The sequence below is a fragment of the Actinophytocola sp. genome (assembly GCF_050699915.1).
GTDB lineage: Bacteria > Actinomycetota > Actinomycetes > Mycobacteriales > Pseudonocardiaceae > Actinophytocola.
In genome coordinates this window covers 1-41,353 of the sequence record NZ_JBOHGA010000033.1, presented here as the reverse complement: position 1 = coordinate 41,353, position 41,353 = coordinate 1, and the positions used below count along the sequence as shown (strand labels likewise).

General features: G+C 71.4%; 40 protein-coding genes. 27 read left to right on the top strand and 13 right to left on the bottom strand.

The window, feature by feature from the left end; genetic code table 11:
* From secD to ACRDSK_RS09200, 3 genes are all read left to right on the top strand, one after another.
* A partial coding sequence (secD, locus tag ACRDSK_RS09210) for a protein translocase subunit SecD (RefSeq protein WP_431439570.1) occupies positions 1–1,350 on the top strand: 1,350 nt, incomplete at its 5' end.
* A 61-nt stretch (positions 1,351–1,411) separates the two neighbouring features.
* The gene (gene secF, locus ACRDSK_RS09205) at positions 1,412–2,638 is read left to right on the top strand and encodes a protein translocase subunit SecF (RefSeq protein WP_431439572.1); all 1,227 of its coding nucleotides are present in this window, start codon (positions 1,412–1,414) and stop codon (positions 2,636–2,638) included.
* Between the two features lie 3 nt (positions 2,639–2,641).
* Complete coding sequence (locus ACRDSK_RS09200; protein ID WP_431439569.1) at positions 2,642–3,163, top strand: adenine phosphoribosyltransferase; 522 nt, start codon at positions 2,642–2,644, stop codon at positions 3,161–3,163.
* A 1-nt stretch (position 3,164) separates the two neighbouring features.
* Here the strand turns inward: ACRDSK_RS09200 and ACRDSK_RS09195 are convergent, their stop codons facing one another.
* On the bottom strand, positions 3,165–3,938 hold the full coding sequence (locus ACRDSK_RS09195; RefSeq protein ID WP_431439568.1) for a dioxygenase family protein: 774 nt from the start codon (positions 3,936–3,938) through the stop codon (positions 3,165–3,167).
* A gap of 172 nt (positions 3,939–4,110) precedes the next feature.
* Here ACRDSK_RS09195 and ACRDSK_RS09190 point away from each other — a divergent pair, with 172 nt between their 5' ends.
* Positions 4,111–6,426 (top strand): RelA/SpoT family protein, encoded by a 2,316-nt coding sequence (locus ACRDSK_RS09190; RefSeq protein WP_431439567.1) that lies wholly within the window; start codon positions 4,111–4,113, stop codon positions 6,424–6,426.
* A gap of 50 nt (positions 6,427–6,476) precedes the next feature.
* On the top strand, positions 6,477–7,382 hold the full coding sequence (locus ACRDSK_RS09185; RefSeq protein ID WP_431439566.1) for a hypothetical protein: 906 nt from the start codon (positions 6,477–6,479) through the stop codon (positions 7,380–7,382).
* A gap of 4 nt (positions 7,383–7,386) precedes the next feature.
* On the opposite strand, the gene ACRDSK_RS09180 is transcribed toward ACRDSK_RS09185, so the two are convergent.
* From ACRDSK_RS09180 to ACRDSK_RS09165, 4 genes are read right to left on the bottom strand one after another with little or no spacing between them, the layout of a single operon-like run.
* Positions 7,387–7,620: a hypothetical protein gene (locus ACRDSK_RS09180; RefSeq protein WP_431439565.1), complete on the bottom strand. Its 234-nt coding sequence runs from the start codon at positions 7,618–7,620 to the stop codon at positions 7,387–7,389.
* Between the two features lie 58 nt (positions 7,621–7,678).
* On the bottom strand, positions 7,679–8,389 hold the full coding sequence (locus ACRDSK_RS09175; protein ID WP_431439564.1) for a helix-turn-helix domain-containing protein: 711 nt from the start codon (positions 8,387–8,389) through the stop codon (positions 7,679–7,681).
* A gap of 1 nt (position 8,390) precedes the next feature.
* Entirely contained in the window at positions 8,391–8,789 is a 399-nt protein-coding gene (locus ACRDSK_RS09170; protein WP_431439563.1) for a peptidylprolyl isomerase, read from the bottom strand.
* Between the two features lie 39 nt (positions 8,790–8,828).
* Positions 8,829–9,671, bottom strand: a complete 843-nt coding sequence (locus ACRDSK_RS09165) for a peptidylprolyl isomerase (protein WP_431439562.1) — start codon at positions 9,669–9,671, stop codon at positions 8,829–8,831.
* A gap of 215 nt (positions 9,672–9,886) precedes the next feature.
* Between ACRDSK_RS09165 and ACRDSK_RS09160 the strand changes: the two genes are divergently transcribed.
* Positions 9,887–12,121 carry a tetratricopeptide repeat protein gene (locus ACRDSK_RS09160; protein WP_431439561.1) on the top strand — a complete coding sequence of 745 codons (2,235 nt, stop codon included), beginning with the start codon at positions 9,887–9,889 and terminating at the stop codon, positions 12,119–12,121.
* 5 nt (positions 12,122–12,126) lie between these two features.
* On the opposite strand, the gene ACRDSK_RS09155 is transcribed toward ACRDSK_RS09160, so the two are convergent.
* Positions 12,127–13,143: a nucleoside hydrolase gene (locus ACRDSK_RS09155; RefSeq protein WP_431439560.1), complete on the bottom strand. Its 1,017-nt coding sequence runs from the start codon at positions 13,141–13,143 to the stop codon at positions 12,127–12,129.
* Between the two features lie 4 nt (positions 13,144–13,147).
* Here ACRDSK_RS09155 and ACRDSK_RS09150 point away from each other — a divergent pair, with 4 nt between their 5' ends.
* The 4 genes from ACRDSK_RS09150 (at position 13,148) to ACRDSK_RS09135 (ending at position 16,197) form a co-directional block, all read left to right on the top strand.
* A complete protein-coding gene (locus tag ACRDSK_RS09150; protein ID WP_431439559.1) occupies positions 13,148–13,723 on the top strand; it encodes a TIGR00730 family Rossman fold protein in 576 nt (191 codons plus the stop codon).
* Positions 13,724–13,995: 272 nt separating this feature from the next.
* On the top strand, positions 13,996–14,646 hold the full coding sequence (locus ACRDSK_RS09145) for a GGDEF domain-containing protein (protein WP_431439558.1): 651 nt from the start codon (positions 13,996–13,998) through the stop codon (positions 14,644–14,646).
* Between the two features lie 209 nt (positions 14,647–14,855).
* On the top strand, positions 14,856–15,554 hold the full coding sequence (locus tag ACRDSK_RS09140) for an MBL fold metallo-hydrolase (protein ID WP_431439557.1): 699 nt from the start codon (positions 14,856–14,858) through the stop codon (positions 15,552–15,554).
* A gap of 1 nt (position 15,555) precedes the next feature.
* Complete coding sequence (locus tag ACRDSK_RS09135) at positions 15,556–16,197, top strand: hypothetical protein (RefSeq protein WP_431439556.1); 642 nt, start codon at positions 15,556–15,558, stop codon at positions 16,195–16,197.
* Here ACRDSK_RS09135 and ACRDSK_RS09130 read toward each other — a convergent pair.
* Entirely contained in the window at positions 16,169–17,485 is a 1,317-nt protein-coding gene (locus tag ACRDSK_RS09130) for a YibE/F family protein (RefSeq protein ID WP_431439555.1), read from the bottom strand. The genes ACRDSK_RS09135 and ACRDSK_RS09130 overlap by 29 nt on opposite strands.
* Positions 17,486–17,576: 91 nt before the next feature.
* Here ACRDSK_RS09130 and idi point away from each other — a divergent pair, with 91 nt between their 5' ends.
* From idi to ACRDSK_RS09115, 3 genes are read left to right on the top strand one after another with little or no spacing between them, the layout of a single operon-like run.
* Positions 17,577–18,152 carry an isopentenyl-diphosphate Delta-isomerase gene (gene idi / locus ACRDSK_RS09125; protein ID WP_431439554.1) on the top strand — a complete coding sequence of 192 codons (576 nt, stop codon included), beginning with the start codon at positions 17,577–17,579 and terminating at the stop codon, positions 18,150–18,152.
* A gap of 58 nt (positions 18,153–18,210) precedes the next feature.
* Positions 18,211–18,837, top strand: a complete 627-nt coding sequence (locus tag ACRDSK_RS09120) for an SRPBCC family protein (protein WP_431439553.1) — start codon at positions 18,211–18,213, stop codon at positions 18,835–18,837.
* Positions 18,838–18,878: 41 nt separating this feature from the next.
* Positions 18,879–19,835 (top strand): FAD-dependent oxidoreductase, encoded by a 957-nt coding sequence (locus tag ACRDSK_RS09115; protein WP_431439552.1) that lies wholly within the window; start codon positions 18,879–18,881, stop codon positions 19,833–19,835.
* Here the strand turns inward: ACRDSK_RS09115 and ACRDSK_RS09110 are convergent.
* Complete coding sequence (locus ACRDSK_RS09110; RefSeq protein WP_431439551.1) at positions 19,821–20,183, bottom strand: MmcQ/YjbR family DNA-binding protein; 363 nt, start codon at positions 20,181–20,183, stop codon at positions 19,821–19,823. The genes ACRDSK_RS09115 and ACRDSK_RS09110 overlap by 15 nt on opposite strands.
* Before the next feature lie 99 nt (positions 20,184–20,282).
* Between ACRDSK_RS09110 and ACRDSK_RS09105 the strand changes: the two genes are divergently transcribed.
* Positions 20,283–22,214 (top strand): intein-containing Rv2578c family radical SAM protein, encoded by a 1,932-nt coding sequence (locus tag ACRDSK_RS09105; RefSeq protein WP_431439550.1) that lies wholly within the window; start codon positions 20,283–20,285, stop codon positions 22,212–22,214.
* Positions 22,215–22,819: 605 nt separating this feature from the next.
* Here the strand turns inward: ACRDSK_RS09105 and ACRDSK_RS09100 are convergent.
* Positions 22,820–23,752 (bottom strand): hypothetical protein, encoded by a 933-nt coding sequence (locus ACRDSK_RS09100; protein WP_431439549.1) that lies wholly within the window; start codon positions 23,750–23,752, stop codon positions 22,820–22,822.
* A 289-nt stretch (positions 23,753–24,041) separates the two neighbouring features.
* On the opposite strand from ACRDSK_RS09100, the gene aspS reads away from it, so the two are divergent.
* The 3 genes from aspS to ACRDSK_RS09085 all read left to right on the top strand — a co-directional run bounded on the left by aspS (position 24,042) and on the right by ACRDSK_RS09085 (position 28,095).
* Positions 24,042–25,832 carry an aspartate--tRNA ligase gene (gene aspS / locus ACRDSK_RS09095; protein WP_431439548.1) on the top strand — a complete coding sequence of 597 codons (1,791 nt, stop codon included), beginning with the start codon at positions 24,042–24,044 and terminating at the stop codon, positions 25,830–25,832.
* A gap of 3 nt (positions 25,833–25,835) precedes the next feature.
* Entirely contained in the window at positions 25,836–26,777 is a 942-nt protein-coding gene (locus ACRDSK_RS09090; protein WP_431439547.1) for a DUF389 domain-containing protein, read from the top strand.
* Positions 26,778–26,895: 118 nt separating this feature from the next.
* Positions 26,896–28,095, top strand: coding sequence for a hypothetical protein (locus ACRDSK_RS09085; protein WP_431439546.1), 1,200 nt, complete (start codon positions 26,896–26,898; stop codon positions 28,093–28,095).
* A 2-nt stretch (positions 28,096–28,097) separates the two neighbouring features.
* On the opposite strand, the gene ACRDSK_RS09080 is transcribed toward ACRDSK_RS09085, so the two are convergent.
* Entirely contained in the window at positions 28,098–28,847 is a 750-nt protein-coding gene (locus ACRDSK_RS09080; RefSeq protein ID WP_431439545.1) for a metallophosphoesterase family protein, read from the bottom strand.
* 113 nt (positions 28,848–28,960) lie between these two features.
* Between ACRDSK_RS09080 and ACRDSK_RS09075 the strand changes: the two genes are divergently transcribed.
* Positions 28,961–29,947, top strand: a complete 987-nt coding sequence (locus ACRDSK_RS09075; RefSeq protein WP_431439544.1) for a methyltransferase — start codon at positions 28,961–28,963, stop codon at positions 29,945–29,947.
* Here ACRDSK_RS09075 and ACRDSK_RS09070 read toward each other — a convergent pair.
* Both ACRDSK_RS09070 and ACRDSK_RS09065 read right to left on the bottom strand, forming a co-directional pair.
* Positions 29,944–30,522, bottom strand: a complete 579-nt coding sequence (locus tag ACRDSK_RS09070) for a hypothetical protein (protein ID WP_431439543.1) — start codon at positions 30,520–30,522, stop codon at positions 29,944–29,946. The genes ACRDSK_RS09075 and ACRDSK_RS09070 overlap by 4 nt on opposite strands.
* A 31-nt stretch (positions 30,523–30,553) precedes the next feature.
* Positions 30,554–31,885 carry an ankyrin repeat domain-containing protein gene (locus ACRDSK_RS09065; protein WP_431439542.1) on the bottom strand — a complete coding sequence of 444 codons (1,332 nt, stop codon included), beginning with the start codon at positions 31,883–31,885 and terminating at the stop codon, positions 30,554–30,556.
* A gap of 186 nt (positions 31,886–32,071) precedes the next feature.
* Between ACRDSK_RS09065 and ACRDSK_RS09060 the strand changes: the two genes are divergently transcribed.
* The 9 genes from ACRDSK_RS09060 to ACRDSK_RS09020 all read left to right on the top strand — a co-directional run bounded on the left by ACRDSK_RS09060 (position 32,072) and on the right by ACRDSK_RS09020 (position 40,847).
* Positions 32,072–33,412 carry a replication-associated recombination protein A gene (locus tag ACRDSK_RS09060; protein ID WP_431439571.1) on the top strand — a complete coding sequence of 447 codons (1,341 nt, stop codon included), beginning with the start codon at positions 32,072–32,074 and terminating at the stop codon, positions 33,410–33,412.
* A gap of 101 nt (positions 33,413–33,513) precedes the next feature.
* Positions 33,514–33,924, top strand: coding sequence for a DUF948 domain-containing protein (locus tag ACRDSK_RS09055; RefSeq protein WP_431439541.1), 411 nt, complete (start codon positions 33,514–33,516; stop codon positions 33,922–33,924).
* Positions 33,921–34,268: a hypothetical protein gene (locus ACRDSK_RS09050; protein WP_431439540.1), complete on the top strand. Its 348-nt coding sequence runs from the start codon at positions 33,921–33,923 to the stop codon at positions 34,266–34,268. The genes ACRDSK_RS09055 and ACRDSK_RS09050 overlap by 4 nt, the downstream gene beginning before the upstream one ends.
* A gap of 75 nt (positions 34,269–34,343) precedes the next feature.
* A complete protein-coding gene (alaS, locus tag ACRDSK_RS09045) occupies positions 34,344–37,013 on the top strand; it encodes an alanine--tRNA ligase (protein WP_431439539.1) in 2,670 nt (889 codons plus the stop codon).
* On the top strand, positions 37,010–37,498 hold the full coding sequence (ruvX, locus tag ACRDSK_RS09040) for a Holliday junction resolvase RuvX (protein WP_431439538.1): 489 nt from the start codon (positions 37,010–37,012) through the stop codon (positions 37,496–37,498). Before alaS ends, ruvX begins: the two co-directional genes overlap by 4 nt.
* Entirely contained in the window at positions 37,495–38,691 is a 1,197-nt protein-coding gene (mltG, locus tag ACRDSK_RS09035) for an endolytic transglycosylase MltG (RefSeq protein ID WP_431439537.1), read from the top strand. Before ruvX ends, mltG begins: the two co-directional genes overlap by 4 nt.
* A complete protein-coding gene (locus tag ACRDSK_RS09030) occupies positions 38,681–39,523 on the top strand; it encodes a shikimate dehydrogenase (protein WP_431439536.1) in 843 nt (280 codons plus the stop codon). Before mltG ends, ACRDSK_RS09030 begins: the two co-directional genes overlap by 11 nt.
* Positions 39,524–39,533: 10 nt before the next feature.
* The gene (locus ACRDSK_RS09025) at positions 39,534–40,109 is read left to right on the top strand and encodes a GrpB family protein (protein ID WP_431439535.1); all 576 of its coding nucleotides are present in this window, start codon (positions 39,534–39,536) and stop codon (positions 40,107–40,109) included.
* A gap of 93 nt (positions 40,110–40,202) precedes the next feature.
* Positions 40,203–40,847 (top strand): prepilin peptidase, encoded by a 645-nt coding sequence (locus ACRDSK_RS09020; protein WP_431439534.1) that lies wholly within the window; start codon positions 40,203–40,205, stop codon positions 40,845–40,847.
* Between the two features lie 291 nt (positions 40,848–41,138).
* On the opposite strand, the gene ACRDSK_RS09015 is transcribed toward ACRDSK_RS09020, so the two are convergent.
* On the bottom strand, positions 41,139–41,353 hold a 215-nt coding region (locus ACRDSK_RS09015), incomplete at its 5' end, for a hypothetical protein (RefSeq protein WP_431439533.1).

Here is a 41,353-nt window from a genome sequence, read left to right as displayed (position 1 = left end):
CCGCAGGGCCGCCCGACCCCGGCGCAGGCCCAGCCGACGGATCCCTCCCAGCCGCCGGCGTCCGGCTCGGAGGCCCCGGCCGCGCCCGCCGATCCGCTCCAGGCGTGCGCGCTGTACAAGCAGGCGTTCTCGACCTATGCCGCCGACGTCAAGGCCGGCAAGGAGGGCGACGTCACCGTCGCGCAGCTGATCACGATCGGCAAGGCATGTCGCCAGGCGCCGCAGCTCGCGCCGAGCGCGGACGGCACCGTGCAGCCGGACCCGGCCGTGCAGCAGGCCGCGGTGGAGGCGCTGACGTGCAGCGCCACCGGCTCCGAGGTCGGCGACCCGCTGGTCGGCAACGACGACCCGAAGAAGCCGCTGGTCGCCTGCGACCAGGACGGCACGGCGAAGTACATCCTCGGTCCGTCGTTCCTGTCCGGGACGCAGATCTCCGACGCGAACTCCGCGGTCAACCCCGAGGGCGTCGGCTACGTGGTGAACCTCGAGTTCGAGAGCGAGGGCAGTCGGATTTGGGCCGACTACACCTCGGCCAACGTCGGCAAGCAGGCCGCGTTCGTGCTCGACACCCAGGTCGTGTCCGCGCCGTCGATCCGCGAGGCGATCAGCGGCGGCAGCACGACGATCAGTGGCGGCGGCCAGGGCGGGTTCAAGGCCGACGAGGCACGCAGCCTCGCCGAGGTGCTCAAGTACGGCTCGCTGCCGCTGTCGTTCGAGTCGTCCGAGGCCGAGACCGTGTCGGCCACGCTTGGCCTGGCGTCGCTGAAGGCCGGCCTCATCGCCGGCGCGATCGGCCTCGCACTGGTGCTCGTCTACTGCCTGTTCTACTACCGGATGCTGGGTCTGCTGACCGCGCTGTCGCTGGTCCTCTCCGGTGTGATCGTGTTCGCGGCGCTGGTGCTGCTCGGCCGATGGATCGGGTTCACCCTGGACCTCGCAGGCGTCGCGGGCTTCATCGTGGCGATCGGTATCACGGCGGACTCGTTCGTGGTGTTCTTCGAACGTCTGAAAGACGAGATACGCGAGGGACGGACGTTCCGCTCCGCGGTGCCGCGAGCGTGGATCCGGGCCCGGCGCACGATCCTGTCCGCGGACGCGGTCATGTTCCTCGCCGCCGGCGTGCTCTACGTGCTCGCCGTCGGCCAGGTGAAGGGCTTCGCGTTCACGCTGGGTATGTCGACCGTGCTGGACCTGGTCGTCGTGTTCTTCGTGACCCACCCGCTGGTCGCGATGGCTTCGAAGTCGAAGATGCTGTCCAGCCCGAGGTTCTCCGGACTCGGCGCGGTACAGCGGTTGGCGAGCGACCGACGGACCCGGTCCGGTGCCGGCCCCGCCGTGAAGGAGGCGTGACGTGCCGACCAACGAGACCCCAGGCGGCGCTCCGGTGAAGAAGGACAGCCTCTTCCACCGGATGTACGTCGGCACCGGCGCGTTCGACGTGGTCGGCAAGCGCAAGCGGTGGTACATCTTCTTCGCGATCCTGATGCTGGTCTGCATCGCGTCGATCGTCTTCCGCGGCTTCAACCTCGGCATCGACTTCAAGGGCGGCACGCGGATCTCGATGCCCTCCGAGGGCGCCGGCGGCACGATCTCCACCGAGCAGGTCACCGACGTCTTCAACGACACGCTGAACAAGGAGCCGGCGACCGTGCAGGCGGTCGGCACCGGTGACAGCGCGACCATCCAGGTCCGGTCGGAGACCTTGACCACCGCCGAGGTCGCGGAGCTCAAGACGGCGCTGTTCGACGAGCTGGAGCCGGTCAACCAGGCCGGCGAGCCGAGTGAGCGATCGATCAGCGACAGCGCGGTGAGCGCGTCGTGGGGTGGTGAGATCTCCCAGCAGGCGCTGATCGCGCTCGGCGTGTTCCTCGTGCTGGTGACGCTGTTCCTGGCGTTCTACTTCGAACGGTGGATGGCGGTCTCGGCGCTGGCGGCGCTGGTGCACGACGTCGTGGTGACGGCGGGCGTCTACTCGATCGTCGGCTTCGAGGTCACGCCGGCGACGGTCATCGGCCTGCTGACGATCCTCGGTTTCTCGCTGTACGACACGGTGGTGGTGTTCGACAAGGTCCGGGAGAACACCCGCGGCCTGCTCGGGCTGACCCGCCGGACCTACGGCGAGGCGGCGAACCTGGCGCTGAACCAGACGCTGATGCGCTCGATCAACACCTCGCTCATCGCGGTGCTGCCGGTGCTCGGCCTGCTCGTGGTCGGCGTGGGCCTGCTCGGTGTCGGCACCCTGCAGGACCTGGCGCTGGTGCAGCTGACCGGCATCATCGCCGGTGCGCTGTCGTCGATCACGCTGGCCACCCCGCTGCTGGTGGACCTCAAGATGCGCGAGCCGAAGTTCAAGGACCAGGCGCGTCGGGTGTACGCGCGGCGGGAGAACATGGCGCGCAAGGCCGCCGAGCGCGGCGTCGACGCCACCGGCGAGATCATCGGCGACGACCTGACGCCGGCGAACGACGACGAGTCGCTGGATGCCGAGCTGCGCCAGGAGCGGGCGATGGCCGCGGCGTCGAGCGTCCCGACCCGCAACCCGAAGGCGGCGGAGAACCGCCGCCGGCCGACGGGCAAGCAGGGTGGTCGGCCCACCGGCAAGCACGGCGGGCGACCGGCGGGCAAGAAGCGCCACTGAGCCTTGGCGAACCTGGAGCGCGCGCTGGCCCTGGTGCGCACGGTGCCGGACTTCCCGGAGCCGGGCGTCCTGTTCCGCGACCTGAACCCGGTGTTCGCGTCGCCGGCCGCGTTCCGCGCGGTGGTGGACGCGCTCGCGGCCGCGATCCCGTCCGATGTGGACGTGGTCGCTCCGGTCGAGGCACGCGGCTTCCTGCTCGGCGGCGCCGTCGCGGTGGCACTGGAGTGCGCCATGGCACCGATCCGCAAGCCGGGCAAGCTCCCGGTGGTGGCCGACCGGGTGGACTACGAGCTCGAGTACGGCACCGCGACCCTGGAGCTCCCGGCCGACGTGCTGCGTCCGGGAGCCCGGGTGGCGGTGGTGGACGACGTGCTCGCGACCGGCGGCACGGTGGCGGCGACGTGCGAGCTGGTGGAACGCGCGGGCGCGTCGGTGGTCGCGGTGTCGGTCGTGCTGGAGCTGGCGGCGCTGGGCGGCCGAGCACGGCTCGCGGGCCGCGACGTCCACTCGCTACAGACGATCTGACTCAGGTGAACTGCACGGATCGCTTCGACAGGCCGTACCAGTAGCCGTCGATCACCGACCGGGGCGCGTCCGGCGAGTCCAGCGAGGCCCCGATCGAGACGAACAGCGGCGCGAAGTGCTCGGTGCGCGGGTGGGCCAGCCGGCCAGACGGTGCCTTGTGGAGGAAGTCGGCCAGCGCGTCGAAGTCCCGTGCCGCCAGGGTTTCCTCGCCCCAGCCGTCGAACTCCGCGGACCACCCCGGGGCCGCCACCGCCGGGTCGGCCATCGTGATCGCGGACAGGTTGTGGGTGAAGAAGCCGCTCCCGATGATCAGCACGCCCTCGTCGCGCAGCGGCGCGAGCCGCCGGCCGACCTCCATCAGCTCCGTCGGGTCCAGCGACGGCATCGAGATCTGCAGCACCGGGACGTCCGCCTCCGGGTACATCTCGACGAGCGGGACGTACGCGCCGTGGTCGAGGCCGCGGTCCGGATCGTCGTGCACCGACATGCCGGGCCCGGCCAGCAGCTTGCGGACGGACTCGGCCAGCGCCGGCGCGCCCGGGGCCGAGTAGGTCACCGAGTAGAAGCGGTCCGGGAAGCCCCAGAAGTCGTAGATCAGCGGCACGGTCGTGGTGGCGCCCAGGGTGAGCGGCGCGTTCTCCCAGTGCGCGGACACGATGAGGATCGCCGCCGGCTTCGGGAGGCCGGCGGACCACGACGCCAGCTCGCGCGTCCACGCCCGGTCGTCGGCCAGGGGCGGGGCGCCGTGGCTGAGATAGAGCACCGGCATGGACATGACTACTCCGTAAGTTGAACCTTCAACAACACCTTAGCACCCCATTGGACCTTCGTGGATCGATTCGCGGCTATTCTCAGCACCAGAGGAGCCGCGTAGTGAGTGAGCTTGCGAACGAACCGTTGACACAGGGCGACCGCGAGCGGCGACACCGAGCCTGCGAGGGGTCGTCGTGAGTCAAAACGTCGAGACGCCGGGTGCGCAGCAGGACAGCACCGCGCCACAGGCCCCGCCGCGCGTGCCGTCCGCGACGCGGCGGGTGCGGGCGCGCCTGGCCAGGCGCATCACCGCGCAGCGGTCCGCGCCGGTCAAGCAGGTGCTCGAGCCGCTCGCCGCGGTCCACCGCGAGCTGCACCCCAAGGCCGACCTGGCCCTGCTCCAGCACGCCTACGACGTCGCGGAGGAGGCGCACCGCGGCCAGCGGCGCAAGTCCGGCGACCCCTACATCACCCACCCGCTCGCCGTCGCCACGATCCTCGCCGAGCTCGGCATGGACACGATCACACTCGTCGCCGCGCTGCTGCACGACACGATCGAGGACACCGAGTACTCGCTGAAGAACCTGCACGACGACTTCGGCGAGGAGGTCACCCGGCTCGTCGACGGGGTGACCAAACTGGACAAGGTCCAGCTCGGCAGCGCGGCCGAGGCCGAGACCATCCGCAAGATGGTCATCGCGATGGCTCGCGACCCGCGCGTCCTGGTGATCAAGCTGGCCGACCGGCTGCACAACATGCGCACCATGCGCTTCCTGCCGCCGGAGAAGCAGGCGAAGAAGGCCCGCGAGACCCTCGAGGTGCTGGCCCCGCTCGCGCACCGCCTCGGCATGGCCACCGTCAAGTGGGAGCTCGAGGACCTCGCGTTCGCGATCCTGCAGCCGAAGAAGTACGACGAGATCGTCCGCCTCGTCGCCACCCGCGCGCCCTCCCGCGACACGTACCTGCACACGGTCACCGACGAGCTGACCTCCCACCTCGAGACCTCGCGGATCAACGCCAAGGTCGAGGGCCGGCCCAAGCACTACTACTCGATCAACCAGAAGATGATCGTCCGCGGCCGCGACTTCGACGACATCCACGACCTGGTCGGCGTCCGCATCCTGGTCGACGACGTGCGGGACTGCTACGCGGCGATGGGCGTGGTGCACGCGCTCTGGCAGCCGATGCCCGGCCGGTTCAAGGACTACGTCGCCCAGCCCCGGTTCGGCGTGTACCAGTCGCTGCACACGACGGTCATCGGGCCGGACGGCAAGCCGCTCGAGGTGCAGATCCGCACGCAGGAGATGCACCGCACGGCCGAGTACGGCATCGCCGCGCACTGGCGCTACAAGGAGACCCGGGGCACCCACGACGGCCAGGCCGTGGAGATCGACGAGATGGCCTGGATGCGCCAGCTCCTCGACTGGCAGCGGGAGGCCGCCGACCCGGGCGAGTTCCTCGACTCGCTGCGCTACGACCTCGCCGCGCGCGAGATCTTCGTCTTCACACCGAAGGGCGACGTGCAGACGCTGCCGGCCGGCTCGACGCCGGTCGACTTCGCCTACGCCGTGCACACCGAGGTCGGCCACCGCTGCATCGGCGCCCGGGTCAACGGCCGGCTGGTCGCGCTGGAGCGCAAGCTCGAGAACGGCGACCAGGTGGAGATCTTCACCTCGAAGGCCGAGGGTGCTGGGCCGACGCGCGACTGGCTCGCGTTCGCCGCGTCGCCGCGGGCGCGCGCCAAGATCAAGCAGTGGTTCGCCAAGGAGCGCAAGGAAGAGGCCATCGAGGCCGGCAAGGACGCGATCACCAAGGAGGTGCGCCGCGTCGGCCTCCCGATGCAGCGACTCGTGTCGGCGGACTCGATGGCCGCGCTCGCCCGGGAGCTGCGCTACACGGAGGTCAGCGCGCTGTACGCGGCGGTGGGGGAGGGTCACACCTCCGCGCGGCACGTGGTCCAGCGGCTGGTGGCGCTGTTGGGCGGCGTCGAGCACGCCGAGGACGAGCTGGCCGAGCGGGGCACCCCGTCCACGATCACCCGCCGCCGTCCCACGGGCGACGCCGGCGTGATCGTCAAGGGCGCGAGCGAGGTGTGGGTCAAGCTGGCCCGCTGCTGCACCCCGGTGCCCGGCGACGACATCCTCGGCTTCGTCACCCGCGGCGGCGGCGTCTCCGTACACCGGACCGACTGCACGAACGCCGGGGAGCTGCTCGCCTCTCCGGAGCGGCTGGTCGACGTCGAATGGGCGCCGTCGGACACGTCGGTTTTCCTGGTGGCCATCCAGGTCGAGGCGCTGGACCGGCACCGGCTGCTCTCGGACGTCACGAAGGTGCTCGCGGACGAGAAGGTCAACATCCTGTCGGCGTCCGTGACCACTTCGCGGGACCGGGTCGCGGTGAGCCGGTTCAGCTTCGAGATGGGCGACCCGAAGCATCTCGGGCACGTGCTGAAGGTCGTGCGCAGCGTCGAGGGCGTCTACGACGTCTACCGCGTCACGTCGGCTTCCTGACGTCCGATTCGTTCAAGACCTCGCGGCGCGCCGGACCTAGGTTTGGGGCCGTGAACTCAGCCCGCACCGTCCTCGACCGCGCCACCGACCACATCCTGCGCACCGCCCGGCTCCTCGAACGCCGCCGGTTCGACCACCTCTTCGGCGCCAGCACCGGCGCTGACACCGCCGAGGCCGTCGTCGCGGCGCTGTTGCCATACCGCAACCCCGACGGCGGGTTCGGCAACGCGCTCGAGCCGGACTGCCGGGCGCCCGGCAGCCAACCGATCACCACGTTGTCCGGCTTCACGATCCTCGACGAGGTGGGTGCGCTCGGCGGCGAGCTCGCTCGCGACGCCTGCGACTACCTGGTCGAAGTCACCGCGCCCGACGGCGGCGTGCCGTTCGTGCATCCCTCCGCGCGGGGATTTCCCATGGCGCCGTGGTGGCAGGTGCCCGACACGTACGCGGGCTCGATTATCCCGACGGCGAACATCGCCGGCCTGCTGTACAAGAACGAGGTCGACCACCCGTGGCTCGCGCCGGCCACCGAATTCTGCTGGGACCGGATCGACGCGCTCACCGAGACCCATCCCTACGAGGTGGCCGGCTGCCTGGCGTTTCTCGACCACGTGCCGGACCTGGAGCGCGCCCGTCGCACAGCGGACCGTCTCGGCGAGATGGTCCGAAAGGGACAGTTGGTGCGCATCACCGGCGCGGAGCCGACGCCGCCGGGCTATACGACGAGCGAGCTCATGCACCCGCACGACTACGCGTCACGGCCGGACTACCTTGCGCGGCAATGGTTCTCCGATGCCGAGATCGAGTCCAGTTTGGACACGCTGCTTGCCCAGCAGGGTGCGGAAGGCGGCTGGCCGGTGCGGTGGCGGATCTGGAGCCCGGTGATCGACCACGAGTGGGGTGCGTGGCTGACGATCGAGGCGCTGACGATCCTGTCGGCACACGGCCGCCTCTGAGCCGCTACCGGCCCATATTCTTCGCCACCTCCTGCTGCGCCAGAGCGACCTCCTCGATCGTAGCGGCGAGGACGTCGGTTTGGCTTTCCAGCTCGTCGGCGAGGTCGATGAACGCCTGTTTCTGCGCCGGATGCGCAATTGGCACTGCGTCCAGGTCCGTACTCATCAACCAGTCGAACAACACCACCGCGTCTGCGCGGCACAACTCGAGGCGCACCCTGGGCAACTCCGAATGCATGGAAGTATCTTGCCCGCGCCAACCAGGCGGCGCCATGTCATTCGCCGTATGTCCAGTGCTAAGTGTTCAATAACTTCGTCGGACTGACCCCGGCGAGCGCGCGCACCTCTCTCGACAGGTGTGCCTGGTCTGCGTAGCCGGCCCAGTAGGCCACGTCGGCCAGCTCCGTGCCACCGCGAGCGAGCCGCATCGCCCGGTCGAAGCGCAGCACCCGCTGCAGCATCTTCGCGCCGTACCCGAAGGCCGCCAGGCACCGGCGGTGCAGCTGCCGTTCGGTGAGCCCGACCGCGTCGGCCATGTCGCCCACCCGCGCCCCGCCGCCGGCCAGGGTCAGCAGCGCCGGCACGGCCGGGTCCGGGTCGGCCGCGGCGGCCAGCACGGCCGAGCCGAGTACTCCTTGGGCGGCGGCCGTCGTGTCGGTGGCCGCCAGAGTGTCGGCGAGCCGGTCGACCCGGTCGGGCCACAACTCGGCCAGGTCGACGCGCGAGTCGCGCAGCGCGTCCGCCGGCACGCCGAGGCTCGCGGTCGAGCGCCCGGTGCGGAAGCGCGCGGCGACGAGCTCACCCGGCGCCAGGCTCGACAGGTGCGCCCGGGTGTCCGGGCCCGCCACGAACAGCCGGCCGCTCTCTCGGTGCCAGATGACGTCCACACAGGCGTCCGGCACGATCCGCGCCTCGTCGGTCAGATCGCCCGTCACCCGCCGCGACCAGACGCACGTGAGCAGCCCTCGCGTGGCCGCGGGGGCCGGGCGCTCCTCGTAGCGATCCATGTCAGCAAGTCTGGCAGGAACCCCTGACAGTTTCAGCGCGTGGTCGTGGAGGTGATCGTGACCGGCCGTGCGGGCGGTCCGTCCGCCGGAGGGCTGTGTTGGCCATGGCCACGGTGCCGCGCGGGCAGGTGACGAGCGGCTGGCCGGTCGAGTCGGGCGGGGCCGAGGGCAGCGAGGTCGGCAGCTCGTCCGCGATCATGTAGCCCGGGCCCCCGGTGCCGTTCCCGTCCGGGTCGCCGCACTGGAGGATCCGCGGCCCGGCCGTCGTCGTGAGCCGGTGGCAGGTGGTGTCGTGGTAGAACCGCTCAGCCACCCGGTGCGTGAAGCCGTGGACCGTGCACGGCGCCTGGTCGGAGTTCAGCGTGATCGGCAGATCGCCGCTGTTGGTCGCGAACACCACCCACGTCGCGGAGTCCTCGTCGCCGCGAGCCGCCGCGCCTCAGCTCTTGACGGTGGCCGACTCGACGTCGACGGGCAGCTTGGGCGTGCCGTCGTCCGGGCCGTTGCCCGGCGTGATGCCGCCCTTCGCGATCTTGTCGATGACCGCCAGGCCCGGCTCGCTCACCTGACCGAACACCGTGTAGCTCGGTGGCAGCATGGAGTCGGCGTAGACGAGGAAGAACTGGCTGCCACCGGTGTTGGGCCCGGCGTTGGCCATCGCCAGCATCCCGCGCTTGTAGACCTTCAGCGGCTGGCCGCCGGTCTGGCCGGCCGGCGCGTCGGCGAGGTCCTTCGGCAGCTCGTCCGGGACCGAGTAGCCCGGGCCGCCCGTGCCGTCGCCCTTCGGGTCACCACACTGGAGCACCTTGAGGCCCTGGGCCGCGGTCAGCCGGTGGCACTTGGTGCCGTCGAAGTACTTCTCCTTGGCCAGGTGCTCCATGCTCTGCACGGTGCAGGGCGCGTTCGCCCGGTCCAGGGTCATCGCGATGTCGCCCTGGCTGGTCTCGAGGTCGAGCGACACAGTGCCGGTCTTGGGCGTCTCGGCCGGGTCCTCGGGCATCCCGGGGTCCTTCTCCGGCTTCTCGTCGGGCTTGCCCTGGTAGGCGCACGGCCCGTCGGTGGTCTCGGGCTTCGCCTCGTCCTCGCTCGGGTTGGCGGCGGCGGACGAGTCGTCGGGGCCCAGGTTGGTCAGCCAGAACACGAGGCCGACCACGGCGACCACCACCGCCACGGTCAGGCCCACGCCCCAGATGCGCCGCTTCTTGGCCCGCTCCGCCCGACGGGTGAGCTGGCGTTCAAGCTTGCGCTTGGCTGCCTGCCGACGCTGCTCGTTGCTCGGCACCGGGCGCCCTCCTGACCTCCGACATCCTTGCCGGGCGGCAGTCTATGGGTACCCCTAGTAAGAACCGTGTGGAGGTCCGCGAAACCGTCGACCGATTGCCAGATTCCCATCCACGGCCGGCGTGACCTGCGGGCCTCGGCAGTGGGAACATGCATACAGGGCGTGGCAGTGTGGTGACCGGTGACCGCGCGGCTCGAACGTGACAAGGTGGACCCATGCAAGACAGGCGGGACGACGGGACATCGCCGTTCGCCGACGAGCTGGAGCGGCTGCTGCGCAAGCGCGGCCTGTCCTGGCGTCGCCTCTCGGACCTCATCGGATACACGCCGAGCTGGCTGTCCAAGATCAAGCACGGCGCGCCGCCGTCCGCCGAGCTGGCTCGCAAGTGCGACCAGGTCCTCGAGGCCGACGGCCAGCTCATCGCCCTGGCCGCGGCCGCGGGCGGCCCGGTACGGCTGGCCCAGCTGCCGGCCGCCGCCGCGACGTTCGTCGGCCGGGAGGCCGAGCTGTACGCGCTGTCCGGGATCCTGTCCTACGAGGGTGAGCCGGGCACCCCGCAGCTGGTCGCCATCGACGGCCCGCCCGGCGCGGGCAAGACCGCGCTCGCGCTGCGGGTCGCGCACTCCGTGGCCGGCCAGTACTCCGACGGCCAGCTCTACGTCGACCTGCGCGGCTATTCGCCGGAGGGCCAGCCCCGCGTCGTCGACGAGGTGCTCGAGGAGTTCCTCACCGCCCTGGGCGTGCAGATCGACGTCATCCCGGCCGGGCTCGAGTCGCGCGCGAAGCTCTACCGCTCGGTGCTCGCCGACCGGCGAGTCCTCGTCGTGCTGGACAACGCGGCCGACTCCCAGCAGCTGGAGCCGCTGCTGCCCGCGTCGTCCGGGTGCGGCGTCGTGGTCACCAGCCGCAAGCGGCTCGGCGGGGTCACCGTGCACGGCGACCGGCGAATCACGCTCGGGCCGATGGCCGAGGCGGAGTCGACCATGCTGCTGTGCAAGGTCATCGGCAAGGACCGGGCCGCCGCCGAGCCGGACGCGATCCGCGCGCTCGCGAGCCGCTGCGGTCACCTGCCGCTGGCGCTGCGCATCGCCGCCGAGCGCGTGGCCACCCACCCACACCACTCGGTGAGCCTGCTCGTCGAGGAGCTCGCCACCGAGGAGCTGCGCCTGGAGGCGCTCGCCACCGACGACTCGGTGGCCGTCAAGACGGTCTTCTCCTGGTCCTACCGCGACCTGTCGGCCGACGCGGCGCGGATGTTCCGGCTGATCGGACTGCACGCCGGCTCGCACATCCGCACCGGAGCCGCCGCCGCGCTCGCCGGCCAGCCGCTGGTGCGCGCGCGCCGGCTGCTCGACCGGCTCACCGGCGTGCACCTGATCGAGGGGCTGGGCAGCGACCGGTACCGGATGCACGACCTGCTGCGGGTGTACGCGGCCGAGCAGGCGGCCGCCGAGGAGCCCGACGACCAGCGGCGGCTGGCCCTGCGCCGGATGGTCGACTGGTTTCTGCACAACACCTACGCGGCCAATCACGTGCTCGCCCCGCAGCGGCACGACCCGGTGCTCGAAGAGCCCGACTTCGAGGTGGACGTCGCCGACTTCGACTACGAGTCCGCGCTGCAGTGGTGCGAGCTGGAGATGTCCAACATCGCGTCGGCGACCCGCACGGCCGTGGAGATCGGCGAGAACGTGTCCGGGTGGAAGCTGCCGGCGGGCTCGTTCAACTACCTGCACCTGCGCAAGCGCTGGACGCCCTGGGTGGCCTCGCACGAGGTCGGTGTCGTCAGCGCGCGCCGGGCGGGCGACCGGTACGGCGAGGCGTGGGTGCTCAACAACCTCGCCGTCGCCTACCGCGAGCTGCGTCGCACCGACGAGGCGAAGGACTGCTTCACGCAGGCCCGCGAGCTGCGGATCGAACTGGGCGACCGGGTCGGGCAGGCGTGGAGCCTCACCGGCATCGGGTTCGTCGGCTTCGACCAGAGCCGCTTCGACACGGCCGCGCTGCACTTCGGCGAGGCGCTGGACATCTTCCGCGAGGTCGGGGATCGGCACGGCGAGGGCATCGCGCTGGCCAATGTCGGTGACGCCTACCGCTGTCTTAGCGACTACGACCGGGCGGTCGACGCGCTCGAGCAGGCGCTGGCGCTGTTCCGCGACATCGCGGACCGGTACGGCGAGTGCTACACCTTGGTCAAGCTCGGCGAGACGTACTCCGAGCTCGCCCGGCAGGCCGACGCGCTGGACTGCTTCCAGCGGGCGCTGTCGACCCGGCGCGAGCTCGGCGACCGGTGGGGCGTGGGGGAGACCCTGCACAAGCGGGGGCTGTTGCTGGTCGAGAGCGGCTATTCGGATCTGGCCACCGAGTCGTTGCGTGAGGCGTTCTCGATTTTCGACGAGCTCGGCGACCCGCGGGCGGCGGATGTGCGCGAGCTGTTGAACAAGAACGGCTGAGCGCGTCAGTCTTTAAGGGCGGCGAACATCAAGTCCAGGAATGCCGGCACGTCGACGGATTCCGCGACTTTTACCGGAGCACGTCCCGCGCCGGCTTTGGTGGAGATGTACGCGTCGCTGGAGATGGACCGCAGGTCCGACACGACCTGGCCGCGCGTGTGGGTGCCGGTCAACTCCACGCCGAGCGGCATCTTCCGGTAGCCGGCCAGCTTCGGGTCCAGCGCGATGGCCGCCGCGAGCGGGTCGTGGAGCGTGCAGGAATGTTCGCCGAACATGTTCGAGTAGAACTGTCCATAGTGGTCCAGCAGGTTGTTGGCGAAATCCGCTCGCGGGCTCTTGACCTCGGCCAGTGCGGCGAGCCATTCGGTGCCGACCCGGGCCTGTTCGGTGGCATCCAGGGCGACGAGAATCAATTCCGGAAAACCGGCTCCGAGTACCAGATCGGCCGCTTCCGGGTCGTGATAGAAGTTCGCATCGGCGTATGGGGTGATGTTTCCGGGCACGGTGACCGCGCCGCCCATGACGACGACAGAGCGGAGCAGGCTGGGTAAGTCGGGCTCGAGCAGCACCGCGAGTGCGACGTTCGTCAGCGGCCCGAGCGCGAGGAGAGTCAGCTCGCCGGGGTTGGCGCGGGCCAGCCGCACGATCTGCTCGGCGGCCGAACCGGGTGCGACGGTGCCCTTCGGCGGCGGGCCGGCGTGGCCGCCCAGCCCGTCCTCGCCGTGTACGAACTCCGCCGTCTGCAGCGGCTGGGCCAGGGGCCGCGCCGCGCCGACGGTCACCGGCGGGGCGAGCTCGACCAGCTCGAGCACCCGCAGCGCGTTCAGCGCCCCGGCGGCAGCGGGCACGTTGCCGTGCACACTCCCGACGGCGACGATCTCGGCGTCCTCCTGGGCCGCCAAGTACATGATCGCGAGAGCGTCGTCTACTCCCGGATCGGTGTCGAGAATGAGTCGCACGCTGTGGCACTCAACCAGACAACCCGGCCACGATGAAAGACCGGGGTGCTGTGATGTGATCACTTGTATGCGGGTATGTGTTTTCTGCGGATCATCGCCAGGCACCCGGCCGGGCTACCGAGCGGCCGCCGAGCACGTCGGCCAGACGTTCGCCGAGCGCGGGATCGGGCTGGTCTACGGCGGGGCCAGCGCGGGCACGATGGGCATTCTCGCGGACGCGACGCTCGCCGCCGGCGGCCGGGTGACCGGCGTGATCCCGCGGGCTCTCGTCGACCGGGAGGTCGCGCACTCGGGGCTCAGCGACCTGCGGGTGGTCGCTGACCTGCACGAACGCAAGGCTACGATGGCCTCGCTCGCGGACGCGTTCCTGGTGCTGCCGGGTGGTGCGGGCACGCTGGAGGAGCTGTTCGAGGTGTTCACCTGGGCGCAGCTGGGTCTGCACCGCAAGCCGATCGCGCTGCTCGATGTGGACGGTTACTACCAGCCGATGCTGCGGTTCCTCGACCACATGGCCACCGAGGGCTTCCTGCGGCCCGAGTATCGGGAGATGCTCATCGTCGACACGGACGTCGCCGGAGTACTCGATCGGTACGCCAACCACGAGATTTCCCGCGAAATGTGGTCGTCAGAGCACACTGAGTGACCGGATCGACTCCCCCATTCGGTGTTTCCTGAATCCCTCAACACCTCAACACTGTTCAGCCGTTCTGTGACTCCCGATAGTTACCTGTATACGGCCGGTGAGGGCAATCAGGAACGGGGACCGGTCGACCACAGGTTGAACGGCAGGGGAGACAGTCGATGAGCACCGCGAAAGCGGGTTCCGGTGGGGGAGCGGCGTCTGGGGTCGCCGATTCCGCGACCGAGCGACCACAGATCGTCGCGCCGAGGTCCGGCGAACGTCCGTTGCAGTCCGTGCCGACCCATCGTCGGTGCGACTCGTGCGGCCAGGTCCTGGAGGACCGGCCGACGGGGCTGATCGAGCGCTGGCACTGGGACGAGATCGCCGCCGACGAGATCGCCCGGGCGCGTGGCCACGGCCTGTCCATCGCGCTGATCATGCTCGACCTGGACCGCTTCAAGGACGTCAACGACAACTACGGCCACCTGGCCGGCGACGCGATCCTGCGCGGGGTCGCCGACGTTATCCGCCAGACCACCCGGCCCGTCGACCTGGCCTGTCGCTACGGCGGCTCCGCGGGCGACGAGTTCATGGTGCTGCTGCCGGACGCCGAGCTGCCGGCGGCACTGGCGGTCGCCGAGCGCATCCGGGCGGGCATCAGCGACATGTCGGTCACCGCGAAGGTCACCCGCGACCTGTCGGCGACCATCGAGGGTCAGACCGCGTCGATCGGCGTGGCCACCTACTGCCTGGGCGACCTGGCCGAGCTGGACCTGGAAGACCTGATGCTCGACGCCGACGTGTCGCTGCGGGCCGCCAAGCGCCACGGCCGAGACCGCATCTGCGTGGCCAACGTGGACGTCACGGGCGAGCAGGCAACCACCGGGCGCGCGGACCGCCGCCTCGCCTCGTGGTCTCGCTTCCGCCGTCTCCGTTCCGTCTGACAGACGACCTGTCCACAGCGCTCACCGCGCACGCCCGATTTCGTCGGTGGCCGCCGGTAGTCTGGATCTCGGGGGGCCGGAGGCCAAGGCCGTCACTGTTGTGGGTGAACGGCGCCATCTTCCCCAGGTAGCGACATCGCGGACGTCGGCCGTGGATCACCTTCGTGGATCTGCCGAGCGGGAACTCGGCGCCGTGTAAGTTTCGGCTCGTGCTCGTTGTCGGCTTCCCCACCGGTGTCTTCCAGGCCAACTGCTACCTCGTCGCGCCAGCGGAGGGCGAGGCGTGCGTGATCATCGACCCCGGGCAGGACGCCGTCGAGCCGATCGCCGAGGCGATGCGCAAGCATCGGCTCTCTCCGGTAGCCGCGCTGCTCACCCACGGCCATTTCGACCACGCCTTCTCCGTCGCGCCGGTCTGCGACGGTGACGACATCCCGGCCTGGATCCACCCGGACGACCGCGGCATGCTCACCGACCCCCTGCAGGGCATCTCCCTCGGCTCCGCGGAGTTCTTCGGCGGCAAGCTCGAGATGCGCGAGCCCAAGGAAGTCCGTGAACTCGTCGACGGCGAGGCGCTCGACCTCGCCGGCCTCACGCTGACCGTCCAGCACACGCCCGGGCACACCCGCGGCTCCGTCGTCTTCGGCAGCGAGCTCGACGAGGGCGGTCGCGTGCTGTTCGCCGGCGACACCCTCTTCGCCGGCTCGATCGGCCGCACCGACCTGCCCGGCGGTGACATGCGCACCATGACCAACACGCTGCGCACCAAGCTCCTGCCGCTGCCCGACGAGACGGTCGTGCTCCCGGGGCACGGGCCGAGCACCACGATCGGCCGGGAACGTGCGTCGAACCCGTTCCTGCTCGGCCTCGACGATCCGAGCGCCACCGGCCCCGGCAGGGGACTGTGAGGTGACCGAGCCCGCCGGCACCCCAGAACGCATCCCGCTGACCCTCGCCGACCAGAGCGGCTCACGCCGTCGCGGCTGCGTCGCGCTGGGCGTCGCGCTCGTGTTCGGCGCGGCGATCGGCGGACTGGTCGGCCTGCTCGCCGGCCAGACCGCGGCGCTGATCACCGCGGCGGTCGTCGTCCTCCTGCTGACACTGCTGTCCTGGGTGTCCAACCGGCGCACGATCTGGCTCGAAGGCCGCCACATCCGCGCCAAGGCGATCGGCACCAAGTCCGTCGAACTGCGCGCCGCGGAACGGATCGAGCTGCTGGTGACCGACATCCGCGGCACCCGCACCATCGGCCTGCTCGTCGCCGGCGGCGGCAAGACGATCAACCTGTCGCTCGCGATCTACTCCGGCACCGGAGGCCGCGAGCTCGGCATCCTCGTGCTGCGCCGGCTCGCCGACATCCTCGCGAGCAGCGAGAACACCTCCGGCCTCGTTTTCTCCCAACTCCTGGTCGCCCAGCTGCGCGCGGAGGCGAAGGGCGACGCCGCGGCCGACCGCCCGCTCTACCGGCTGGCGTCGCTGGCGCCGACGGGCCGGCTCGCGCAGCGGCTCAAGCCGGAGGCGATCACGCGGTTCGTGGCGAGCCTCGACTGAGTCGCGCGCCACGACCGACCGGCGCCGGCTCGGTGGTGGCCACGGTCGCGGCGAGGAACGTCGTGATCGGCACCGCGGCGACCAGGCCGATGCTGCCGACGAGCGTGCGCACGATCTCCTGCGCGATCACCTGCGAGCCAAGGATGTTGCCCAGCCCCACGCCGGAGATCGACGAGTACAGCAGCAGCGGCAACGCCGCGCCCGCGTACGCCATCACCAGCGTGTTCACCGCCGAGGCCACGTGGTCACGGCCGATGCGCAGCGCGGAGGTGTACAGCTCGAGCCTGCTCAGCGTGGGGTTCGCGGCCCGCAGCTCCCACACCGCGCTGGTCTGGGTCACCGTCACGTCGTCCAGCACGCCGAGGGCGCCGATCACCACCCCGGCGAGCAGCAACCCGCGCGTGTCGATCGGGTTGTTGAGCAGCCCGACCAGCGTCGCGGTGTCATCGTCGAGGCCGGTGAGCTTAGCGAACGCCGCCCACAGCGCACCGAGCACGCCGATCAGCGCGAGGCTGACCATCGTGCCGAGCACCGCGGTCGACGTGCGCGCGGTCAGGCCGTGGGTGAGATACAGGACGGCGAACATGATCAACCCGGCGCCGAAGACCGCGACCAGCAGCGGGTTCTCGCCCGCGACGATGGCCGGCAGCACGAACAGCGCCAGCACGGCGAAGCTCAGTCCGAGCGCGACGAGCGCCTTGAGTCCCTGCCAGCGACCGAGGACGAGCACGACGATCGCGAACAGCCCGGCGAGCAGTGCCAGCGGGATGTCCCGCTGGAAGTCGACGAGCTGGTAGGACCCGCCGTCGGTCGGATTTCCGCCGCCGTAGGCCAACACCACCTCGTCGTCGACCGCGAACCGCGGCGTGCTCGGCTCGAGCGGCACGACCGTGCGGATCTCCTGGTTCGGCGCCGCCCCGTCGGTCATGCGAACCGTGACCACCAGGCAGTCGGCACCGCCTGGCTGGTCACCGACCTGGACATCGCCGCTGCACGGCCCGGTCCGCACCGCGGTGACCACGCCGTCCACCGGCGTGCCGGCCGGCTCCTTGGCGTCGGCGTCGCCGCCGAACGGGAACAGCAGGACCGTGCCGACGACGGCGGCGAGCGCGAAGGGCACCAGCAGCGCGGCCAGCACGACGCGCACCCGGCGAGACGCGGGCGGGGACGGCGTGTGTCCGTGGCCGTGACCGACCTTCGCGGGTGGCTCGTCCGGTTCGTCCCGGTCCGTTGGATGCCGGTGCCGGTCGGTCACCCGTGGGATCGGTTCGGTCTCGCCGTCGTGCACCCGGGCAGTGTCGCAGGTACTTCCCGGACCCCTGAGCCGCCGTCCGGCCTCGGCGGGCATGCTTGTCGTCCGACTGGTGCGAGGAGACGTGATGGAACAGGTGGTCCTGCTCGACGAGACCGGCCATGGGGTCGGTACCGCGGACAAGGCGACGGTGCATCACCGCGACACCCCGCTGCACCTCGCGTTCTCCTGCTACGTCTTCGACACCGCGGGCTCGCTGCTCGTCACGCGTCGGGCGCGCGCCAAGAAGACGTGGCCCGGCGTGGTAACCAACTCCTGCTGCGGTCACCCCGCGCCCGGCGAGTCGTTCGCGCTCGCCGTGTCTCGCCGGCTGAACGACGAGCTGGGGCTCGCGGTGCCGTCGGTCGAGTTGCTGCTGCCGCGCTTCCGGTACCGCGCGGTCATGCCGAACGGTGTGGTGGAGAACGAGCTGTGCCCGGTGTTCCGTGCGGTGGTCGATGCCGAGCCGCGGCCGGCGCCGGCGGAGGTGGACGAGCTTGGTTGGGTGTCGTGGCCGCTGTTCGTGAGCCTGGTGACCGGCGGCGAGCTGGCGGTGTCACCGTGGTGTCGGGAGCAGGTGGACCAGCTGGCCGCGCTGGGCTGCGACCCGCTCGGCTGGCCGGTGGCCTCGCCTGCGGACCTGCCGCCCGCCGCGACTCCTTGAAGAGTTGACTTATATAAGTGATGGCCGTAGCTTGCCGGTGTCCACGAGGGGAGTGCGCATGATCGAGGTGGCCGAGCAGATCAACGCGGTGCGCCGGCGGGTCGGCACGCGAGTCCTGGAGGCGGGCGAGGCGCGGGTCATCACGATCAGCCAGACCTACGACACCGAGCCCGACGACCTGTGGGACGCGTGCACGAACCCGACGCGGATCGCCCGTTGGTTCCTGCCCGTCACCGGAGAGCTCCGCCTCGGCGGGCGCTACCAGCTCGAGGCGAACGCGAGCGGGACCGTCGAGCGGTGCGACCCGCCGAAGAGCTTCTTCGCCACGTGGGAGTACGGCGGCGGCGTGAGCTGGATCGACGTGCGGGTCGTCCCCGAGTCGGATGGTCGGGCGAGGTTCGAGCTGGAGCACATCGCCCACGTCGAGGACGGCGTCTGGGCGGAGTACGGCCCGGGCGCGGTGGGCGTCGGCTGGGACATGGGCCTGCTGGGTCTGGCCGGACACCTGTCGGGCACGCCGCTGGTCGAACCCGGGGCCGCGAACGCGTGGCAGTCCTCGGCCGAGGGCCACGAGTTCTCCAGGCTGAGCAGCGAACGCTGGTACGAGGCGAGCGTCGCCGCCGGCGAGGACGAGCAGGCGGCCCGCGCCGCCGCGGACCGGACGACGGCCGCCTACACCGCCTGAGCGTCCGCGGTTCCGGTGTGCGACGGCGTTATCGTGGCGCGGTGACTCGAACGGAGCAGGCCGTTGTGGTCGGCGCCGGGGTGATCGGCTTGACGACCGCGGTCTGCCTCGTCGAGGCGGGCTGGGACGTCCAGGTGTGGTCGGCGGAGCCGCCGCACTCGACCACTTCGGTCGTCGCGGGTGCAATGTGGGGTCCTTCCTTCCAGCAGCCCATGGCCAAGACCATGAGCTGGACGAATCGTTCGCTCGAGGACTTCGTCGCGCTCGCCCGGGATCCGGCCACCGGCGTGCGGATGGCGCCGGCGCTGACCGTCGGCGACCTGCCCGCCACCGGCGAGCTCCCGCCACAGGCCCGGTCCATTCCCGATCTGCGACCGGCCGCCCCGGACGAGGTGCCGGCCGGGTTCGGCGGCGGGTTCCGCGCGACGATGCCGCTGATGGACATGCCCCGATATCTCGACCACCTCGTCGGCCGGCTGGCCGGCGCGGGCGTCGAAATCCAGGAGCGGGAGGTCCGGTCGCTCGCCGAGGCCGCGGACGCCGCGCCCGTGGCGGTCAACTGCACCGGCCTCGGCTCGCGCGAGCTCCTCGGCGACACCGAGCTGGAGCCGGTGTTCGGCCAACACGTCGTCCTGACCAACCCCGGACTGGACATGCTGTTCATGGAGCTCGCCACGACGGCCGAGTGGACCAGCTACGCCCCGCACCCCACGCGGGTGGTGTGCGGCGGGATCCGCCTTCCGGGCCGCACCGACCGCACACCCGACCCGGAGGTGACCGAGCGGATCCTGACCCGCGTCCGCGCGGTCGAACCACGGCTGCTCGACGCCGAGGTCGTAGAGGTCGTCACCGGGCTGCGTCCCGAGCGGCCGGCCGTGCGTGTCGAGGCGGAGCGGCTCGGCAACGCCCGGCTGGTGCACAACTACGGCCACGCCGGCAACGGCGTCAGCCTGTCGTGGGGCTGCGCTCGCGAGGCGACGGCGCTAGCCGTCCAGTAGCGCGACGAGGCGGCGGGGCGCCTGTAGTCGGTAGGCGTCGGTGATCAGCTCGCGTATCTCCGCCCAGTCGACCTCGCCGACGTCCAGTCGCACGCCGACCCAGCCCCGCGCGCCGAGGTATGCGGGCACGTAGAAGCGCTCCGGATCGGAGCGGATCAGGGCGTCCTGCTCGCCGGCGGCGGCCTTGAGCGCGAGCCCGAGGATGCCGTCGCCGTGATGGTCGTCGAGAAAGTAGCCGAACGTCTTCTTGCGCACGGCGAAGGTCAGGTGGATGTCGCCGACGCAGGTCGCGTCTGGCAGCTCGGCGACGATGTCGGCCACCCGTTGGCGGGGCGGGATGCGGGTCATGGCGACGAAGCTAGGCGGGGGGTCTGACAATTTTCGAGCCGTCGCTCGGTCGAGTGATCTCGATTGACACGTCCTCGAACATATGTTCGACTTGCGATCGTGCGATGGGACAGTCAGCGTGTCGACCAGCAACAACAGCCAACTCTACCCGGCCTGCCCGGCCTGGTGCGCAGCGTTCGGACCCCCGAGTTCGCCGGCATGGTGTTCCACGAGGTACATGCCAAGTCGGTGCTCAACAAGGTGCCCGGCCAGTCGCCCATGCCGTTCCGCTGGACGATCAACCCGTACCGCGGCTGCAGCCACGCCTGCCGGTACTGCCTCGCGGGCGAAACGCCGATCCTCATGGCCGACGGCCGCACCCGGCCGCTCGCCGAGCTAGAGGTCGGCGATCTGATCTACGGCACAGAACGGACGGGCAACCGCCGCCGGTACGTGCCGACCCGGGTCCTCGCGCACTGGTCCACGGTCAAACCGGCCTACCGGCTCACGCTGCGCGACGGCACCCAGCTGATCGCGAGCGGCGACCACCGGTTCCTCACCGACCGCGGCTGGCGACACGTGGCCGAGAGAGAGGAGGAGCGCCACCGGACGATCCTCAACGTCGGCGACAAGCTGGTCGGCACCGGCGGGTTCGCCCCGGCGCCGAAGGGCCGGGTCGACTACCGCTGCGGGTATCTGGCCGGCATCGCGGGCGCGGGTGGCGAGGCGACCGATCGCCGGGTGCTCGAGCGTGCCCGGGAGTACCTCACCGGCGACGAGTCGATCAGCCTGCCGATCGAGCGACCCCTGGTGCCGAGCGAGGAGTGGCACAAGGGGTTCCTCGCCGCGGTGTTCGATGTGGACGGTGAGTTCGGCCGCGGCCACCTCCGGGTCGCGCGTACCAGCCGGGCGAACGTCGGCATGGTCAGCGATGCCTTGCTGCGCCTGGACTTCCGCTTCGTGCTCGACGATCTCGGCCTGCGCAGCGGCGTGCAGCGGGTTCGCCTGTCCGGCGGCTTACCCGAGTACCTGCGCTTCCTGCACACCGTCGACCCGGCCCGCACCGGCGCCGGCGAGCTCACCGGCATCGCGATCCGGGCCGCCGCCCGGCTCGGCGTCGAGATGGTCGAGCCGCTCGGACTGGAGCTGCCGCTGTTCGACATCACCACGGGCACCGGCGACTTCATCGCGAACGGCGTGGTCAGCCACAACTGCTTCGCGCGCAACTCGCACACCTACCTCGACCTGGACGCCGGGGAGGACTTCGACACCCAGGTGATCGTCAAGGTCAACGCGGTCGAGGTGCTCACCGCTCAGCTGCGTTCGCCGCGCTGGACGCACGAGCACGTGGCGATGGGCACGAACACCGACCCGTACCAGCGAGCGGAGGGCCGGTACGCGTTGATGCCGGGGATCATCCGGGCGCTGGCCGACAGCGGTACGCCGTTCAACATCCTCACGAAGGGCACCGTGCTGTCCCGAGACCTGCCGCTGCTGGCGGAGGTGAGCCGCGACGTGCCGGTCGGGCTCGGCGTGTCGATCGCCCTGGCCGACCGCGAGCTTCAACGCAGCCTCGAACCGGGCACCGCGAGCCCGCAGGCGCGGCTGGAGCTGGTCCGCAAGATCACCGACGCGGGCCTGCCGTGCGGCGTCTTCGTCGCCCCGGTGTTACCCGGCCTGACCGACTCGATCGAGCAGCTGGACACGCTGCTCGCGGAGATCGCCGAGACGGGAGCCAGCGGCGTCACCGTGCTGCCGCTGCACCTGCGGCCGGGTGCGCGCGAGTGGTTCGCGGAGTGGTTGGCGCGCGAGCACCCGGAGCTGGTGCCGAGCTACCGGCAGATCTACGCACGCGGCGCCAACGCGGACATCCGCTACCGCCGCTGGCTGGGCCGCCGCGTGGGCCCACTGTTACGCCGGCACGGCCTCGCGCCCAAGGAAGCCCGCGAGGCCCGCGAACCCCGCACGGAGCCGAGCTGGCCGGAAGGCAGCCTGGCCTCGATCCCGGAACAAGCGACTCCGGTACAACAGGAGCAACTGGAACTCCTCTGACGATGAGGATGGTCAAGCGGGCTGGTCGTCGAGCTCGATCGCCCGGTTCGCCCCCGCCCGCCGCGCGGAGGTGAAGTCCGATGCGATCGACGCCGAACGCGGCGCCCTGTCCCGGACGCGGCAACGCGGCCAGCGCAGACGTGCACACCGTCACCGCGCTGTCCGTGCTGCGGGCGCTGGCCCGCCGAGTCCGCAACCTGGAACCGAAGCCGCCGACCACGAACAGGCGATCCGGGCCGTCGTACGCGCCTGGTGGCCGGGCTGCTCGACCTGCCCGGGATCGGCGCGATCAGCGTCGCCACTGTCCTGGCCGCATGGTCACACCTGACAGATCGCCGGCGGGGGCGGGGACGGCGCTCGGGGGCGGTCGCGGGCCGCTCCTGGCTGAGGAACATGCGCTGGATGCAGTACGCGGCGGCACCGACCGCAGCCGGCACCGGCCGGGGTGTGGTGGCCGAGCTTCAGCGCAGGATGGGTTCTAGGCCGCTGTGTCGGCATCGATCCTGGGCGCCGGTCGCGTGGGTGCCGCGTTGGCTACTTCCGTGGCACGGCAGGACTTGCGGTGCTGACTGCTCGGAGTCGGGGCACGGCGGCAGGCTGGTGACTCAGGTTTGGTCGCGCGGCCAGTCCCAGCGGACGCAGAACGTGCCGGGGCCGAAGTCGAGTGCCACGGCGTGTGCCTCGCCGGCCGCGTTGACGTCCACCTTGCGACGGTTGGTCGTCTGCTCGTCCGGGTCGATCGTGTACAGCTCGCAATACGCCGGCAGCGCACGAGGGTCGAAACGCAGTTCCAGCACGAACTCGCGAACGGGGGTGGTGAACCGGCGGCAGTAGCTGTCGTCGCCGCGGGAGAACGGCGGGCCCGGGTGGTTGAGCGCGTACTCGACGATCGCGGTGTCGCCGCGGGCAAGGGGGGACTCCAGCAGGATCTCGGCGGCGATGAGGCCCGCGGCCTCGTCCCGGGCGATCCGGCCGATCCGGCACGCCTGCTGCGAGGTGATCTCCGGGAAGGGGCGGCCGGGCCGCTCGAGGTCGTAGACCATGACCGTTCGGTCGACGCCGTCCCTCTCGGCTCGCACGACCTGCCGCACGGCGATGCGCTTCTCGCCACGATCGACGGCCACGTCCATGCGGTCGTGCTGGCTCAGCTTTGTCAGGGCGGTCTCGGTGGTGAAGTCGATCCGCTTCAGCAGCTTCGAAACGGGCTCACGCTCGGGCCACAGCGCCTCGATCGGCAGCCGGGACGACTCGCGCTGCACCCGGCCCCGCGGCCGAGGCGGCCCGAGTAACGCGATGAGCGAACCCGGCGCCACACCGAGCACGGACTCCAGATGCCCGAGCGCGGCCAGCGACTCGGCGCGCTCCGGGCGCCGCCGGCCGGACTGCCAGTAGCTCAGCGCGGTCACGCTCACCGACACGCCGCGGGCCCGCAGCCGGTACTGGATTCGGTCGAGCGACAGGCCGCTTGCCTGGATCGCCGTGCGCAGGGCAGTTGGGAACGCGTCCGCGGCCAGGTTGTCGGCTGGGTGGGTGGCCAAAGCACGTCGTACTTCGCCGTTGGTTGCCCGGTGCAGCTCCCGAACTGGTTCGCGGGTCGCGCCGCCACCCATCGTGGTCTCCCTGCGTTCGCCCCCCAGCGTTCCTACCACCTGGTAACCGACACCTTACGGGTTGACGCGGTGGCGTGGTAGCTATCCAGTCAAATCCGCGTGTGATCGACCTGCTCCGCACGGTGATGTCAGACCCGCAAACCTGCTGGACGGGACAAGTACCTGGTTGGCTAGCCTGCTCACGTTCCATTCATGTCCCGACAGGAGAGAGCACACCGTGATCCGCACGCACGAGGCCGGGACGCTTCGCGCCGAACACGCCGGACAGACCGTCACGCTCAGCGGGTGGGTCGCGCGCCGGCGCGATCACGGTGGGGTCATCTTCGTCGATCTCCGTGACGTCTCCGGTGTCGCGCAGGTCGTGTTCCGCGAGGGTGAGATGGCCGAGCGCGCGCACCTGCTGCGCGCCGAGTTCTGCGTCCGCGTCGTCGGCGAGGTCGCCCGACGCCCGGAGGGCAACGAGAACCCCGAGATCGCCACTGGCGACGTCGAGGTGCTGGTCACCGAGCTGGAGGTGCTGAGCGAGGCCGCTCCGCTGCCGTTCCAGCTCGACGAGCACCTCACGGTCGGCGAGGAGGTCCGGCTGCGCCACCGCTACCTCGACCTGCGCCGCCCCGGCCCGGCGCGCGCCATGCGGATGCGCAGCGAGGCCAACCGGATCGCGCGCACCGTGCTGCACGACGAGGACTTCGTCGAGGTCGAGACCCCGACGCTGACCCGCTCCACTCCCGAAGGCGCCCGCGACTTCCTCGTGCCGGCCCGGCTGCAGCCAGGCTCCTGGTACGCGCTGCCGCAGTCGCCGCAGCTGTTCAAGCAGCTGCTCATGGTCGGCGGCCTCGAGCGGTACTACCAGATCGCCCGCTGCTACCGGGACGAGGACTTCCGCGCGGACCGCCAGCCCGAGTTCACCCAGCTCGACATCGAGCTGAGCTTCGTCGAGCAGGACGACGTGCTCGCGCTCGGCGAGAAGATCGTCACCGCCCTGTGGCGCGAGCTGGCCGGCCACGAGATCCCGCTGCCGATCCGGCGGATGACCTACGCCGAGGCGATGGCCCGCTACGGCACCGACAAACCCGACCTGCGCTTCGGGCTCGAGCTCACCGAGCTGACCGAGTACTTCGCCGACACGCCGTTCCGCGTCTTCCAGGCGCCCTACGTCGGCTCGGTAGTCATGCCCGGCGGCGCCGACCAGCCGCGCCGCCAGCTCGACGCGTGGCAGGAGTGGGCCAAGCAGCGCGGCTCGAAGGGCCTGGCCTACGTCCTGGTCGCCGAGGACGGCACGCTCGGCGGGCCGGTCGCGAAGAACCTCTCCGAGACCGAGCGTGAGGGGCTCGCCAAGGCCGCCGGCGCGCAGCCGGGCGACTGCGTGTTCTTCGCCGCCGGTACGCCCTCAGACGCCCGGGCACTGCTCGGCGCGGCCCGGCTGGAGATCGGCCGGCGGCTCGGCATGATCGACGAGTCCACCTGGTCGTTCGTGTGGGTCGTCGACGCCCCGATGTTCGAGGAGGCCGAGGCGGCCCGAAGCGCTGGCGACGTCGCGGTGGGCGCCGGCCGCTGGACCGCCGTGCACCACGCGTTCACCTCGCCAAACCCGGACTGGATGGACCGCTTCGAGGAGGACCCGGCCAACGCGTTGGCCTACGCCTACGACATCGTCTGCAACGGCAACGAGATCGGCGGCGGGTCCATCCGTATCCACCGCGCCGACGTACAGAGGCGCGTCTTCGAGGTCATGGGCATCTCCGCCGAGGACGCCGAGGAGAAGTTCGGCTTCCTGCTCGAGGCCTTCAAGTACGGCCCGCCTCCGCACGGCGGCATCGCGTTCGGCTGGGACCGCATCGTGATGCTGCTCGCCGACGAGCGGTCGCTGCGTGACGTGATCGCGTTCCCCAAGACCGGCGGCGGGTTCGACCCGCTGACCAACGCGCCCGCGCCGATCACCGCCGCTCAGCGCAAGGAGGCCGGGGTCGACACGAAACCGGCGAAGCCGGCGCCCGGCAAGGAATAACGCGTGCTGCACCTCCGGGTCATCTGTCCTCGGGAGGTCACCGACGACGTCGTCGGCCTGCTCAGCGAACACCCGGGCACCGCGCACATCGTGCGGTTGCACAGCGCCGCCGTGGTGCCGCCGGGCGACGTGATCGAGGCCGACGTCGCCCGCGAGTCCGCCGACGAGATCATCTCCGCGCTCTGCGAGCTCGGCATCGACCACACCGGCGGCATCACGCTCGAGCAGATCGACACCGCCCTGTCCGACCACGCGGACCGGGCCGAGCAGGATGCGCCCGGGGACCCGGCCGACGCGGTGGTGTGGGACGAGCTGCTCGGCCGGTCCGGTGAGGAGTCGCGGCTCAACGCCACGTTCGTCTCGCTGCTGTCGATCGCGTGCCTGCTCGCCGCGGTCGGTGTGATCACCAACTCGCCGGTGACGATCGTCGGCGCCATGGTCGTCGGCCCGGAGTTCGGGCCGCTGGCCGCGATCGCGGTCGGGCTGGTGCGGCGTCGATGGGACCTCGTGCGCCGGGCGTCGCTCGCGCTCGCGGTCGGCTTCCCGGTCGCCATGGTGGTCACGGCGCTCGGCACGGTCGCGGGCAGCGGCGTGGGTCTGTTCGACGCGGGCGCGCTACGCGGTGAGCACCAGGTCGACTTCGTCTACCAGGTCGGACCGTGGTCGCTGATCGTCGCGCTGCTCGCCGGCGCCGCGGGGATGCTGTCGATGACGTCGGCCAAGTCGGCGGTGCTGGTCGGCGTGTTCATCTCGGTCACCACCGTGCCGGCCGCCGGCTACGCGAGCGTCGCGGCGATCCTCGGCGACTGGGCGCGCTTCGGCGAGTCGGTCGGCCAGCTGGCGGTCAACCTGGTGGGGATCGTCGTGGCGGCCGTCCTCGTCCTGGTCCTGCGCCGGGAGACCTGGACGACGCGCGACGCCGGGCGGCCGCTTTCGACTGGCTGAAACAGGCCGCAATGTGCTCGATATCCACCTGGTTTCGTTATTTCTCCCCGAAATGCTGGCTACTTGATCGATGGACACGACTACGGTCGGTGTAGCGACGGGAGTAGGGTCTGAGGAGATGAGTGTGGAAACCGCCGCCGACCCACCTGCAGTTGGTGGCGAGGCGGATCCCGAGGTGTTGGCGACGGTGGTGGCGGCAGAGTCCGTGCTCAGCCGGCGGTTCGGGTCGAAGATCCGGTTGTCCGGACCCGAGGACCTAGGCGGCAGCGAGAGATCGGTCGTACTGCGGGTCCGGGTGGCGGCGAGCCCCTTCTCGCTGCCCCGCACGCTCGTGCTGAAACGCTACCTCGAACCACCAGACCAGCCCTGCGACAGCTTCGTCCGCGAAGCGGCGAGCTACCAGCTGTTCACCGCGCTGGCGTCCGAGGACCGGATGTGCCCCGAGCTCTTCGCGCACGGCGCGGACGCCAGGCTCGTGGTGCTCGAGGACCTCGGCGGCGCGCCGACCCTCGCCGACAAGCTGCTCGGCGACGACGCGCGGTCCGCCGAACGCGCGCTGCTGTCGTGGTCGCGCTCGCTCGGTCGGCTGCACGCCACGACCGCGGGGCGCGAGGCCGACTTCGACGCGCTCGAGCGGCGACTGACCCCGCCCGAGCTCAAGGACCCCCTGGCCGTCGACGGCGCCAAGGCGCTCCTCGAGCTGCCCGCGCTGCTCGAGGCGCAGCTCGACGTGCCGACCCCGGCGGAGGCCGTCGAGCACGCGCGGACCAGCCGTTCGCTCCTGGAGACCGGGCGGCACCGCGCGTTCAGCCCGTCGGACTCGTGCCCGGACAACAACCTGATCACCAACAGGGGAGTGCGGTTCCTCGACTTCGAGGGCGGCTGCGTACGCAACGCGATCTTCGACGCGGCCTACCTGCGGGTGCCGTTCCCGTCGTGCTGGTGCCCGTTCGGCCTGCCCGCGGGCATGACCGACGCGATGGTCGCCGGCTGGCGGGCCGAGGTGCGGGTCGTGTGGCCGGACCTGGACGACGACTCCGTGCTGCTGCCGCGGCTGCTGGACGCGCAGCTGTTCTGGGTGTGGCTGACCACCTGGCAGTTCTTCACCCGTCCCGAGGCGGCGCAGTCGCACTCCTCGAGCCTGGCCGACACACCGCCGGACACGCTGGTGCTGATCGAGCGGTGGCGCCGGCTCGCCGAGTCCGCGGAGGCGGCGGGCGTCCACGAGGTCGCCGCGCACTCGGCGCGGGTCGCCGACGCGCTGCGCGCCCACTTCGGCCGGGACGAGCCGCTGGCGCTGTACCCCGCATTCCGCTGACGCTAGGACGCCTGCGCCTTGAACGTCGCCAACGCCTCGGCGTCGGACGGCGGGTTGCGGACGAAGAAGTCGGTCCACTCGGCGACGTCGGGGTAGTCGCTGCTCGCCTCGATGGCCGCGCACGCCGCCTCGCGGTCGAACTCTGTGCGGCGCAACTGAACCGCGCCGTTCGCGAGCAGCGCCCACTGCGCACCGGTCGTGCCGTACGGCATGCCGACGCTGCCGGCGTTCACGATCATGCGCCGGTCGACGAGGCGCGCGAACTGCATGTGGGTGTGCCCGCAGACGATCGTGCCGACGCTGGCGGGCACGCCGGCGAGCACCTCGGCCCAGCGCGGCAGGTCGCTGTCGACGAACACCATCTCCTCGTCGTCGCGGGGAGTCGCGTGGCAGCACAGCACCTCGCCGAAGCCGCGCACGTCGAGGGTGATCGCCGGCCGCAGTCCGTCGAGCAGCTCGACCTGGTCCGGTCGCAGCTGCCCGGCCGCCCAGTCGCCGACCGGGAACGACCCGTCGGACTCCGCGCCCCGGGCCAGGGCGACCAGCTCGCGCTCGCAGTTGCCCTTCACCCACCTGGCCCGGTCGCCGAGCGACACGAGCCGGTCGAGCGTCGGCACGGGCTGCGGGCCGGTGGCGACGTCGCCGTTCAGCACGACCACGTCCGCGTCGCGCACGTCGGGCTCGGCCAGCACCGCCTCGAGCACCGGCAGGACGCCGTGGATGTCGGACAGGATCGCGACCGTGTCAGGCATGCGGCCAAGTCTCGACGCCGGACGCGGGCGCGGGCCAGCTGATTCGCCGTGAGCGGACGGAGTTTGGCCGCGGGCGATCTGCGTCGCGTGCGGCCCGGCGATAGCGTGAGGCGATGCGCGACAAGGAGGTCGACGAGCTCATCGAGCAGGCGGACCTGGTGACGCCCATGGCGATCCGGGTGGCCGCGACGCTGCGCCTCGCGGACAGCCTGGACCAGGCGAGAACCCCGGACGAGCTGGCCGCCGCGGTCGGCGCCGACCCGGACGCGTTGGACCGGCTCATGCGCCACCTCGCCACGATCGGCCTGCTGCGCCGCGACGACGCCGGCGGCTACACGCGGACCGAGCGCGGCGAGCTCCTGTGCGACGGCCATCCGGCGGGGCTGCGCGCCGACTGGGACGTCGAGGGCGTGGTCGGCCGCGGCGACCTGTCGGCGACGGCGTTGCTGCACAGCATCCGCACCGGAGAGTCGGCCTTCGCGGCGAAGTACGGCACGTCGTGCTGGACCGACCTCGCCGCCGACCCGGCCCGGGCCGCGGCGTTCGACGACGCGCGAGGCGTGGCCGCAGGCATCGAGGCGCCGAGCATCGTGGCGGCCTACGACTGGGGTGCGCTCGGCGACGTGGTGGACGTGGGCGGCGGCAACGGGTCGCTGCTGATCACGCTGCTCAACGAGTTCCCGGCGCTGCGCGGCACCGTGTTCGACCTGCCCGGCGCGGCGGAGTCGGCTCGCAAGCTGATCGATGCGGCGGGCCTGGCCGACCGCGCGGACGCGGTGGCGGGCGACTTCTTCGACCGGGTGCCGCCCGGTGCCGAGGGCTATCTGCTGTCGGCGGTCGTCCACAACTGGGGCGACGCGGACGCCCGCCGGATCCTGGCCCACTGCGCCGAGGCCGCGGGTGCGGACGGCGCGGTGTTCGTCATCGAGCGGGTCGCGAAGCCGACGCGCACGCACGCGGACCTGCGCAACCTGGCGTGGTTCGGCGGCAAGGTCCGCGATGTCCCCGAGCTCACCGCGCTCGCCGAGAGCGCGGGTCTCGCCGAGGCGGCCCTGCACACCGAGGGCGAGATCGCCGTGCTGGAGCTGCGCACCGCCTAGCTCTCGGTGAACCGCACCCCGTCCGGCGCGAGCGCGCGCAGCCCGCGGACCGTCTCGTCGAGCGACGGCGCCTTGTGCTGTCCGGAGATCGCCAGCGGCGAGCCGAACTCCGCGGCCAGCCGGCGGTGCTGACGGAGCTGGCGGCGACTCGGCACCCTCGCCAGCTCCGCCAGTGCGGGCTCCGTCGGAACCAGCGTCAGGTAGCGGGCCGAGGTCCGGCGCCGGCCCTGCCACGAACGCAGGCCGACCTCGGTGATCTCCGACCAGTCGAGCCGCACCGACTCCGACCGCGGGAACCCGCCTATCCGCACCCACACGTGGTCCGCGTCGGCCGCGAGGACCGGCTCGAGCTCCGAGCGCACGACCAGCAGCTCCAGCGACACGCCCAGCACGCACGCCAGCCCGATGACCGCCCAGCCGCCGAACACCGTTTCCGTCGCGGCCACCCCGAACCCGGCGGCCACCACGGCCAGCGCCAACACCGCGAGCGAGGGCAGGTGCTCGCGCACGACGCCCGACCGGCTCGGCGCCACCACCACCTTGACCTCACGCGGGATCCGCGCAGCCCGCTCCACGCCGGCAGCGTATCCCCGCGACCGAGCGGTCTCAGGCCCGCTCGGTGCCGCCCCGGGCGAGGAGCAGCGCGCGGGCATCCTCGTGACCGCCGTGCGACGCCCAGTTCGCCGGCGTGCCGCCGTACAGCTCGTCGGTGATCGTCGGGTCCGCGCCGGCGTCCAGCAGCACCTCGATCACCTCGAGGTGGCCGTCCTCGGCCGCGTGGTGCAGCGCCGTCGTCCCCACTCCGTGCCGCGGCCCGCCGAACGTGCCCACCGCGGACGGCGCCGCGCCCAGCTCCAGCAGCCGGCGGACCGCCCGCACCCGACCGCAGGCGGCCGCCCACGTCAGCGGGGTGCCGCGGTACACGTCCGCGTCCAGGGACGCGCCGAGCCGGTGCAGCGCCGAGATCGCGCCGACGGCGTCCGCCCGTGCGGCCCAGCTCATCGCCTCGTCGCCGATCTCGGTCGCCGACGACGACGGTCGCCAGGCCGGGAAGCCGCCGTGCGGACGGTAGAACCCGCGGTGCGCGCCGGCCTCCGGGGACGACCAGAGCTCCTCGACGAGCGCGATGTCGTCGAGCCCGGCGGCGGTCCGCAGGTTGCGCGGCACCACCCCGTGCTCGGCCAGCATCGCCGCCACCTCGCGGTTGCCCCAGAACAGCGCCACCGCGAGCGGCGTGCCGCCGTCGCCACGTGCGGACCGGTGCACCGGCGCGCCGGCGGCGAGCAGCAGCCGCGCCATGTGCGGCAGGTTCGAGTACCCGGCCTGATGCAGCGCCGTCCAGCCGTGCGTGTTCGCGTGCGCCACGTCCGCGCCGGCCTCGAGCAGCACCGCCACGAGTCGCTCGTCGCAGGTCGACGCCGCCAGGCCGAGCAGGTCGTTGCCGTTCGTACCGTCGGCGGTGACCAGCTCCGGGAACCGCTCCAGCAGCTCCCGCAGCCCGTCGAAGTCACGGGCGAGGATCGCCTGGAAGGCCCGCGCGAACGGCTCGGCCCGCAGGTCGGCGACGTGGCGGCGCAGCGCCGTCCACGACGTGAACCCGTGGTTGCGGGCCACCACCAGTCGTGCGCCGGCCGGGCTCAGCGGCGCCGACCAGCGCTCGAACGCGGCGAGCGCTTCCTGCGTGCCGTCGGCGGCGGAGGCGAGCAGACCCTCGGCCCGCTCTGCGTAGTAGTCGGGGTCGTTCTCGAAGGCGTGCTGCAGCGACGACCCGGCGGTCGCCACGCGGTCGACGTAGGCACGCAGGCGCGGCCAGCTGCCGAACCCGTAGCGGCGGGCGATCTCGAATTGCGCCTCGGAAAGCTTCAGCGAGCGGGCCTTGCGCAGATCCTTCGCCTGCTTGCGCAGCTGCTCCAGGCTAACGGCGACGGGTAGCGACACGGCAACCTCCTTACCCGAATCGCCCGAGGTCCGCTGGCACCGGGCGGGGCAGAAGGTGCGGTAGTGCGTCGAAAACGACCCGGGGTGGGCTCGGCCCTGTCCGCGGACGGGACGCGGCTCCGGGACCGCGCGTGCCGATCGTAATGGTTGTCAGACCAGCCGGGTAGCGTCCAGGACGTGGACGACCTGCAGCTGTTCGACAGTCCGCCCGACGAGCACCCGGGCGGACGCACCCGGCTCGCGGCGAACGCGCCGCTGGCCGTGCGCATGCGGCCGGCCGACCTCGGCGAGGTGCTCGGCCAGGACCACCTCCTCGGTCCCGGCGCACCGCTGCGCCGGCTGGTCGAGGGCGCCGCCCCGGCCTCACTGCTTCTCTACGGGCCGCCCGGCACCGGCAAGACGACGCTCGCCATGCTCGTGTCGAGCGCGATCGGCCGGCGGTTCGTGGCGCTGTCGGCGCTGTCCGCGGGCGTCAAGGAGGTGCGCGGGGTCATCGAGGACGCGCGCCGCCGGCTCACCCACTCCGGCGAGTCGACCGTCCTGTTCATCGACGAGGTCCACCGCTTCTCCCGCACCCAGCAGGACGCGCTGCTCGGTGCCGTCGAGGACCGGATCGTCCTGCTCGTCGCGGCCACCACGGAGAACCCCTTCTTCTCCGTCGTCTCGCCGCTGCTGTCCCGCTCGCTCGTGCTGCAGCTGCGCTCGCTGTCCGACGACGACGTCCGGACGCTGGTGCGCCGAGCGCTGGCCGACGAGCGCGGACTGAACGGCACCGCCACCCTCGCCGAGGACGCCGAGGACCACGTCGTCCGGCTCGCGGCAGGTGACGCCCGGCGCGCGCTCACCGCCCTCGAGGCCGCCGCCGACTCCGCACTCGCCACCCGGGACGGCGCGATCGACCTCGCCACCGTCGAGTCCACAGTGGACAAAGCGGCGGTTCGCTACGACCGCCAGGGCGACCAGCACTACGACGTCATCAGCGCGTTCATCAAGTCCATGCGCGGCTCGGACGTCGACGCCGCGCTGCACTACCTCGCGCGGATGATCGAGGCGGGGGAGGACCCGCGGTTCCTCGCGCGCCGGCTGGTGATCTTCGCGAGCGAGGACGTCGGCATGGCCGATCCCATGGCGCTGCAGACCGCCACGGCCGCGGCCCAGGCCGTGCAGCTGATCGGCCTGCCCGAAGCCGCGCTCAACCTCGCCCACGCCACCGTGCACCTGGCCACCGCGCCCAAGTCCAACGCCGTCACCACCGCGATCTCGCAGGCGATGGCCGACGTCCGGGAGGGCGCGGCCGGCACGGTGCCGGCCCACCTGCGCGACGGCCACTACGCCGGTGCGAAGAAGCTCGGCAACGCCGCCGGCTACCGCTACCCGCACGACGCCGCCGAAGGCGTGCTCGAACAGCAGTATCCGCCCGACGAGCTCGTTGGCCGGGACTACTACGAGCCGACCGGCCGCGGCGCCGAACGCCCGATCGCGGAGCGCCTGCCCAAGCTCCGCCGCGTAATCCGGGGCGAGAAATGACGATCGTGCCCGCCCGGTGATCCGGACAGGCCACGGTCGGCGCCGCGCGGTAACCTGACCGGCATTCCACGACGTCACACGTATCGCAACTAGGAGGGCTCGTGTCGGCAGGGCAGCTCGCCGCGTTGATCGCGGCCGGCGCGTTCGTACTGCTCGTGCTGCTGCTCGCGATCCCGTTGATCAAGCTCGGGCGCACGCTCGACGAGGCCACCATCGCGATCCGCAAGGCGCACACCAACACCGACCCGCTGTTCGACGAGGCCAACACCGCGCTCACGCACGTGAACACCCAGCTCGAGCGGGTCGACGGCATCACGGCGAACACGCAGGCCGTCACCGGCAATGTCTCGGCGCTCACGTCGGTGTTCACCGCCACGCTCGGCGGCCCGCTGGTCAAGGTCGCCGCGTTCTCCTACGGCGTCAACAAGGCGCTCAAGGCCCGGCGCAAGGCCAAGGAGGCCGGCGACGGCAAGCACGCGCGGCGTTCGAGGCGCAAGGGGGCCAAGTCGTGAAGCGCCTTTTTTGGCTTGGGGTGGGTGTCGCCACCGGCGTAGCCTTGTCCCGCAAGGCCAAGGAGACGGCCCGTCAGGCCACTCCGGCCGGCATCGCCGGCAACCTGGGCGAGGCGATGCGTGAGCTGGCCGGCGCGATCGGCTCGTTCGGCGCCGATATCCGGGCTGGGATGGTCGAACGCGAAGAGGAGTTGTCCGAAGTGGTGGAGCAGCGATCGGGCGTCAGTCCCGTGGCTCGCCACGCGCTGGGCGTGCGCGACACGCGCTCCGACACGAGCACCGAGTGGGCGGCGCGGCGGGTGCCCGCGCCTCGCGACGCGCGAGCTCGCCGGGCGGACAGCTGACCCGCGCCTGCGTTGCGCGCGGCTGTCCGCCGTGACCCGGACTCCCGTCGGCTCCACACCCTCCTAGGACTCACCGTGCAGACACACGACATCCGCAACCGATTCCTCGACCACTTCAAGGCGTCCGGGCACACGCTCGTGCCGAGCGCCTCGCTCATCCTCGACGACCCGAACCTGCTGTTCGTCAACGCGGGAATGGTGCAGTTCAAGCCGTACTTCCTCGGCGACGAGCCGCCGCCGTACCCGCGCGCGACCAGCGTGCAGAAGTGCGTGCGCACCGGCGACATCGACGAGGTCGGCAAGACCACCCGGCACAACACGTTCTTTCAGATGGCCGGGAACTTCTCCTTCGGCGACTACTTCAAGGCGGGCGCGATCGAGCACGCCTGGCAGCTGGTCACCGGCAGTCAGGCCGACGGCGGCTACGGCTTCGACCCCGAGCGCATCTGGGTAACCGTCTACAAGACCGACGACGAGGCCATCGAGCTGTGGCGCAAGATCGCCGGCCTGCCCGACGAGCGCATCCAGCGCCGCGGCGGCGAGGACAACTACTGGGACATGGGCGTGCCCGGCCCCGGCGGCCCGTGCTCGGAGATCTACTACGACCGCGGCCCGGAGTACGGCAAGGAAGGCGGCCCCGTCGCCGACGAGGATCGCTACCTCGAGATCTGGAACCTCGTCTTCATGCAGGACGAGCGGGGCGAGCTGTCCCCGAAGAAGGATCACCCGCCGATCGGCGAGCTGCCGGCGAAGAACATCGACACCGGGCTCGGGATAGAGCGGGTGGCGTTCCTGCTGCAGGACGTGCACAACGTCTACGAGACCGACCTGGTCCGCCCGGTGATCACCAAGGCGGAGGAGATGTCGGGCCACCGCTACGGCACCGACCCGGTCGACGACGTGCGGTTCCGGGTCATCGCCGACCACGCGCGCAGCGGCGTCATGCTGATCGGCGACGGCGTTACGCCGGGCAACGAGGCGCGCGGCTACGTGCTGCGCCGGCTGCTGCGCCGGATCGTCCGCTCGGTGCGGCTGCTGGGCGTCCACGAGCCGGTGCTGCCCGAGTTCGCGGCGGTCGTGCGCGACACCATGGGCCCGGCCTACCCCGAGCTGGTCAGCCAGTTCGACCGCATCGAGTCCGTGGTGCGCAACGAGGAGGACACCTTCCTCACCACGCTCACCAGCGGCTCGAAGATCTTCGACCTGGCGGCGACGGAGACCAAGGATTCGGGCGGCCGCGTGCTGGCGGGCGACAAGGCGTTCCAGCTGCACGACACCTACGGGTTCCCGATCGACCTGACCCTGGAGATGGCGTCCGAGCAGGGTCTGTCCGTCGACGAGGATGGCTTCCGCCGGCTGATGGCCGAGCAGCGCCGGCGCTCCAAGGAGGACGCGGCGTCGCGCAAGGTCGGGCACGGCGACGGCGGTGTGTACCGCGCGGTGCTGGACAAGCACGGTGTCACCGACTTCCTGGGCTACCGCGACCTCACCTCGGAGGCGACAGTGGTCGGCCTGCTCTCCGGCGGCGAGCCGGCGGTCGCGGCGGGTGTGGGGTCCGAGGTCGAGGTCGTGCTGAACCGCACGCCGTTCTACGCGGAGGGCGGCGGCCAGCTCGCCGACACCGGGCGGATCGTGGGCGACGGCTTCGTGGTCGAGGTGCACGACGTGCAGTCGCCGGTCGCGGGCCTGAACGTGCACCGCGGCAAGGTCGTCTCCGGCGAGGTCACCCTCGACGCCACGGCCAACGCGGAGGTCGACCCGACCCGCCGGCGCGCGGTGTCCCGGTCGCACTCGGCGACCCACCTCGTGCACGCGGGCGTCCGACGCGCGCTCGGCACCCAGGCGGCGCAAGCGGGCTCACTCAACGCTCCGGGCCGGCTGCGGTTCGACTTCACCTCGCCCGGTGGCGCGGTGCCGGCGAGCGTGCTGGCGGACGTCGAGGACGAGGTCAACGACGTGCTGCTCAACGACTACGACGTGCGCGCGGAGGTCGTCACGCTCGACGAGGCGCGCAAGCAGGGCGCGATCGCGTTCTTCGGCGAGAAGTACGGCGACAAGGTTCGCGTCATCACGATCGGCGACTACTCCAAGGAGCTGTGCGGCGGCACGCACGTGCACCGCTCCGGCGAGATCGGTGTGGTCAAGCTGCTGTCCGAGGCGTCGATCGGCGCCGGTGTGCGTCGCGTCGAGGCGCTGGTCGGGCTCGACGCGTTCCGGTTCCTCGCGCGCGAGCACGTGCTGGTGGCCCAGCTCGCGGAGCAGTTCAAGGTGCCGGCGGACGAGTTGCCGGAGCGCATCGGGCAGACCGTCGAGCGGCTGCGCGCGGCGGAGAAGGAGCTGGAGAAGCTGCGCGGCGCCCAGCTGCTGTCGTCCGCGGGCACCCTCGCCGACCAGGCCGAGGACGTCAACGGCACCGCGCTGGTCGCGGTAGCCACGCCGGACGGCATCGGCGGCAACGACCTGCGCGCGCTCGCGGCCGAGGTGCGCAACCGGCTCGGTGCGCGGCCGGGCGTGGTGGCGCTGTTCTCGGCGGACGGCCCGAAGGTCTCGTTCGTGGTCGCGACTACGTCCGTGGCCCGCGACCAGGGGCTCGCGGCGGGCAAGCTGGTGCCGTCGTTCTCCCCGGCCATCGGCGGTCGCGGCGGCGGAAAGCCCGACCTCGCGCAGGGCGGCGGCGGCAACCCGGCGGGCGTGCCCGACGCGGTCGTCGCGCTGCGCAGAACATTGGCGGACGGCACTACATGACCGAGCCTGACCGGCCGGGACTCCACGATCCGGGACCCGGCCGCAGGCTTGGTGTGGACGTCGGATCCGTGCGGGTCGGGGTCGCGCTCAGTGATCCCGGTCCCACACTCGCCACGCCACTGGTTACGCTGTCTCGCGACGAACGCTCGGGAAGCGATCTCGACCAGCTCGCCGAGCTCGTTGTCGAGCACGAGGTGGTCGAAGTGGTGGTCGGTTTACCGAGAACGCTCGCGGCCCGTCACGGCAAGGCGGCGGCGGGGGCCGTCGTGTATGCCAGGCGGCTGGCCAGGAAGGTGCGTCCGGTGCCCGTTCGGCTGGCCGACGAACGGCTCACCACGGTCAGCGCCACGAGGATGCTCAGTGATCGGGGGGTGCGCGGCAAGAAGCAGCGGGCGGTGGTCGACCAGGCCGCGGCCGTCGAGATCTTGCAGGCCTGGCTGGACGGCCGGGCTCGGCACATGCCTCCGGAGGCGTCGCAACCATGACCAACGACGAGCTCGACCTGTTCTCCGACGCTCGCACCGAGCGACATCGGCCGGTCCGCAAGCCGCGCAAGCGCAAGCGCCGCCGGGCGGTGCTGTGGGTGAGCATGGTGGTCGTACTCGGGTTGATCGCCGCGGGCGGCTACTACGGGCTGACGCAGATCCTCGACATCGGCAGCTACGACGACTACCCCGGCAAGGGCGAGTCCCAGGTCGTGGTCCAGGTCGAGAACGGCCAGTCGACCGGCGACATCGCCGCCACGCTCGCCGAGGCGGACGTCGTGGCGAGCTCGCGGGCGTTCATCGCCGCGGCGGAGACCGACGAGCGGGTCCGGGCCATCCAGCCCGGCTACTACGTGGTGAAGACGAAGTCGTCCGGCCCGGCGGCGGTGGACCAGATCGTCGCCAAGGACGCGAAGGTCGGCAACCTGCAGATCCGGGCCGGCACGCAGCTGGACGACATCAAGACCGGCGGCAAGGTGACGCCCGGCATCATCGCGCTGCTGGCGAAGGCGTCGTGCGCCGAGCTGAACGGCAAGAGCACCTGCGTGCCGCCCGAGCAGCTGCGGGCCAGCATGCAGAAGGCTGACCTGGCCAAGATCGGGGTGCCGGATTGGGCCGCGCCCTACGCGACGAAGGCCGATCCGGCGCGCCGGCTCGAGGGCCTGGTCATGCCCGGCGTGTACGACGTGAAGCCGGGCTCGTCGCCCGACGAGCTGTGGCAGCAGCTGGTGAGTGACTCGACGACGCAGCTGCAGGCCGTCGGGATGCCGAACATCGCGCAGGAGACCGGTTTCACCCCGTACCAGGTGACGGTCATGGCCTCGCTGATCGAGCGCGAGGCGATCGAGAAGGACTTCGGCAAGGTGTCCCGGGTGACCTACAACCGGCTCTCCCAGCGGATGCAGCTGCAGTACGACTCGACGATCAACTACGTGCTGGACCGGCCGACGATCCGGACGAACGACTCGGATCGCAACCGCGCGGGCCCGTACAACACGTACAAGAACACCGGCCTGCCGCCGACGCCCATCGCCGCGGCGAGTCCGGAGGCGTTCAAGGCGGCCGCGGCGCCCGAGAACGGGAAGTGGCTGTACTTCGTGCGCTGCCAGACCGACGGCACCTCGTGCTTCGCCACGAACCAGGCGCAGCACGACCAGAACATCGCCACAGCCCAGGAGCGCGGTGCCTATTGATCGCCGCGCCGCGGTAGTGGGCTCGCCGGTGGCGCACTCGCTGTCGCCGGTGCTGCACGGCGCCGCGTACCGCGCGTTGGGCCTGACCGGCTGGACCTACGAGCGCGTCGAGGCGGACGCCGCCGCGTTGCCCGCGCTCGTGTCGTCCCTGGACGAGTCGTGGGTTGGCCTGTCGGTGACGATGCCCGGCAAGCAGGCCGCGCTGTCGGTCGCCACCGACGCGACCGCGCGCTCGGTCGCGGTGGGCGCGGCGAACACGCTGGTACGCCTGGGCTCCGGGTGGCGGGCGGACTGCACGGACGTCGACGGCGTCGTCGGCGCACTGCGGGCGGTCGGGTTCGCGGGCTCCGGGTACGGCCTGGTGCTGGGTGCGGGCGGGACCGCGTGCGCGGCGCTCGCGGCGTTCGCCGACCTCGGGATCGCCAGTGCGTACGTGGTCGTCCGCGAGCAGGCCCGCGCCGAGCAGGCCGTGCGGTGCGGGTCGAAGCTGGGCCTGCCGGTCGAGGTGGTCCACTGGGCGTCCGCTTCGTGGCAGACGCTCGTCCGCGACGCCGGCGTGGTCGTGAACACCACGCCCCCGGCCGCCGTCGAGCCGCACGTGTCCTCGCTGGCGTCGGCTCCGTGCGTGCTGGACGTGATCTATCACCCGTGGCCGACGCCGCTGGCCGCCGCGGTCGAGGGGGCTGGTGGCCGGGTGGTGACCGGGCTGGACATGTTGCTGCACCAGGCATTCGGCCAGGTCGAGCAGTTCACCGGCCGGCCGGCTCCCCGCGAGGCGATGCGCGACGCGCTGTCCGAGGCGACCGGTGGTGAGGTGCCGTTGCCGCTCTAGGGTTGGCGGCGTGGACGACGAGGCGTTGCGCGCGGTGACGGTGGGGGAGCTGAAGCCCTACGCGGTTCCGGTGGTTGTGTTGGACTACGACCCGGCTTGGCCGTCGTGGTTCGAGGCGGACCGCGCGGAGATCGTGGCGGCGCTGGGGGAGCGGGCGGTGCTGGTCGAGCACACGGGTTCCACGTCGGTGCCGGGCCTGGTGGCGAAGCCGATCATCGACATGCTGTTGCTGGTGACCGAGTCCGCCGACGAGGAGAGCTACCTGCCCGCGCTGGAGTCGGTGGGCTACCGGCTGCGCGTTCGTCAGCCGGAGTGGCTGGAGCACCGCTGCCTGATCCGTCGCGTCGTGCACGGCGATCAGCATGACGTGAACCTGCACGTGTTCTGCCGTTCGCGCGCCGCCGAGGAGATCGAACGGATCCTCGGCTTCCGGGACTGGCTCCGCACGCACGACGAGGACCGCGATCGCTACGCGGCGGTGAAGCGCGACCTGGCCCGGCGGCGGTGGAAGTACGTCCAGAACTATGCGGACGCGAAGACGGAGGTCATCAAGGAGATCCACGAGAAGGCCGGCTTGCCGAGCTGATTTCCGTTGCCGGGCGGACGAACCCGTGCGAACGGGACCACTCGCACCGGTTCCTCCTTGCCGGGTCGGACTCGTGGAGTCCACCGTGGAGTCATGGACCTCTTCCTGGCCACCACCCTGGGAACCGCCGCCGGCGCCGTGGCCGGCCTGACCGGCCGCCACCTGCTGTCCCGCCTCCGCCGAGGCACTTCTGTCCACAGTGGATGGTTAGCCGGCGCGTTGGCGGCTCTCTGGGCCGTGCTGGCCTGGCGAGTCGCGAGTGGACACCTGCCGGCGTGGTGGCTCCCCATCCCGGCGGCTCTGACCTGGTTCGCGGTTCTCCTGACCGCGGTAGACCTACGCCACAGCCGCCTGCCGAACGCCCTGACCCTGCCCGCCTACCCGGCGATGGCCACCGCGACCGTGACGGCCGCCGCCCTGGCCCCGGACTGGTCGATCCCAGTTCGAGCGGCGGCCGGGGCGGTGGTGTTCGCGACCCTGCACGCGATGGTCCACCTGACGAGCCCGGACTCGTTGGGAGCGGGCGACGTCAAGCTGTCCGGCAGCGTGGGCGCGGCTCTGGCCGCCGCCGGTTGGCCGGCTCTGCTGTTGGCTGCGATCGTCGCCGCGTTGGTGACCCTCCTGCTGGCCGCGACGACACAGTCCCGCTCCCGAGACCCCATCCCGCACGGCCCAGGCCTACTGACAGCCGCAACCCTGTTCACGATGTTCCCCACCACAGCGGTCACGTCCCCATGACACCCACCCACCGATGTGTCCCGCTCGCCCATGTGACAACGCAACTGTCCGGGCGCAAACAAGTTCTGGAGCAGACCATCCGAGCCAACCTGCCCCGCCTCGATGTCCCGGCCCGAACACTCACTCAACGGCACTCGCTCTCCGGCGGCAGGGGCAGGCAGTGGCCGCGCGCTCAAGGTTCAGCACGAGCCCCAGCCGAGCGAACCTGCCAGACGCCCGGCGGCTCGGACACTTGGAGGCCGCCGGGCATCGCCGCTGGAAACCGCCGGGCTCCACAGCTGAGCATGGCCGTCAGGCATGTGGCTGGGCGCCGCCACCAAGACCGTCGCCGGGCGGCGGCGCCCGGCTGCGGCCAAGCCCCATCGCCAGCATCGCTGATCGACCATCGGTGGGCACGCCGCCGGCGGCCGTCGGGTGCTGCCCGACCTGCTCCGGGCACCGCGGTCGGCCATCGCTGGTGGCGCCATCGCGCGCGTCGCGGTCGGGCACCGCGGTCGGGCGTGACG

What these genes read in the sequence shown, in the direction of transcription:
- ACRDSK_RS09120 (WP_431439553.1), top strand. Translation starts at nt 18,211, where the DNA reads ATGATCGAGGTGGCCGAGCAGATCAACGCGGTGCGCCGGCGGGTCGGC.
- ACRDSK_RS09080 (WP_431439545.1), bottom strand. Translation starts at nt 28,847, where the DNA reads ATGCCTGACACGGTCGCGATCCTGTCCGACATCCACGGCGTCCTGCCG.
- ACRDSK_RS09150 (WP_431439559.1), top strand. Translation starts at nt 13,148, where the DNA reads ATGCGGGTATGTGTTTTCTGCGGATCATCGCCAGGCACCCGGCCGGGC.
- secF (WP_431439572.1), top strand. Translation starts at nt 1,412, where the DNA reads ATGTACGTCGGCACCGGCGCGTTCGACGTGGTCGGCAAGCGCAAGCGG.
- ACRDSK_RS09085 (WP_431439546.1), top strand. Translation starts at nt 26,896, where the DNA reads ATGAGTGTGGAAACCGCCGCCGACCCACCTGCAGTTGGTGGCGAGGCG.
- ACRDSK_RS09110 (WP_431439551.1), bottom strand. Translation starts at nt 20,183, where the DNA reads ATGACCCGCATCCCGCCCCGCCAACGGGTGGCCGACATCGTCGCCGAG.
- idi (WP_431439554.1), top strand. Translation starts at nt 17,577, where the DNA reads ATGGAACAGGTGGTCCTGCTCGACGAGACCGGCCATGGGGTCGGTACC.
- ACRDSK_RS09175 (WP_431439564.1), bottom strand. Translation starts at nt 8,389, where the DNA reads ATGGATCGCTACGAGGAGCGCCCGGCCCCCGCGGCCACGCGAGGGCTG.
- ACRDSK_RS09180 (WP_431439565.1), bottom strand. Translation starts at nt 7,620, where the DNA reads ATGCATTCGGAGTTGCCCAGGGTGCGCCTCGAGTTGTGCCGCGCAGAC.
- ruvX (WP_431439538.1), top strand. Translation starts at nt 37,010, where the DNA reads ATGACCGAGCCTGACCGGCCGGGACTCCACGATCCGGGACCCGGCCGC.
- ACRDSK_RS09020 (WP_431439534.1), top strand. Translation starts at nt 40,203, where the DNA reads ATGGACCTCTTCCTGGCCACCACCCTGGGAACCGCCGCCGGCGCCGTG.
- ACRDSK_RS09195 (WP_431439568.1), bottom strand. Translation starts at nt 3,938, where the DNA reads ATGTCCATGCCGGTGCTCTATCTCAGCCACGGCGCCCCGCCCCTGGCC.
- ACRDSK_RS09075 (WP_431439544.1), top strand. Translation starts at nt 28,961, where the DNA reads ATGCGCGACAAGGAGGTCGACGAGCTCATCGAGCAGGCGGACCTGGTG.
- mltG (WP_431439537.1), top strand. Translation starts at nt 37,495, where the DNA reads ATGACCAACGACGAGCTCGACCTGTTCTCCGACGCTCGCACCGAGCGA.
- ACRDSK_RS09160 (WP_431439561.1), top strand. Translation starts at nt 9,887, where the DNA reads ATGCAAGACAGGCGGGACGACGGGACATCGCCGTTCGCCGACGAGCTG.